Annotated in this window: 67 protein-coding genes and 6 tRNA genes (1 of these 73 cut by a window edge); 65 read left to right on the forward strand and 8 right to left on the reverse strand. The window is 45.7% G+C overall.

All coding sequences use genetic code 11. The features are described from left to right. The first annotated feature begins 169 nt into the window (after positions 1-169). From HUT38_01625 to HUT38_01775, 31 genes are all read left to right on the forward strand, one after another. Positions 170-556: a 50S ribosomal protein L23 gene (locus HUT38_01625; protein NUQ57169.1), complete on the forward strand. Its 387-nt coding sequence runs from the start codon at positions 170-172 to the stop codon at positions 554-556. Positions 557-560: 4 nt separating this feature from the next. Beyond that, positions 561-1,394 (forward strand): 50S ribosomal protein L2, encoded by an 834-nt coding sequence (gene rplB / locus HUT38_01630; protein ID NUQ57170.1) that lies wholly within the window; start codon positions 561-563, stop codon positions 1,392-1,394. Between the two features lie 150 nt (positions 1,395-1,544). Continuing rightward, on the forward strand, positions 1,545-1,886 hold the full coding sequence (gene rpsS, locus HUT38_01635; GenBank protein ID NUQ57171.1) for a 30S ribosomal protein S19: 342 nt from the start codon (positions 1,545-1,547) through the stop codon (positions 1,884-1,886). 199 nt (positions 1,887-2,085) lie between these two features. Beyond that, positions 2,086-2,421, forward strand: coding sequence for a 50S ribosomal protein L22 (rplV, locus tag HUT38_01640; GenBank protein ID NUQ57172.1), 336 nt, complete (start codon positions 2,086-2,088; stop codon positions 2,419-2,421). A gap of 5 nt (positions 2,422-2,426) precedes the next feature. Further along, positions 2,427-3,083: a 30S ribosomal protein S3 gene (rpsC, locus tag HUT38_01645; protein NUQ57173.1), complete on the forward strand. Its 657-nt coding sequence runs from the start codon at positions 2,427-2,429 to the stop codon at positions 3,081-3,083. Positions 3,084-3,085: 2 nt separating this feature from the next. Next, positions 3,086-3,502 (forward strand): 50S ribosomal protein L16, encoded by a 417-nt coding sequence (rplP, locus tag HUT38_01650; GenBank protein NUQ57174.1) that lies wholly within the window; start codon positions 3,086-3,088, stop codon positions 3,500-3,502. A gap of 125 nt (positions 3,503-3,627) precedes the next feature. Beyond that, entirely contained in the window at positions 3,628-3,861 is a 234-nt protein-coding gene (gene rpsQ, locus HUT38_01655; GenBank protein NUQ57175.1) for a 30S ribosomal protein S17, read from the forward strand. Positions 3,862-3,865: 4 nt separating this feature from the next. Continuing rightward, the gene (gene rplN / locus HUT38_01660) at positions 3,866-4,237 is read left to right on the forward strand and encodes a 50S ribosomal protein L14 (protein NUQ57176.1); all 372 of its coding nucleotides are present in this window, start codon (positions 3,866-3,868) and stop codon (positions 4,235-4,237) included. Between the two features lie 106 nt (positions 4,238-4,343). Further along, positions 4,344-4,649, forward strand: a complete 306-nt coding sequence (locus HUT38_01665; GenBank protein ID NUQ57177.1) for a 50S ribosomal protein L24 — start codon at positions 4,344-4,346, stop codon at positions 4,647-4,649. Between the two features lie 92 nt (positions 4,650-4,741). Continuing rightward, a complete protein-coding gene (gene rplE, locus HUT38_01670; protein ID NUQ57178.1) occupies positions 4,742-5,278 on the forward strand; it encodes a 50S ribosomal protein L5 in 537 nt (178 codons plus the stop codon). Positions 5,279-5,292: 14 nt separating this feature from the next. Further along, complete coding sequence (locus HUT38_01675; protein NUQ57179.1) at positions 5,293-5,478, forward strand: type Z 30S ribosomal protein S14; 186 nt, start codon at positions 5,293-5,295, stop codon at positions 5,476-5,478. A 4-nt stretch (positions 5,479-5,482) separates the two neighbouring features. Beyond that, on the forward strand, positions 5,483-5,872 hold the full coding sequence (gene rpsH, locus HUT38_01680; protein NUQ57180.1) for a 30S ribosomal protein S8: 390 nt from the start codon (positions 5,483-5,485) through the stop codon (positions 5,870-5,872). Positions 5,873-5,880: 8 nt separating this feature from the next. Further along, positions 5,881-6,426 carry a 50S ribosomal protein L6 gene (rplF, locus tag HUT38_01685; protein ID NUQ57181.1) on the forward strand — a complete coding sequence of 182 codons (546 nt, stop codon included), beginning with the start codon at positions 5,881-5,883 and terminating at the stop codon, positions 6,424-6,426. A 43-nt stretch (positions 6,427-6,469) separates the two neighbouring features. Next, positions 6,470-6,814 carry a 50S ribosomal protein L18 gene (locus tag HUT38_01690; protein NUQ57182.1) on the forward strand — a complete coding sequence of 115 codons (345 nt, stop codon included), beginning with the start codon at positions 6,470-6,472 and terminating at the stop codon, positions 6,812-6,814. A gap of 12 nt (positions 6,815-6,826) precedes the next feature. Next, positions 6,827-7,297: a 30S ribosomal protein S5 gene (locus HUT38_01695; protein ID NUQ57183.1), complete on the forward strand. Its 471-nt coding sequence runs from the start codon at positions 6,827-6,829 to the stop codon at positions 7,295-7,297. Between the two features lie 4 nt (positions 7,298-7,301). Next, entirely contained in the window at positions 7,302-7,739 is a 438-nt protein-coding gene (gene rplO / locus HUT38_01700) for a 50S ribosomal protein L15 (protein NUQ57184.1), read from the forward strand. Then, entirely contained in the window at positions 7,732-8,994 is a 1,263-nt protein-coding gene (secY, locus tag HUT38_01705; protein NUQ57185.1) for a preprotein translocase subunit SecY, read from the forward strand. The genes rplO and secY overlap by 8 nt, the downstream gene beginning before the upstream one ends. A gap of 177 nt (positions 8,995-9,171) precedes the next feature. Next, positions 9,172-9,546 carry a desulfoferrodoxin gene (locus HUT38_01710; GenBank protein NUQ57186.1) on the forward strand — a complete coding sequence of 125 codons (375 nt, stop codon included), beginning with the start codon at positions 9,172-9,174 and terminating at the stop codon, positions 9,544-9,546. Continuing rightward, on the forward strand, positions 9,547-10,140 hold the full coding sequence (locus HUT38_01715; protein NUQ57187.1) for a nucleoside monophosphate kinase: 594 nt from the start codon (positions 9,547-9,549) through the stop codon (positions 10,138-10,140). Continuing rightward, positions 10,137-10,901, forward strand: a complete 765-nt coding sequence (gene map / locus HUT38_01720; protein NUQ57188.1) for a type I methionyl aminopeptidase — start codon at positions 10,137-10,139, stop codon at positions 10,899-10,901. Before HUT38_01715 ends, map begins: the two co-directional genes overlap by 4 nt. Positions 10,902-10,907: 6 nt before the next feature. Further along, complete coding sequence (gene ruvX / locus HUT38_01725; protein ID NUQ57189.1) at positions 10,908-11,357, forward strand: Holliday junction resolvase RuvX; 450 nt, start codon at positions 10,908-10,910, stop codon at positions 11,355-11,357. A 33-nt stretch (positions 11,358-11,390) separates the two neighbouring features. Continuing rightward, entirely contained in the window at positions 11,391-11,969 is a 579-nt protein-coding gene (locus tag HUT38_01730; GenBank protein NUQ57190.1) for a DedA family protein, read from the forward strand. Between the two features lie 63 nt (positions 11,970-12,032). After that, complete coding sequence (pilM, locus tag HUT38_01735) at positions 12,033-13,136, forward strand: pilus assembly protein PilM (protein NUQ57191.1); 1,104 nt, start codon at positions 12,033-12,035, stop codon at positions 13,134-13,136. Between the two features lie 4 nt (positions 13,137-13,140). Then, positions 13,141-13,698, forward strand: a complete 558-nt coding sequence (locus tag HUT38_01740) for a hypothetical protein (protein NUQ57192.1) — start codon at positions 13,141-13,143, stop codon at positions 13,696-13,698. Next, positions 13,685-14,236 carry a hypothetical protein gene (locus HUT38_01745; protein NUQ57193.1) on the forward strand — a complete coding sequence of 184 codons (552 nt, stop codon included), beginning with the start codon at positions 13,685-13,687 and terminating at the stop codon, positions 14,234-14,236. Before HUT38_01740 ends, HUT38_01745 begins: the two co-directional genes overlap by 14 nt. Further along, complete coding sequence (locus HUT38_01750) at positions 14,223-14,549, forward strand: hypothetical protein (protein NUQ57194.1); 327 nt, start codon at positions 14,223-14,225, stop codon at positions 14,547-14,549. Before HUT38_01745 ends, HUT38_01750 begins: the two co-directional genes overlap by 14 nt. Before the next feature lie 77 nt (positions 14,550-14,626). Beyond that, positions 14,627-14,902, forward strand: coding sequence for a GIY-YIG nuclease family protein (locus HUT38_01755; protein ID NUQ57195.1), 276 nt, complete (start codon positions 14,627-14,629; stop codon positions 14,900-14,902). A 6-nt stretch (positions 14,903-14,908) separates the two neighbouring features. Then, a tRNA-Arg gene (locus HUT38_01760) sits at positions 14,909-14,980 on the forward strand. Positions 14,981-15,378: 398 nt separating this feature from the next. Further along, positions 15,379-16,602 carry a hypothetical protein gene (locus HUT38_01765; protein NUQ57196.1) on the forward strand — a complete coding sequence of 408 codons (1,224 nt, stop codon included), beginning with the start codon at positions 15,379-15,381 and terminating at the stop codon, positions 16,600-16,602. Continuing rightward, the gene (locus tag HUT38_01770; GenBank protein ID NUQ57197.1) at positions 16,599-17,717 is read left to right on the forward strand and encodes a hypothetical protein; all 1,119 of its coding nucleotides are present in this window, start codon (positions 16,599-16,601) and stop codon (positions 17,715-17,717) included. The genes HUT38_01765 and HUT38_01770 overlap by 4 nt, the downstream gene beginning before the upstream one ends. Positions 17,718-17,767: 50 nt before the next feature. Continuing rightward, positions 17,768-18,469 (forward strand): hypothetical protein, encoded by a 702-nt coding sequence (locus HUT38_01775; GenBank protein NUQ57198.1) that lies wholly within the window; start codon positions 17,768-17,770, stop codon positions 18,467-18,469. Positions 18,470-18,499: 30 nt separating this feature from the next. Here HUT38_01775 and HUT38_01780 read toward each other — a convergent pair whose 3' ends face one another. From HUT38_01780 to HUT38_01790, 3 genes are all read right to left on the reverse strand, one after another. Next, positions 18,500-19,108: a Type 1 glutamine amidotransferase-like domain-containing protein gene (locus tag HUT38_01780; GenBank protein NUQ57199.1), complete on the reverse strand. Its 609-nt coding sequence runs from the start codon at positions 19,106-19,108 to the stop codon at positions 18,500-18,502. An 84-nt stretch (positions 19,109-19,192) separates the two neighbouring features. Continuing rightward, positions 19,193-20,485, reverse strand: coding sequence for a hypothetical protein (locus HUT38_01785; protein ID NUQ57200.1), 1,293 nt, complete (start codon positions 20,483-20,485; stop codon positions 19,193-19,195). A 2-nt stretch (positions 20,486-20,487) separates the two neighbouring features. After that, the gene (locus tag HUT38_01790; GenBank protein ID NUQ57201.1) at positions 20,488-21,225 is read right to left on the reverse strand and encodes an aldo/keto reductase; all 738 of its coding nucleotides are present in this window, start codon (positions 21,223-21,225) and stop codon (positions 20,488-20,490) included. 118 nt (positions 21,226-21,343) lie between these two features. Between HUT38_01790 and HUT38_01795 the strand changes: the two genes are divergently transcribed. The 3 genes from HUT38_01795 (at position 21,344) to HUT38_01805 (ending at position 22,491) form a co-directional block, all read left to right on the forward strand. Beyond that, a complete protein-coding gene (locus tag HUT38_01795) occupies positions 21,344-21,802 on the forward strand; it encodes a hypothetical protein (GenBank protein ID NUQ57202.1) in 459 nt (152 codons plus the stop codon). A 2-nt stretch (positions 21,803-21,804) separates the two neighbouring features. Next, the gene (locus tag HUT38_01800) at positions 21,805-22,251 is read left to right on the forward strand and encodes a hypothetical protein (protein NUQ57203.1); all 447 of its coding nucleotides are present in this window, start codon (positions 21,805-21,807) and stop codon (positions 22,249-22,251) included. 166 nt (positions 22,252-22,417) lie between these two features. Beyond that, a tRNA-Val gene (locus HUT38_01805) sits at positions 22,418-22,491 on the forward strand. A gap of 82 nt (positions 22,492-22,573) precedes the next feature. Here the strand turns inward: HUT38_01805 and HUT38_01810 are convergent. Continuing rightward, complete coding sequence (locus HUT38_01810; GenBank protein ID NUQ57204.1) at positions 22,574-23,389, reverse strand: hypothetical protein; 816 nt, start codon at positions 23,387-23,389, stop codon at positions 22,574-22,576. Positions 23,390-23,734: 345 nt separating this feature from the next. On the opposite strand from HUT38_01810, the gene HUT38_01815 reads away from it, so the two are divergent. The 12 genes from HUT38_01815 to rplK all read left to right on the forward strand — a co-directional run bounded on the left by HUT38_01815 (position 23,735) and on the right by rplK (position 31,445). Next, complete coding sequence (locus HUT38_01815; GenBank protein ID NUQ57205.1) at positions 23,735-26,431, forward strand: HAD-IC family P-type ATPase; 2,697 nt, start codon at positions 23,735-23,737, stop codon at positions 26,429-26,431. A 7-nt stretch (positions 26,432-26,438) separates the two neighbouring features. Then, positions 26,439-27,185: an RluA family pseudouridine synthase gene (locus HUT38_01820; protein ID NUQ57206.1), complete on the forward strand. Its 747-nt coding sequence runs from the start codon at positions 26,439-26,441 to the stop codon at positions 27,183-27,185. Positions 27,186-27,203: 18 nt separating this feature from the next. Then, on the forward strand, positions 27,204-27,602 hold the full coding sequence (gene rplS / locus HUT38_01825) for a 50S ribosomal protein L19 (GenBank protein NUQ57207.1): 399 nt from the start codon (positions 27,204-27,206) through the stop codon (positions 27,600-27,602). 93 nt (positions 27,603-27,695) lie between these two features. Then, positions 27,696-27,777 (forward strand) — tRNA-Leu (locus HUT38_01830). Between the two features lie 231 nt (positions 27,778-28,008). Beyond that, positions 28,009-28,398, forward strand: a complete 390-nt coding sequence (locus HUT38_01835; protein ID NUQ57208.1) for a hypothetical protein — start codon at positions 28,009-28,011, stop codon at positions 28,396-28,398. Further along, positions 28,384-28,454, forward strand: a tRNA-His gene (locus HUT38_01840). The genes HUT38_01835 and HUT38_01840 overlap by 15 nt, the downstream gene beginning before the upstream one ends. Positions 28,455-28,472: 18 nt before the next feature. After that, positions 28,473-29,072 carry a hypothetical protein gene (locus tag HUT38_01845; GenBank protein NUQ57209.1) on the forward strand — a complete coding sequence of 200 codons (600 nt, stop codon included), beginning with the start codon at positions 28,473-28,475 and terminating at the stop codon, positions 29,070-29,072. Positions 29,073-29,124: 52 nt separating this feature from the next. Further along, positions 29,125-29,195: transfer RNA gene (locus tag HUT38_01850), tRNA-Pro, on the forward strand. Positions 29,196-29,246: 51 nt separating this feature from the next. After that, on the forward strand, positions 29,247-30,104 hold the full coding sequence (locus HUT38_01855; GenBank protein NUQ57210.1) for a mechanosensitive ion channel family protein: 858 nt from the start codon (positions 29,247-29,249) through the stop codon (positions 30,102-30,104). A 123-nt stretch (positions 30,105-30,227) separates the two neighbouring features. After that, positions 30,228-30,410 (forward strand): preprotein translocase subunit SecE, encoded by a 183-nt coding sequence (gene secE, locus HUT38_01860; GenBank protein NUQ57211.1) that lies wholly within the window; start codon positions 30,228-30,230, stop codon positions 30,408-30,410. 5 nt (positions 30,411-30,415) lie between these two features. Continuing rightward, positions 30,416-30,952 carry a transcription termination/antitermination factor NusG gene (gene nusG / locus HUT38_01865; protein NUQ57212.1) on the forward strand — a complete coding sequence of 179 codons (537 nt, stop codon included), beginning with the start codon at positions 30,416-30,418 and terminating at the stop codon, positions 30,950-30,952. Positions 30,953-31,022: 70 nt separating this feature from the next. Further along, positions 31,023-31,445, forward strand: a complete 423-nt coding sequence (rplK, locus tag HUT38_01870; GenBank protein NUQ57213.1) for a 50S ribosomal protein L11 — start codon at positions 31,023-31,025, stop codon at positions 31,443-31,445. 510 nt (positions 31,446-31,955) lie between these two features. Here the strand turns inward: rplK and HUT38_01875 are convergent. From HUT38_01875 to HUT38_01890, 4 genes are all read right to left on the reverse strand, one after another. Then, entirely contained in the window at positions 31,956-32,210 is a 255-nt protein-coding gene (locus HUT38_01875; protein ID NUQ57214.1) for a hypothetical protein, read from the reverse strand. A 68-nt stretch (positions 32,211-32,278) separates the two neighbouring features. Next, on the reverse strand, positions 32,279-33,292 hold the full coding sequence (gene recA / locus HUT38_01880; GenBank protein NUQ57215.1) for a recombinase RecA: 1,014 nt from the start codon (positions 33,290-33,292) through the stop codon (positions 32,279-32,281). Positions 33,293-33,302: 10 nt separating this feature from the next. Continuing rightward, on the reverse strand, positions 33,303-33,656 hold the full coding sequence (locus HUT38_01885; GenBank protein NUQ57216.1) for an Ig-like domain-containing protein: 354 nt from the start codon (positions 33,654-33,656) through the stop codon (positions 33,303-33,305). Continuing rightward, on the reverse strand, positions 33,657-35,966 hold the full coding sequence (locus tag HUT38_01890) for a hypothetical protein (protein NUQ57217.1): 2,310 nt from the start codon (positions 35,964-35,966) through the stop codon (positions 33,657-33,659). A 137-nt stretch (positions 35,967-36,103) separates the two neighbouring features. Between HUT38_01890 and HUT38_01895 the strand changes: the two genes are divergently transcribed. From HUT38_01895 to HUT38_01985, 19 genes are all read left to right on the forward strand, one after another. Beyond that, entirely contained in the window at positions 36,104-36,817 is a 714-nt protein-coding gene (locus HUT38_01895; GenBank protein ID NUQ57218.1) for a hypothetical protein, read from the forward strand. 418 nt (positions 36,818-37,235) lie between these two features. Further along, on the forward strand, positions 37,236-40,823 hold the full coding sequence (locus HUT38_01900) for a peptidoglycan-binding protein (protein ID NUQ57219.1): 3,588 nt from the start codon (positions 37,236-37,238) through the stop codon (positions 40,821-40,823). A gap of 89 nt (positions 40,824-40,912) precedes the next feature. Continuing rightward, on the forward strand, positions 40,913-41,506 hold the full coding sequence (locus HUT38_01905) for a hypothetical protein (GenBank protein NUQ57220.1): 594 nt from the start codon (positions 40,913-40,915) through the stop codon (positions 41,504-41,506). 71 nt (positions 41,507-41,577) lie between these two features. Then, a complete protein-coding gene (locus HUT38_01910; protein NUQ57221.1) occupies positions 41,578-42,267 on the forward strand; it encodes a transposase in 690 nt (229 codons plus the stop codon). Positions 42,268-42,313: 46 nt separating this feature from the next. Further along, on the forward strand, positions 42,314-42,793 hold the full coding sequence (locus tag HUT38_01915) for a hypothetical protein (GenBank protein NUQ57222.1): 480 nt from the start codon (positions 42,314-42,316) through the stop codon (positions 42,791-42,793). After that, positions 42,783-43,910 (forward strand): hypothetical protein, encoded by a 1,128-nt coding sequence (locus HUT38_01920; protein NUQ57223.1) that lies wholly within the window; start codon positions 42,783-42,785, stop codon positions 43,908-43,910. The genes HUT38_01915 and HUT38_01920 overlap by 11 nt, the downstream gene beginning before the upstream one ends. 109 nt (positions 43,911-44,019) lie before the next feature. After that, positions 44,020-46,104 (forward strand): right-handed parallel beta-helix repeat-containing protein, encoded by a 2,085-nt coding sequence (locus HUT38_01925; GenBank protein NUQ57224.1) that lies wholly within the window; start codon positions 44,020-44,022, stop codon positions 46,102-46,104. A gap of 232 nt (positions 46,105-46,336) precedes the next feature. After that, the gene (locus HUT38_01930; GenBank protein NUQ57225.1) at positions 46,337-46,888 is read left to right on the forward strand and encodes a 50S ribosomal protein L10; all 552 of its coding nucleotides are present in this window, start codon (positions 46,337-46,339) and stop codon (positions 46,886-46,888) included. A 32-nt stretch (positions 46,889-46,920) separates the two neighbouring features. Next, positions 46,921-47,304, forward strand: a complete 384-nt coding sequence (gene rplL, locus HUT38_01935; protein ID NUQ57226.1) for a 50S ribosomal protein L7/L12 — start codon at positions 46,921-46,923, stop codon at positions 47,302-47,304. A gap of 19 nt (positions 47,305-47,323) precedes the next feature. Beyond that, the gene (locus HUT38_01940) at positions 47,324-47,911 is read left to right on the forward strand and encodes a hypothetical protein (protein ID NUQ57227.1); all 588 of its coding nucleotides are present in this window, start codon (positions 47,324-47,326) and stop codon (positions 47,909-47,911) included. Between the two features lie 7 nt (positions 47,912-47,918). Continuing rightward, a tRNA-Val gene (locus HUT38_01945) sits at positions 47,919-47,990 on the forward strand. A 160-nt stretch (positions 47,991-48,150) separates the two neighbouring features. Beyond that, positions 48,151-49,251, forward strand: a complete 1,101-nt coding sequence (locus tag HUT38_01950) for an adenine-specific methyltransferase EcoRI family protein (GenBank protein NUQ57228.1) — start codon at positions 48,151-48,153, stop codon at positions 49,249-49,251. Position 49,252: 1 nt separating this feature from the next. Continuing rightward, a complete protein-coding gene (locus HUT38_01955; GenBank protein ID NUQ57229.1) occupies positions 49,253-49,879 on the forward strand; it encodes a hypothetical protein in 627 nt (208 codons plus the stop codon). 317 nt (positions 49,880-50,196) lie between these two features. Further along, a complete protein-coding gene (locus tag HUT38_01960) occupies positions 50,197-51,348 on the forward strand; it encodes a Fic family protein (protein ID NUQ57230.1) in 1,152 nt (383 codons plus the stop codon). A 5-nt stretch (positions 51,349-51,353) separates the two neighbouring features. Continuing rightward, the gene (locus HUT38_01965) at positions 51,354-52,523 is read left to right on the forward strand and encodes a DUF262 domain-containing protein (GenBank protein ID NUQ57231.1); all 1,170 of its coding nucleotides are present in this window, start codon (positions 51,354-51,356) and stop codon (positions 52,521-52,523) included. Between the two features lie 494 nt (positions 52,524-53,017). Continuing rightward, positions 53,018-53,809, forward strand: coding sequence for a DUF4065 domain-containing protein (locus tag HUT38_01970; GenBank protein ID NUQ57232.1), 792 nt, complete (start codon positions 53,018-53,020; stop codon positions 53,807-53,809). Next, positions 53,793-54,167: a hypothetical protein gene (locus HUT38_01975; GenBank protein ID NUQ57233.1), complete on the forward strand. Its 375-nt coding sequence runs from the start codon at positions 53,793-53,795 to the stop codon at positions 54,165-54,167. The genes HUT38_01970 and HUT38_01975 overlap by 17 nt, the downstream gene beginning before the upstream one ends. Positions 54,168-54,509: 342 nt before the next feature. Next, the gene (locus HUT38_01980) at positions 54,510-54,932 is read left to right on the forward strand and encodes a hypothetical protein (GenBank protein ID NUQ57234.1); all 423 of its coding nucleotides are present in this window, start codon (positions 54,510-54,512) and stop codon (positions 54,930-54,932) included. After that, a protein-coding gene (locus tag HUT38_01985; GenBank protein NUQ57235.1) for an MBL fold metallo-hydrolase crosses the window boundary here: on the forward strand, positions 54,910-55,423 show its beginning. The gene runs 896 nt beyond the window's last position; 514 of the gene's 1,410 nt are visible here — the first part of the coding sequence; the start codon lies at positions 54,910-54,912; its stop codon lies beyond the right edge, outside the window. Before HUT38_01980 ends, HUT38_01985 begins: the two co-directional genes overlap by 23 nt.

Here is a 55,423-nt window from a genome sequence, read left to right on the forward strand (position 1 = left end):
GCCGCTTCTCTCCTAATGCGCGGCATATTCTTGTTTGTTGTATATGGCATATGCTTGATGATATTCCATCAAGTGGTGCCAAGCTATTGAGACTAAACGAGATATTTGACTTTTTTTGTCCATCTGTTAGCATTACTTTGTTGCCCGCGAGGGTGATTTTAATTTAATTATGGCTTTTTTAAAGAAAGCGAAAAGCAAAACAGCGGAAGAAAAAAAGGATGTTTCGGAAGTAAAGGAAATCAAAGAGGAGAAATCTTCCAAGAAAAAAGGAGAGGAAAAAACATCCGCCGCTCCGAAAGCCTTAAAGCCTCATATCACGGAGAAGGCGGCTTTTCTGGGTGAAAAAGGGGCGTATGTTTTTAAAGTGGCGCCAGGTTTCAATAAAATAATGGTAAAGGAAGCGGTCAAGAAGCAGTACGGCGTCAATCCGGTAAAAGTAAGCATGGTCAACGCGCCGGGAAAAATGTTTCTGATAAGAAGGAGAAGGGTGCAAAGCGCCGGTTTTAAAAAGGCCGTGGTTTACCTGAAAAAGGGGGAGAAAATAAATATCGCGTAATAAAATGAAATTTTTTAAGCCGACAACTCCATCAAGAAGGCAAATGTCAGTGATATCTTATCGCGATGTTTTGACTCGTTCCAAACCGGAAAAAAGCCTGACGAAAGGATTTAAAAGAGGAACCGGCAGAAATTCCGCCGGCAGGATAACGGTAAGGCACAAGGGCGGCGGCGTTAAAAGGTGCTACCGCGAAATTGATTTCCGGCTGAACAAGAAAGAAATTCCCGCCGTGGTAAAATCCGTGGAATACGATCCGAACAGAAGCGGTTTCATCGGCCTGGTTACTTACGCCGACGGAGAGAAGAGATACGCTTTATTGCCGGTAGGATTGAGGCCGGGGGAGAAAATAATCGCTTCGGAAAACGCCGAGGTAAAATCGGGAAACCGTCTCCCGCTTAAAAAAATACCGGTCGGAACTTTCATATATAATATAGAAATATTGCCCAATTCCGGCGCCAAACTGGTCCGGTCGGCCGGCAGTTTCGCCGAACTTTTGGCGCACGACGGCGGCTACGCTCTTTTGAAGATGCCTTCAACCGAAGTAAGGAAAATACCGGATTCCGCGTGGGCCAGCATCGGCCAGGTTTCCAACGAGGAATATAAGCTTAGAAATTTCGGAAAAGCCGGCCGCTCCAGGTGGCTTGGCATGAGGCCGAAGGTCAGAGGCACCGCCATGAACCCGGTGGATCACCCGCTGGGCGGAGGAGAAGGCAGACAGCCGGCCGGCATGAGCAGGGTAAAGAACATGTGGGGCAAGGGCATAAGAGGGGTAAAGACCAGAACGCCCAAAAAATATTCCAACGTATTCGTGGTTTCCAGAAGAAAGAAAAAGAAATAGTAATGGCTTGGCCTGAATTTTACGAGTTTTGCGAAGTAAAATTTAGTCGCCAAACATTACCCCGCACATAATTTATTAATATAGTTGCGTTGCGGGTAATTAAAAGATAAGGTAATATTTTGAAAATTATACAGAATTATTAGGCAAACAATGAGCAGAAGTCTTAAAAAAGGTCCGTATATAGATCCCAAATTGCTTAAAAAAATAAGCGTTCTTAAACCTATGGACGGAACCGTCGTCAAAACCTGGTCGCGGGATTCCCAAATATCGCCGGAAATGATAGGTTTTACTTTCGGCGTTCATAACGGCAAAGACTTCATCCCCGTCACCATAACCGAAGAAATGATCGGCCACCGGCTCGGTGAGTTCAGTCCGACCAGGAAGTTCGTCAAGCACGGCGGCAAGATGCAGAGGGAAATAGAAGCCAAGAAAAAAGAGTCGGAAATAGCCGCGGCGCAAGCGGCCAAGGCGGCGCCGGCGGAAAAGAAGTAATGGCTTGGCCTAAATTTTACGAGTTTTGCGAAGTAAAATTTAGTCGCCAAACATTACCCGCCTAAGTTTTTAGGCGGATTGACAAAAGAAAAGTTTACAAGCGTTAAAAATTAAGTAGTATATTAGAGTTATATTTAAACAAAAACTTGGGCGGGTGCGCAATTTTATAATTGCTCGCAGACTCGCAAACAAAATTGGCATGAAAGAAGTAAAAGCACAATTGAATAATTACCGCGCTTCTCCGAGAAAGGTGAGGGTTGTCGCCAATCTCGTCGCCGGCAAAAAAGTCAAAGACGCTCTGACGCAGCTTGCTTTTTTGGCCAAAAAATCATCAACTCCCGTTGCCAAGCTTATAAAATCTGCTATAAATAACGCGAAGAATAATTTTAAAGTCCAGAACGAAGACTCCTTAAGAGTCAAAAAGATAACCGTTGACCCCGGCCCGATTCTCAAGAGGATAAGACCCCGGTCAAGAGGCATGGCCAACAGAATCAACAAAAGAACAAGCCGGATAACAGTCGTTCTTTCCGAATAATTACCATGAGTAAAACAGTCCATCCATATTCATTCAGGCTCGGCATATTGCGAAATTGGAGGTCGCGCTGGTTCAGTCCGGGCAAATATCGCTTCTTGCTCAAAGCGGACGTCTTGGTGCGGGAGAGTTTGGAAAAATCATTGAGAGGAATGTTCGTTGAGGGCATAGAAATAGAAAGGACCCCGGCGGTGTTCCACGTGATAATCAAAACTTCCCGACCCGGTTTGCTCATCGGCAGAAAAGGCGAGGGAACGGAAAAGATAAAGGCCCAAATACTGAAAATGGTAAAAAAAATCGGCGGCGAGATGCCCAAAGAGCTGAAGCTTACCGTGGAGGAAGTTCCGCATCCTGATTCCAGCGCCAAGATTTTGTCCCAGATGGCCGCGGAAAGCCTTGAGAAAAGAACGCCGTTCCGCCGGGTGATGAAGCAGACAATTGAGAAAGGAATGGCCAGCCCCGCGGTCAAGGGCGTCAAGGTGGCGATGTCAGGCCGGTTGGACGGTTCCGAAATGGGCCGGCGGGAGTGGTTGCGCAAAGGCAGGATACCGCTTCAGACGCTCCGCGCGGACATAGATTTCGCCAGAGAAAAAGCCCATTTGCCTTACGGCGACATCGGCATAAAGGTCTGGGTTTATAAGGGCGAGAAATTTGCCGAAAAATAACCATGTATTTTCCCAAAAAAGTAAAATATAGAAAATGGCACCGGATGAGGGAGAACCCTCTGAAGAAAAAACTGGCCACCAGGGGAAACGAACTTGATTTCGGCTCTTTCGGACTGATGGCGCAGGAAGCCCAGGAGATAAAGTCCAACCAGCTGGAGGCCGCCAGGAAGACGATGGCCCGTTTTACCCAAAATGCCGGAAAAATCTGGATCAGAATTTTCGCCGACATGCCCATTACCAGAAAACCGCTTGAAGTGGGTATGGGTAAAGGCAAAGGAGATCCGGCGTTCTTCGTTTCCAGGGTCAGGCCGGGCACGGTGATATTTGAGATTGACGGTCTGGGCGAGGAGCAAAGCCGCGAAGCTTTGAGAAAAGGAGCTTCAAAATTGCCGGTGAAAACAAAAATTATCAGTAGATAATTTTTGTAAATCCGAAACAATATCAAAAATTAAAATCCAAATGACAAAAAGTTTAAAATTTAAAATTTAAAAAATTAGAATTTGTTTCGAATTTCGATATTAGGATTTAGAATTTAATTAAAGTTATGCCAAAGAAAAAATTAAAAGGAATAGTGGTATCCGACGCGATGGAAAAGACCGTGGTTGTTTCCGTTGACCGCTACGTCAAACATCCCAAATACAAAAAATATCTGAAAAGAAGCAAAAGATACAAAGCCCACGATGAGAAGGAACAATACAACGTCGGGGACAAGGTCGTAATTCAGGAATGCAGACCGCTTTCAAAAGACAAACACTTTGAAGTGACGGGAAAAATTTAATTTTATGATCCAACTTAGAACAATGGTGAATATCGCCGACAATACCGGAGCGAAACTGGCCCAGGTATTTCAGGTATTGGGCGGCAGCAAAAGAAGATACGCCCGGATAGGGGATATCGTCGTCGTTTCCATAAAAGCCGCCGAGCCGCGCAAACAGGTCAAGAAAAAAGAAGTTCATCACGCTCTGGTCGTGCGCCAGAGAAACCCGTATCGCAGAAAAGACGGCTCTTACGTCCGCTTTGACGACAACGCCATTGTTATTTTGGACAAAGCCAAGCACGAGCCGCTGGGAGGGAGAGTTTTCGGGCCCATTCCGAGAGAAATCCAGGAAAGGGGCTACTCCCAAATTATTTCTTTGGCGCCGGAAGTGGTGTAAGTTCCCGCGCTTCGCTTGGTCAAAATAAAAAATTAAAAATAAAATCTAAAAATAGATAAGGAAAAATAAGATTTTAAATTTTAGATATAAGATTTTAGATCGAAACATGATTATTAAAAAAGGAGATACGGTAAAAATATTGTCCGGAAAAGACCGGGGTAAAACGGGGAAAGTTTCTTCCGCCTTGCCCAAATACGGAAAAATACTGGTTGAGGGCGTCAATATCCGGAAGAAGCATTTAAGGCCGAGAAAGCAAGGGCAGAAAGGACAGGTCGCCCAGATTGCTTTCCCCATTTCCGCGTCCGCGGCCATGATTGTCTGCAAAGCCTGCGGCAAACCGGCCAGAGCCGGCCAGAAAATGATCGGCGCCAAGAAAGTCAGGGTTTGCAAGAAGTGCGGAGGCGAGATGTAGAAAGGCGGGCGAAAGTTGCAAAAAAGCCGGAATTATGTTAGTTAAATAGGGTTGCCGAAACAAAATTAAGGCCGTTGAAGTTGAATTTTAAAATGAAAAACATCAAAGAAAAATACGAAAAGAACGCCGTTCCGGAGCTGAAGAAAAAATTCGGCTATAAAAACATACTTGCCGTTCCCAAAATAAAGAAAGTGGTGGTCAGCGCCGGCGTCGGCTCCTACAAGGATGAAACAAAAAAAGAACTGACCGGAAAATCTTTGGCGACCATAACCGGGCAGAAGCCGCTCGTCAACAAAGCCAAGAAGTCAATCGCTTCCTTCAAGCTGAGGCAGGGGATGCCGATAGGCTACTCCGTCACCCTGCGCGGCAATAGAATGTATGATTTTTTGGAGAAGCTTGTAAACGTGGCGGTGCCCAGAATCAGGGACTTCCGCGGGCTTGATCCGAAAGCGATAGACCACAAAGGTTCGATGACGATAGGCTTCAAAGAGCACATCGCTTTTCCGGAAACAGCCGGGGAAGACGTGCGGTCGGCGTTCGGGCTGGGAGTAACGGTGGTGTCCAGCGCCAAAAGCAAAGAAGAAGCGGCGGAATTATTTAAACTCGTAGGTTTTCCGTTTAAGGTATAATATATATCAACGACATGGCAAAAACATCAGTAATAGCAAGATCAAAAAAAGCGCCCAAATACAAATCCCGAGTGGTCAGACGGTGTTTCCGCTGCGGCAGAAAAAGGGGTTATATGAGGGATTTTGACTTGTGCAGAATCTGCTTCCGCGAACTGGCCAACGAAGGCATGATCCCCGGAGTTAAGAAATCATCGTGGTAAAAATATGGATACAATAGCTAACATGTTGACTTTAATAAGAAACGCCCAGACAGCCGGCAAACATACGGTTTCTGTTCCTTATTCCAAAATAAAAATGGCCATAGCCGAAATTTTGACGAAAGAGAATTTCATCAAAGAAGCCGACCATAAGGGCAAGAAAACGAAAAAGACCATAGATATAATTTTAAATTACGGCGATTCCGGCAAGCCCGCCATCAACAGCATTAAAAGGGTGTCAAAACCGTCCAGGAGGATTTACGTTCCGGCTGGGAAAATAAGGCCGGTCAGAAACGGTCTGGGAATCCAGATATTGTCCACCTCCGGCGGAGTTATGACCGGCAAAGAGGCGAAGGAGAAGAAGGTCGGGGGCGAAGTTTTGTGCGAAGTTTTTTAATTTATAACATGAGCCACATAGGAAAAAAAGAAATAATAATACCGGAAAAAGTGGAAATGTCTTTGAAAGACGGGGTTGTTTCCGTTAAGGGTCCGCTTGGGGAGATAAAAAAAGATTTTAAAACCGATGACGTGACCATCGCGATTGAAAATAAGACCGTTTCCTTCAAACTCAAGAAAAATCCCAAAAATAAAGCCATGTGGGGGACCTGCGCGGCTTATGTAAATAACATGATAAAAGGTGTCACGGCCGGTTTTGAGAAAAAACTGACCATAGAAGGTATAGGCTATAAGGCACAGACGGAAGGCAACAAACTTTCTTTGACTGTCGGATTGTCGCACCCTGTAAAATTGGATATCCCGGAAGGCGTAAAGGTGAAAGTGGAGAAAAACCTTATAAGCGTAACCGGTTTTGACAAGGATAAGGTCGGGCAGTTTTCCGCCGATGTCAGGGCAGTCAAAAAACCGGAGCCGTACAAAGGGACCGGCATCAAATACGAAAACGAAGTTATCAGAAGAAAGGCCGGCAAGAAGGCGGCCACGGCGGCAGCGTAGTAATAGGAGTCAGTGGTTAGCCACTAGCCACTAGTAAAAATTCATGAAAAGATTAATTTCAAAAAAAGAAATAAGGCACAAAAGAATAAGGGCTAAAATCGCCGGAACGGCGGCTAAGCCCCGCCTTTCCGTTTTCCGTTCCAACAGGCATATTTTCGCCCAGCTTATAGACGACGAAAAGGGCGTCACTTTGGTTTCGGCGGGCGATTTAAAGAAGGGAAGCAAGGTCAAAAAAACCGATTCGGCTAAAAACGTCGGTCTGGAACTGGCCAAAGCGGCCAAGGCCAAAAAAATAGAAGCGGTTATGTTTGACAGGGGCGGTTTCAGATACCACGGCAGGGTCAGAGCCGTGGCCGAAGGAGCCCGCGAAGGCGGATTGAAGTTTTAATTTTATAAAAAAATGAGCAGACCAAGCAAATTCGGCAGAATGGGCGAAAGAGCGAAAAGCGATTTTGACCAAAAAATAATAGACATAAGGCGCGTGGCCAGAGTCACCAAAGGAGGAAAGCGGTTTAATTTCCGCGTCACCATCGTGGCCGGCAACAGGAAAGGGGAAGTGGGTGTGGGCATGGGCAAAGGATCGGACACCTCCATGGCCATAGAAAAAGCTTTCCGCGTGGCCAAGAAGAATATCATCAAGCCTAAGCTTACGAAAGAATTTTCCATCCCTTGCGAGCTTGAGAACAAATACGCCAGCAGCCGCGTGGTTGTCCGGCCGGCGAAAGGCCGGGGACTGGTGGCCGGAAGCTCAGCCCGGACGGTGCTGGAGTTGGCGGGGATAAAAGACGTCAACGCCAAGTTTTATTCCCGAAGCAAAAACAAGGTCAACAACGCCATGGCGGTGCTCGGAGCGCTGGGCAAGCTTTCCTAAAAATATGCAAACAAACCAATTAAAACCGAATACAAGAAACAAGAAGGCCAAATACATCGGGCGCGGCGGCAAAAGGGGTACCTACTCCGGCCGGGGCATCAAAGGCCAGAAAGCCAGAGCCGGCAGAAAGTTGCGTCCGGAAATAAGGGACCTGATTAAAAAGCTGCCTAAGAAAAGAGGTTATAGATTTACGGTTTTTCAGGAAAAACCGGCGGTGCTGAACCTGGAAGTCGTCAATAAGTTTTTCAACGACAACGATCAGGTTAATCCTCAAGCCATGGCGGACAAAGGATTGATTAGGAACATCGGAGGAAAAATTCCTGCGGTAAAGATTCTCGGCAAGGGAGAAATAACCAAAAAAGTTTCCGTATCCGGTTGTCTGATTTCGGAATCGGCCAAAGCTAAACTGGAAAAAGCCGGCGCCAAGTATTCCAATGCTTAACAGAATAAAAATAATCCTGAAAGACAAAGAATTGCGCAAAAAGATTTTGTTCGTTCTTTTTATGCTCGCGCTGTTCAGAATCGGCTCCAACATCCCCCTTCCGGGAGTGGACCAGGAAAGGTTGAGCGCGTTTTTGTCCGGCAACCAGTTCTTCGGTTTGCTGGATGTTTTTTCCGGAGGAGGACTTTCCAATCTTTCCATACTAATGCTGGGCGTGGCGCCTTACATCACCGCTTCCATCATAATGCAGCTGTTTACCATGATTTTCCCCAAACTCAAAGCGTTGTATCAGGAGGAAGGGGAGGCGGGTAGACAGAAGTTCAACCAGTACTCCAGGCTGCTGGCGGTGCCGCTGGGATTTTTGCAGGGTTTTGGTCTTCTGGCGATGCTGCAGAATCAGGGCGTGCTTACCGGCCTTACTTTTATGGATAAATTTACCAATATTTCCGTGATGATAGCCGGCAGTATGGTGTTGTTGTGGCTGGGCGAGCTTATTTCGGAAAAAGGCATAGGCAACGGAGTTTCGCTTATAATATTTGCCGGAATCGTGTCGTCTTTGCCGCAAAGCATCAGAAACGCGCTGTATACGTTTGACCCGTCCCAGTTGCCGATGTACGTCATGTTTTTGGCCGCCGCGTTCGCTGTAGTCGCCGGAGTGGTGTTTATAACCGAGGCGGAAAGGCCGGTGCCCGTTTCTTACGCCAAGCAAGTAAGAGGCGCGCGAATGTATGGCGGAGGCTCAACCAGAATACCATTGAGAGTCAATCAGGCGGGTGTTATACCCATAATCTTTGCCATCTCCATACTTCTTTTCCCGCAGATGATCGTTAACATGTTGGCGGGGTTGGGCGGCGGACAGGTCGCGGCTTTGGCCGGGCAGGTGGTTAATTTCATCAACAGCCCCTGGGTTTACGGAACGCTTTATTTTATCCTGGTTTTCTTCTTCACTTATTTTTACACCGCCGTCACTTTTGATCCGCACATGATTTCTGAAAATTTACAGAAGGGAGGCGCTTTCGTGCCGGGCATTCGGCCGGGTCGGCCGACGGCGGAATTTCTGGGCAGGATAATCACCAGAATCACCCTTGTCGGCGCCGTGTTTCTGGGAATAATCGCCATCCTTCCATTGGCGGTGAAATCTTTGACGGGAATCGCGTCGCTGGCCATAGGCGGCACCGCGTTGCTGATCGTGGTTTCCGTTGTTCTGGAAACGGCCAAACAGATAGAAGCCCAGGTGGTGATGAAGGAATACTAAGAAAACTCAAAATTTTGGAAATCCGCCTTAAGGCGGATTTTGTGTTAAAAGTTGCGTTGATATTAGTTGAAATGTTAAAATGGAAAAAACGAAAGGCAAGCGCCGTTTAATAAAAAATTAACGAAACGGGTGGGGTAAGAATAGCCTATTAGGAGAAAAATAAACCAAAAATAAATTATGACGAAACAAAATCAAATTTACAAATGCGAAGTTTGCGGCGGATTGCTGGAAGTGCTGGTTTCCGGCGGGGAAGACCTGATTTGTTGCGGAGAAAAAATGAAGCTGCTTGAAGAGAAAACCGAAGACGTCGGCAGAGAAAAGCACGTGCCGGTGATAGAAAAAACCGCCAACGGAATCAAGGTCAAAGTGGGCGCGGCTCCGCATCCTATGGAGGAAAAGCATTACATCCAGTTTATAGAGGTTATTTACAACGGCAGAAGCTATAAGAAGTTTTTGAAGCCGGGCGACAAACCGGAAGCGGAGTTTGAAGTTCCGGCCGAAGGCGTCGTCGCCAGGGAACATTGCAACATCCACGGGCTTTGGAAATCATAAATGAAAGAACCAAGAAATTTTCTTCTGATAGGCAGAGCCGGCTGCGGCAAAGGAACGCAGGCAGAATTACTTTTAAAGTACATGGAAAAGAATTGTTATGGAAAAACCTCGTACATTTACGTCGGCAGCGCCTTAAGGAGTTTTATTAACGATAACAATTCTTTAACTTCAAAATTAGCCGGCAAAATAATGGAAAAAGGGGACATGGAGCCAAGTTTTCTTGCCGTATGGGCGTTAGCCAATAATTTCATAGAAAAAATAAACGAAAACGCGAATATTATAAGCGACGGTTTCCCAAGAAACTTGACGGAAGCAACTATCATTGATGAGGCTATTTTGTTTTACGACCTAAAAAACGTGTTTCCTGTTTTTATAGAAACAAGCCGAGATTGGTCAAAAGAAAAACTTTTGAAAAGAAAAAGAAACGACGACACGGAAGAAGCGATTAAAAGAAGGCTGGATTATTTTGAAGAATTTGTAACACCAGTCATTGATTATTATCAAAATAAAAGTAAATATAAACTGGTAAGAGTGAACGGAGAACAGGGTATAGAAAAAGTCCACGAAGAAATTATAGACAAGTGTTTTAAATGACAATTCTGGAATCGGAAAAGGACATAGCGGCTTTGAGGGAAGGAGGCAAAATACTTGCCTCCGTTTTAAACGAAGTCGCCAGAAGAGTCGCGCCCGGGGTTGCCGCGGCCGACTTGGACGCGTTGGCGGAAAAACTTATCAGAGAGGCGGGCGCCGAGCCGTCGTTTAAAAACTACAAAACTCCGGACGATAAAATTCCTTATCCGGCTTCGCTGTGCGTTTCCGTCAACGACGAAGTGGTGCACGGGATACCGGACCAAAAAATATTCCAAGAGGGCGATGTTGTCGGGCTTGATTTGGGCTTAAAATACAAAGGCTTTTACACCGACTCCGCTGTAACGGCGCTTGCCGGAAAGGCCGACACGGAATCGCTAAGGCTGGTTGAGACGGCCAAAAAATCTCTGGCCAAAGGCATAAGTGTGGTAAAAGACGGGGCGAGGATAGGCGACATCGGATTTGCCGTGCAATCCCGCGCCGAGAAAGACGGCTTCGGCGTGGTGAGAAAACTGGTCGGCCATGGCTTGGGGCGTAAAGTCCACGAAGGTCCGCAGGTGCCGAACTTCGGCTCCAGAGGCTCGGGGATGGCGCTGAAAAAAGGTCTGGTGCTGGCCATTGAGCCGATGATAACCGCCGGCGACTCGGATGTTTATCTGGACGACGATCTGTGGACGTGGAAAACAAAAGACCGTTCTTTGGCAGCCCATTTTGAGCATACGGTTATAGTCACCGAAAACGGGGCGGAAATAATAACCAAACTCTGAAGCTTTATGCGTTTTTTGGGTATTGATTACGGTACGAAAAGAATCGGTCTTGCTCTTTCCGACGAAAAAGGAAAGATGGCTTTTGCTTATAAAATCATCGGCAATTACGGCGCGGAAAAAGTTTTGGCGGAGCTTAAAAAAATCTGCGAAGAAAATTCGGTCGGAAAAATTATTTTAGGGGAGTCTTTAAATTACAGAGGCGAACCGAATCCGGTAATGGCCGAAATTGAGCCGTTTAAAAAGGCGATGGAAAAGGAAACCGGCCTGCCGGTTGAATACGAGAAAGAAATTTTAACCTCGGCCGAAGCCCGAAGGCCGCTGGACGGTCCAAGAAAGCGCCCGCCCGTTTTAAGCGGGAGAAAATCGCCGCAAAAAGAAAAAAAGCTAAGAAGAAAAATTGACGCCGCCGCCGCCGCGCTTATCCTGCGGAGATATCTGGACAGGAGTGTGGTATAATCTTTAATCGTGAAGTTATTTTTTCTAAACAGTCTGCAAAAGCTCCGTTTTTGGACGTTGAAGTGGGCCGATTCCAAGAATTCCGCTTTGGCGCTCTTTATACTGGCTTTCGCCGAAGCGTCTTTTTTCCCCATACCGCCGGATGTCTTGCTTATCGGAATATTGGCCATAAACTCAACCAAGTGGCTGAAGTATGCCATTATCTGTACCGCTGGTTCCGTTTTGGGCGGGCTGTTCGGTTATCTCATCGGCTGGGGATTCTATGAGGCCGTCGGCCAGCGCATCGTTGATTTTTACGGGCTGCAGGCGACGGTGGATGCTATTGGTTTAAAGTATTCCCAGCACGCTTTTTGGACGGTTTTTACCGCGGCGTTTACGCCGATACCGTTTAAGGTAATAACAATTACCGCCGGCTTGTTTAAAATTTCCTTAATTCAATTAGTAGCGGCTTCCGTTGTGGGAAGGGCGGCCAGATTTTTCATGGTGGCGCTTATCCTTAAATTTTTTGGCAAAAGAGTGAATAATCTGGTGATAAAATATTTTGACATCCTCTCTTTGGCGGCCGTTGTCGTGGTTATCTTGAGTTTTGTGGCGATAAAATATGTTTTTTAAATACAAAAGTTCTTCACTTGTCGTCGTTGCCGCTAATCGTAACGGTGATAAAATAGAAATAAAGTGAAGACGGATAATTTTTTCTTCAAATTATTCCCGCCGCCGGACTATCTTAAGATGCCGGCTCTTTGTCTGGACATCTCCGATCGCTCGCTGAAGTACATGGAATTCGCCGGCGGCAGCGGCGGAATTTCCCTGAAAAAATACGGGCTGTTCCCGATACCGGAAGGGGTCATAGAAAGAGGGGAAATAAAGCAGAAAGAAAAACTGGCCGAAGTTTTAAGACCTATTCAAAAGAAGCTTAAAAACAGACTGGTCATGGCTTCTTTGCCGGAAGAAAAAGCGTTCCTAAGCAGGGTCAAGTTTCCCCTGATGCCGGAAAAGGAAATAAGAGGCTCCATAGAGCTCCAGCTGGATGAGTGCGTGCCGCTTAGCGCCGCCGAAGCCATATTTGATTTTGACGTGATCAGCCGCTCGGATGAGGAAGGGCATATGGACATCAACATCATCGCTTTTTCCAAGACTTTCGTGGAGCAATACCGGGACGTTTTAAGGGAGTCCGGCTATATTCCCGCCGCGTTTGAAATGGAAGCGCACGCCTTCGCGCGGTCGGTGGTGCCATGGGGCGAGAGAGGCAACGTCATCGTGGTTGACTTTGGCCGGACCAGAGCGACGTTTGCCATCGTTGCCGAAGGCAAGGTGCAGTTCGCCACGACCGTGGGCGTCGCCGGACAGGACGTGGAGAACGCCATTGTCTCCAATCTCAAAGTCGGCAAAGAAGACGTGGAGAAAATAAAAAGGGAGGTCGGTTTTTACAAAACCAAAAACAACGAAGATGTGTTTAACGCCATGCTCCCGATAATTTCCGTTATCAAGGATGAGATAAAAAAGCAGATTGATTATTGGGTTTCCCACTATGACGAGCATGCCAAAGACGGGCGGAAGGGCAGGGATAAGGCGAAAATCCAGAAGGTCATACTTTGCGGCGGGGAATCCACCCTGGCCGGCCTGCCGGAATATTTATCGTACGAGCTTAAACTTAAAGTGGAGCTGGGCAACCCCTGGGTCAACGTCTGTTCCTTTGACGATTATATACCGGAAATAGAGAGGGGGGATTCTTTGGCTTACGCCACGGTGATAGGCCTGGCTTTGCGCCAATGGCAATAAAATTATGATAAACTTGCTTCCGCCGGAAGATAAAAAATCAATAAGGAAAGAATATCTGGGCAGGCTTGCCGCTGTCTGGGGCGCGTTTTTTACTTTCGCTTTTTTTGCCGGGGCAACAGTGCTGCTTCCCAACTTTTTTCTATTTTCAAGCCAAAGCGGCGATTTAGCCGCGCAAATCTCCGCCGCCGAAGAAAAAATTAAAAAACTGGACGCCGAAAAAAGCGCCGGCGAAATAAAAAAAATAAACGAGCGGCTGGCCATGATAAACTCGCCCAAATTTGACTACCGGTTAAGCGAACTGTTCCAAGAAATTATCGGGCTGAAAAGCGCCGGAGTAAAAATAACGGCCATAAATTTTGACGTCCAGAAAACCAAAAGCTCAACCGAAGCCAGAGTGTCGCTTTCCGGCAAGGCATCCGCCAGAGACGGCCTGCTTGATTTTATCAGCAAGCTGAAAAGGAGTTACGGGGACCAAAGAGTCAGCTCGCCCATAACCAACCTGATAAGCGACAAGGACGCCGCCTTTTCTTTGACGATAACTTTGCCTTATGAAAAGCAATAATTTTTTCATCAAAACATTTTTATCCTTTGCCGCCGCGGCCGCCGCGTTGGGGGTCTGGCTGTTTGTTCTAAATTACATAGAGAACGGGAAAACCGATTTGGCCGTTCAGCGAGGCAAGCTGGCTGAAAACGAAGAAAGACTGGCCGGCCTCAAGTCCGCCATGGACTCGCTTAATTCGTTTAAAAAAGAGAGCGACATCATAGAATCGGTTTTTTTGACCGAGGACGAAATGATAAGAGTGATAGAAGGCCTGGAGTCCATCAGCGCCAACTCCGGAGTCAAACTGAAAATAAACTCGGTCAGCGCCGACGGGGCGAAAAACTTAAAACCCAGTTTTTCTTTTTCCGTTGACGGGCCGTTTGAGAGCATAATCCGGTACCTTTATTCCTTGGAAAATCTGCCGTATCTTATAAACATCACCAGAGCGTCAATTATCAAAAAAGGAACATCCGCCTCCGCGGACGCCGGCGAGGAAGCCGTTGCTGGCGGCTGGCAGGGAGTTTTTACCATAGAATTGGAAAGCTATGAAAAAAGTTGATTTTAAGTCAATTATAGGATATTTTAATTTCCGTGGCGGCTCAAGCGGTACGGGAGGGAGCGTCTGCCGGGATTGGGCCATCGCGTTAATTTGCTCCTCTTTTGTTTTGGCGGCAGTTCTGGCCGTTGACGGCTATGTCATCTGGAGAGGTTTGGGCGCGGAGAAAGAGGTTCCCGCCGCCGAATCCGGCAAGCAGAAATTTTCCGGAATAAGCAAAACCGCGCTGGACAGCGCCGTGGAAAAAATAGCGGATAAAGAAAAGCGGTTCAAAAACAGCTCCGCCGCGCCGAAAGTGGCCGACCCATCGCTGTGATTTTGCCCTCGTAGTTCAAAGCCGACGCTCTGGTCGGCTCCCCGACAACAAAGTTCGTCGGGGTGGATAGAATACCTATGGATACAAGTAAAAATGGGTATGTTTATATACTGAAAGACAAAAATGGGAAATTTTATGTTGGAAGCACCGATAATTTAGATAGAAGGCTGAAGCAGCATAAAAATGGCCACACTCAAACAACTAGAAAGATGAATGATTTCATGTTAGTTTTAATGCAAAAGTATGAATCATTAGATTTGGCGCGTAAAGTAGAAAGAAGAATTAAAGATCTAAAACGCAAAGATTATATTGAAAAAATAGTTAATGACGGGTATATCAATATAAAAATTTGATGTTGCGCCCTCGTAGTTCAATGGATAGAACTGGAGACTTCTAATCTCCCGATCGAGGTTCGATTCCTCGCGAGGGCACATAGTAGTGAGACCTACCGAAAGGCCTCAGTAGAGCAATATTTCAGATGAGTCAAGACAAAAAACCAGGTTCGAGTCCTGGTGGGTTTTTGCTCGCAGTAATAAAAATTCTTTTTGTGTTTTCAGATAAAGCAAATTCATAATCAAAAATTGCTTCTGATTTCAAACCCCATCCTCGGCGAAAAACAGTGTGTGGCAGTGCGCTAAAATTCCGAATTCGTTTGGAAAATTCGGAGAAATCAGTTGGGCACGATGTATTTAATTCTCTTTTGAAATGCAATCCTGTAACATACATAGGGCGATCTTGCATAAAGCACAATTTGTGTTAAAAGAACGATAGAAGAAATCCTGGTGGATTTCTGAAAATTGCACATTTACAACCCAAAAGGAGGTGAATTATGGAATTCAAGAAGGAATACTTCGCGGTAGCCAATTCGGAACCACGTGTCACGATCAACGGTATGACTACGGGACGAGAATTTTCTGTGCGCGAATATACATTCGGAGTTCTTGTGCCGGATAGCAATCATCCGCTCTCATGCGTCAGTGTGTCTAATAGCTCGCTGAGCATTGATTTGTGGATTGGATGTTCTTGGCAGTGCAGATACTGCCACGTTCAAGACACCAATCAAGATCTTGCCGATCAGGGCATGATGCCGAAAAAACCACGACGGCGCAATCAGTTTACCGTGGACCAAATCCTCGATGAACTGGTCAAGCATCCGTTCTTCATCGCTGATGAGACAATCATCAGCATCGGAACGGCAAGCACCGAGCCATTCGCCCCTGCTGTCGTAGACAGCACGTTCGAGATTATGGACGGATTCGTCCGGCGCGGTCTGCGGAATCCTTTCTGGATCGTCACTAAGGGTGGCGTTCCTAAAGGGAGAAAACTTGACTTCGCCCGCATCTCGAATGCGACGCGCGGCTTGATGCTGTCGCTGTGCTGGGCAGACAATCCTGACACGATTGAGCCAGCGCATAACAACCGCTTTCTCAATGCTGAGGAAGCCAAGGAAGCAGGAGCCACCATTGCGTGGTACATGCGACCGATCGTTCCTGAGTGGAGCGGTAATCGGGACAGAATTGAGATGATGATGCTGTGGGTGAAAAAACACTACGGCGAAGTCATCGATATGATCGTTCCGGGTGGTCTGCGCTGGACGGAAGGTATCGAGAACGGACTGGCGGAGATTCACAAGCTCCCCATGCCTGACATCCCTCGGGATGACAATGTGAAATCGTTGCCGCAGGAGTTGGTGGATTCCATCTTCTCACTGAGCGCCGAACACTTTCCTGGTATCCCCGTCTATCTCAAGTCATCATGCGCCCTTACTCGGATGCTCAGGATCCCGAGCATCACTTCAGTGCAGGTTTTCGCACGGCCAGGATGCGAGGCATCTCGCTGTCCTCTGACCCAACGGAGAATCTGCGCTCAGGGTTCGGCTTACAACATGACGGCCGAACGAGTACAGGGCATCTTGGATGACCTCGGGATTCCGGCTCATGTAGTGAGTTGGGATATCAACCACGGACTTGTTACTCACCCCGAGATGAGCAAGTTCACCTACGCAGTCAGGCAGACTGTATTCAAACATCTGGCAATGGGAGGTCCCACATGAAGACGTATGATGAAATCAAACGCCACTTCGGGACCTTTGGTTTCCAGTGGCAAGAAAGTGTTCCGATTGTAAGCACCAATCCTAAGCTCCTGTTCAACATCTCTGGCGGTGTCGTGTTTGAGGATACGATCTCTCATGGAGTAATCCCTGAAAAGACCCGTGTCGTTTCGGTTCAGACATGCCTGCGAACGGACGGGTGGGAGAAGATTGGTTTGTCGGGAAGGCACCACCTTGCATTCGACATGCTCGGCCACTTCTCCCTCTACGAGGGCAAGGAGCAAGAGGTTAAGGAAGCAATAATCGAGAGTGCCTGGCGTTATCTGACGGTGTGTGTGGGGATCAGTCCTGCCACGCTGTCAGCAACAGTGCATCCGCAAGATGCAACATCGCAGAGAATCTGGGAAAGGTTGGGTGCCAAAACTGTCAGCAATGACGGAAATGTCACTTTTACTCCGACTCGGAACCGATGCGGTGTTCGCACGGAGATCGTCTGGAGAAATCCGGACACGAGTAAGTCAATCGAGCTTTGGAACTTGGTCTTTACCGAGTTTCTGGGCGAGACGCTTTTCGAGTCTCCTCTGGAGAAGATTGCCGCCGATTCTGGTGCAAGTATTGATCGTATCGTCACGGCAGTCGAATGCTGTAGTAGCGATTATGAAAACACCAATTGGAAAGGCGTGATCGAATCTATCAGTGAGCGATCCGAGGTAAAGGATCGAGCCATCATGTGCCGCCTCGCAGATCTCGGCAAAGCGGCGGTGCTTCTGGTATCGCAAGGACTTCGACCTGGAAACAAAGCGGCGGATTATGTCCTTCGGAAACTCATCCGAGAGGCTTTCATCCTCTGCCGACAGATCTCCATCTCATTTGATGAATTTGTCGTGATATCAGGAAATCAATGGGCCTCGGTTGATGCGGTGCAAACTGTGTTTGCCGAGGAGGTGTCAAAGTTCGAGAAAGGGCTTGAGCGCGGGAGAAAGGAATATACAAAATTCGTCTCTCGCAGGAATGGTCGCTTGACTGAATCAGACATCAAGTATCTAACATCCACATTCGGATTTCCGAAGGCTCTTATCGAGCTTGAGGAGTCGAAACGGAACAAGGAGGCACTATGAAAAATAGTTTAGTCTCCAATCTGACTCACGTACTTTGTGAGTTACAAGGCATGAGAGTGCTCTTGCACGTCGGACTGAAGAGGAACTCCCCCAAAGGCAAGATCGATCTTTTGGCGGGCTGCGACGACGGGGGTATTGAAAAATATTCCCCTCTCATCAAGGCTTTGCTTGAGGATCGGTGGCCAACCGGAAACTTCTTTGTGTGCGATGACAGTGTTCGCTTTGATCTGCCGACAGGTTCTGGAGGTGTCGCAGTTTGCGACGCAGCCTTGCTTGTTCGGCAGGTTGAAGGGTGGATCGAGGGTAAGAATCTGGGTGGTCAACATCGCCCATGGGCTACAGGGTACTGGTTGCCAGAAGCGCTGTGCAGAGACTTGGCAACTGCCAAGACCTTGTACGATGTTACGGATATCGGTGTCCGACTTAGGGAGCTACTAATTCCATACCCTGTTTCGCTCTCGGAATCTATCGTTGAGCTGTGTACTGATGAGATCAGGCAGAAACTCTCAATGCTTGAGAAGTTGCACGAAAATGCAACTATCGAACGGGAACTATGCCTATCGGATGTTACGGCCTCGATGGTTCGGCTCGCATTCGCGCGCAGTCGAAGATACTTCCGTGGATTCCGATCGCTTGAACAACAAGCGAAGCTCCTTGGGTTTTCGGACATGCTCATCTATGAACTCGCCCTGAAACTCTCAAAGAGAGAAAGGGTGGCGGATGTGGTGAGTGAAATCAAAAGGTTGCTCTAACTGGAGGCATACGAAAGTGTGCCTCCTTTTTTATTCGATGATAGTTTTCTCTCCATTTTCAATAAGAGCAGCCTGAGAATTGTTCAAACGCTCCACAGTGACTCTATTTTTTGCTTCAAAAGCCTTTGTTTCTTCTTCAATTTCTGGAGAATAGTGTGGCAATATAATAAAATTTGTTATTCCGAATCCTGTAAAATCTTCTAGACCAACTTCATTTTTATCTGCAGCAACTTCTCCTGCAATTTCGATTGACGGACCAATAATGATGCTTCCTGCACTTACGCCTATATATACTCCATTTCGTTTAAGGAGACTTTCGATTGATGCTTTAAAATTTGATTCTCGAGCAAATTTAAGAAGTTTGAAAGTATTGCCTCCGCAAACATAAATAACATCGTATTCAGCAAAGTCCTTATCGGGTTCGGTTTCTAGGTCTATAAAATCAATACGTAAAAATCCCATTTCACTAAATTGTTTCTTGGCGAGTTGGGCGTATTTATTATTTTCTTTTTCTTCTGCAGCTGTCGTTACTATAGCAACGGCATAATTTTTATAATCAGAAAATAAGCCCTTGAACCTTTCGGTAACTGGCCCAGAAGAAAGTCCTGTTGATGTGAGAAATATAAAACCTTTACTCATGCCTTCATTCTATATGATTTTTGTAATTTTTTCAAAAAAATAACCCGCCTCGTGGTTTACACAAGACGGGTCAGTGTTTGTTGATCACTTCTTCGGTCGGCGTGATACATCCCGATGTTCCTCGATGAGTTTGAGAAACTCAGCCTTCGGAAAAGGGACGCCGTGACGAGCACAGAATTCCTCCAGAAGGTCTTCGGGAATGCCCATGCCGGTTTTCAAAGTGAATGCGTGTTGTGCATCCAACTCCTTGGCCGCGACGATCTTGTCGAGATACTTTCTGCTGCGATGCATCAGCTTTTCGAAGCCTTCACGCTCCTCGCTGAGCCAGTGTGCGATAACAGATTTCTGACGAAAGGTCATGTCCTTGTTATCGATCACTTCACTGAGAGAGTCTGCCCATTCTTGAAGAATAGTCAGATTGATCCCTCGCAGGAAGATGCCGATCATCGCTCGCCGAAGCGCGCGACGGAGAAGGTATCCCTCCCGAGTATTGCTCGGAACAATACCCTCTCGAATCATCAGGATTGAGGTCTTGATGTGGTCGAGAATGACCCTTGTCCATGCTGTATCACCAATCCGCTGATTGATGAGTTGATAGGACGGGTCGTACTGATCGATCTCGTGGATTGAAGCGCGGTCTTGCAGGATCATGGCGAAGCGCTCAAGACCTGCGCCCGTATCCACACACTTCATCGGGAGAGGGGAAAAAAATCCCTGCTCGTCTTTGTAGTATTGCATGAACACTCCGGCATTCCAGATCTCGATATGCCGCCCAGGTACCAGCACGTCGTCCGTTTCTTTCTCGGCGAATTCCTCGCCTCGATCGAAGAAAACCTCCGTGCAGGGACCGCATGGGCCACTGGTTCCCGCCGGACCCCAGAAGTTGTCTACTGGCGGTCGGCCAATGATTCGATCTCGTGGCAGGAATTTCTCCCAGATGCGAGCCGATTCTTCGTCGCTTGGCACACCCGGCAGACTTTCGTCAGCCATGAATACCGTAGCAGAGAGGCGGTCGACTGGAATCCCGAAACCCTCGGTGATGAGTTCAAAGGCGAGTTCGATAGCTCGTTCCTTAAAATAATCTCCGAATGACCACGACCCCATCATACGGAAGTTTGTTCCGTGATAGGAATCGCCGACGCTTTCGACGTCCACGAACCTGATACAGTCCTGCATGTTCGTCAGACGCGGGTATGGAGGCTTCGCCTGGCCCGTGAAGCAGGGCTTGAGCGGAGCCATGCCCGAGTTGATGAACATGAGGGTCGGATCATTCCTTGGAATAATCCCAGACGGCTGGATGAATTGATGATCGTGGTTGAGGAAATGTTCCAGAAATGTCTGGCGTACCTCCTCGGTGGTTTTGTACGGTGGTGTCACTGTTAGCCTCCTTTTTTGAGATAGTGAATGTTTTGTGTTATCTGATCTTCTGTTGTCATACCAATAACAACAGATGTGCCGAGAGTAAGTGCGTTTTGTGTAATCATCTCGGCCGAGTGCGGGCCAGTGAGCAACTTCCCCTGTTTAAACAAACTTCTCAAGAGAATCTCCTTTTTAAGATCGAGTAGATATGGGAGCTGTTGAAGCACCCAAGTTTGCTCAGTGTTGAAAGGAGCCGCAATCACGTCGATGTGCGACAAAACCGTTTCAGCGACGGAACATGAGAAATTGTCGGGCAGGGAAATTCCTACGCGCTTGACTATGCCTTCATACTTAAGCCCGTTAAGGCATTCAAGGATTGCTATTGATTCTGACGACCACGTGGGTAGCCAGTTGTGCAGAAGTACCGCGTCGATAGAAGATCGCCGTAGCCTTTCCAATGATTCGTACACGCTTTGATAGATACCATCTCGTGAGTAGAATCTTTGGATCAGTTCAGGTGCTTCCAGATTCGGTTTTGATGCTGCCGGAATTTTGGTCACAATGACCGCATCTTCCGGTAGACATGTACCAAGCATCTCCTCGACTTTGCCTCCACCATAGACGGCCGCCGTATCGAAACGACGAATACCGGAGCTGATGGCGAAAAGCAGAAGCGATTCAATGTAGGCGGGGGACAAGTTTTTGAACTGCCCTCCAAGTTGCCACGTACCGAAGTAGAGGCGATTAAACCATGCCATAATTCACCTCCTTTTGGGGTTGTAAATGTGCAATTTTCAGAAATCCACCAGGATTTCTTCTATTGTTCTTTTAACACAAATTTGTACTTTATGCAAGATTGCACACTTGGGCCGACAGATGGAGTCTGTCCTAACTAAGCAAGTAGGTGATGCCTTCAGAGAGTTTATTTCTAAAGAAGGTATCTCATATGAAACCACTGGAGATGCCACGCTGGGTGACGAGAACATAATTCATGCGCACTGGTCGTGTGTTATTGGCGGAAAATTCGGTCCATCCGTCACGCTTTATAGCTTGGTCATGTGGGGAAAATCACTTTCGGAATATCTTGACGATCGAAAGAACGACCCCGAGTTGCCAAATGCAAAAGTCACGGATTTGAAGTTTTCTATGCACAATACCAGTGGGGGTATAAAAATTGTATTGAATCAGGGGCAGTCCGAAAAACTTTTATCAAGGATTGAGGAGGAGATAAAGAAAAATAAGGAGCTTGAGGAATATAGGAAGAAATGGCAAGAACTCTACCACAACGGCTCACTCCTTATTGGGAAGATAGATTCTTGGCTTTCTTCAGAATAAATATGGAAGAAAATATCATTATTGAAAAAATAGAATGCGTGGTGCGCGATTCCGCAACCGAACAAATCGACCACCTAAGAAGGGGTCGGGTTGAACGTAATTTTACGACATACTTGGCAAATAAACTTAAACCAATTTTTGAGGATGGAACTATTACTGTTGACCCCTTTTATAACAGGCATGGGGATGCGGCGAAAAGATTGAACGGCAGTTTGATTGAACTTGATATCGCGATTCATGAACAAGGGGTTGATCACAATAATCTAGTCGCCATTGAACTCGAAACTAACAATAAGCCGACACGTGATGATCTGTGGAAAATAGAAAGACTGACCAAAGAACTTGATGGCTATGGTTACAAGCTCGGGTTATTTGTGGTCTCTGGAATAAATGATAAGGCTGGAGAAGTTATCGCGATGGAGTGGTATAAAAATGGTAAACCTTTGTAAGTGAGACAGTCCCGAGATGCCGTTTTGGTGTCTCATTTGTCTCATTCTCAAAAACAATGCCTCTACCGAGAGGCCTAAATCTGGTATACTTGAAAGTACCAAAGAACCCTTACACGGCCTCACCCCAAAAGTTCCGAGACCGTGAGGGGGCATTTTAAAAATTTTAGGGCGCTTAGCTCAGTTGGTTAGAGCGTCTCGTTTACACCGAGAAGGCCGGGGGTTCGAATCCCTCAGCGCCCACAGAATTTAAGTTTGGGGGTACCCTTGTGGCACTTTTGCCGTTTCTATATCATCACTTTTGCGGGCTATAACCAAGAAATATTTATAAATTGTCTTTTGTTTCGTTTTCCGCAGTTTCTTGAATGTGGCGCAATAATGTTTTTACTGATTCCGAACACCCCGCAAAGCCATTTTCCGGTTCATAAGGAAGTTTGAATGAAACATTGTCTTGCAGTTTGTCGTCCCACCACCATATCGTTACGATCTTTTCAAATTGATTCAGTGATGTATCATCAATATTTTCGCGCGGAATATCTTTTGCACAATTTTCAAAAAGTGCTTCTCGATTTATTCCTTTATTGGGATATATTACTTCGCACTTATTATTTACGCAGTCATATCCGGCAAGCTCAACGCAACTATATATGCATGTACTCTCATACGAATCTATAAATGCCTGTATTCTGTCCGCATCTTTTTTATTTACAAACGTATAACATCCAAAAGGACATTTAGATTGAACTTGCGCGCAATCGCTTTTAACTTCGCAATATTGTGTTTCTTTTATCGCTCGCTTTATGCCTTCTTGTGTTTGCGGAATTTTATATGAAGGACCGCTATCACAATATACAACTGATTCGCCAATAGGAATACGAAAGAGAGTATACGCTTTTATGCGCAGTGCGCTGCTTACTTTTTCCTCAACAATAGTACTGCCAAAAACCCGAATACCGAGTTGCTCAATGGGATTGTCATATAGAATTGACCAACCCGCATGCTTGCATTCAATTTCCGCTTCGCTTAAATCCACCTGATTGCGGACGGTCAGCTTCGTTGTTGCGACACCGCTAATAAGAAAAAGAATGATCCCCAGAAAAACATATTTTCCAAGATTAAACATTTTTTTATTGTAGCTCAAACTTTATAATTTTATAAGATCGAACATATACTACGTATGTTATGCACGTTGTGTATGTCCTCAGTGGTGCCTGCCGAAACTCATCATTTGAGCGAGGCTCTAACACTGGATGGGATTTTACCCCCCCCCACACCAAAAACTTTGGTGTGGGGGTTTGCCGAAGTTTTGAAAAAAGTGCTCCGAAGCAGCGTCTTGGAGTTACCTACACGGGTAAAATAAGGCAAAAGATGCTACAACATTAATCATAAACGGCTCTTTTAGAGCCTGGAGAGAGGTTCTAACCTGTTGTTCTTCTAAAGTGCACAACTTAAAACCATCGGTAAAAAATCAGCTATAATATTGAGCATGGATTTGACCGCTAAAAACAACTGGCATAAACGAGATGTTTTTGAAGTCCTTAGTGCGCTGGGTTCCGGCCAAAACGGTTTAAGCGAACAAGAGGCTAGGGAAAGGCTTTTAAAACAAGGGCGCAACGTTATTCCGGAGATTAAACCGCCGGGTATTTTTCTTATTTTCCTAAGGCAGTTTCAAAGTCCTCTGATTTACATATTGCTTGCCGCCAGTCTGGTTGTTTTTTTAATGGGGGAAGCGGTTGACAGCCTCATCATAGCTTTCGTCCTTTTGTTTAACGCGGGCATGGGAACGGTTCAGGAGGGCAAGTCGCAAAACACCCTGGCGGCTTTGAAAAAGTTTACAGAAACGGGAGCTGTTGTCGTCCGCGGCGGGGAGGAAATGATTGTTCCGGACAGCGAAGTGGTCGACGGGGACGTTTTGATTTTGCGCGAAGGAGACAAGATTCCCGCCGATGCCAGAATAATTTTTTCCAGCTCCTTAAAAGTTGACGAAGCCAGCATAACCGGAGAATCGGAACCTGTTTATAAAACGGCGGATATTATGGCCGGGAATTCCGGACACGTTGTCGTCGCCGACAGAATGAACATGGTTTTTAAAGGAAGTCATGTCGTGTCCGGCGGCGGGAAAGCCGTGGTTACCGCGACAGGCTTGAAAACCGTAATAGGCGGCATCTCCAAAAAAATAATCGGGATTGATTCGGAAATGCCGCTCAAGAAAAATATCAGGTATTTGTCCCGAGCTATCATAATTGCCGTTGCCTTAATCAGCGGTTTGATTTTTTGGGGCGGGGTGAGTATGGGAAAGGCGGCGGGAGAGATGTTCGCGGTCGTTGTTTCTCTTTCCGTTTCCATCATTCCCGAAGGGTTGCCGGTGGTTATTACTCTTGTTTTGGCCACCGGAGTCTGGAGAATGGCGAAAAGCAACGCTTTGGTCAAGAGGCTCCAGGCCGTTGAGGCTCTTGGCCAGGCGAAAGTGATAGCCGTGGACAAGACCGGCACCATAACCAAAAACGAAATGGCCGTTCAGAAGTTTTTCATTGCTGGGAAATTTTTTGAAGTCGGGGGTTCCGGCTATGTTCCGAAAGGGGAGATAAAGGAAAACGGCGCCGCTATTGAACCACTGAATCACAAGGAGATTATTCTCGCTGGAAAAATCGCCGCTTTTTGCGCAAACGCCAGGATAAAATATTCAAAAGAAAAAAAAGAATGGTCCGCCATCGGCGACCCGACGGAGGCCGCTTTGTTTGTTTTTTCGGAAAAAGTCGGATTCAGCAAGGAAAAAATTGAAAAAGAATCGCCATTGGTTTCAGAAATACCTTTTAATTTTGAAAACAAATACCACGCGACTCTGCACGGCAACGTGGAGGGAAGCGGATTTTTAACCGTAGTCGGAGCTCCGGAAACCGTAGTTTCTTTGTCCGGCGAAATATTTGACGGGCAGAATTTCACGCGTCTAAACGCGGAGGAAAAAGAAAAAATGGAGAATGTGGTTGCCGAAATGTCCCGCGAGGGGTTGAGAGTCCTCGCTTTTGCCGTCAAAAAAATTCCGGAGAAAAAACTGGAACAAGAAGACATCGCCGATGTTTGCCTTGTCGGATTTTTCGGAATAAAAGACACGCTTCGTCTGGAGGCGGTGGAGTCCATAAAAAAGGCCAAAGACGCGGGCATAAAAGTCATAATGATTACGGGCGACCACAAAATCACGGCAGCGGCCATCGCCAGAGAGGCCGGTATTTATAAAGAGGGGGATGCCGTGATGACGGGCCGCCAGATTGACGAAATTGATGAAAAAGAATTTTTAGGCCAACTGAACTCCGTTTCCGTTTTCGCCAGGGTTACGCCCGACCATAAACTGAAGATAATAAACGCTTATAAAAAGCAGGGCGACATTATAGCGATGACAGGGGACGGCGTAAATGACGCGCCGTCGCTTGTGGCCGCTGATCTCGGGGTGGCTATGGGAAAGATAGGCACGGAGGTGGCAAAGGAAGCCTCGGATATCGTTCTGCTGGACGATAATTTATCCAGCGTCGTCGCGGCCATTGAGGAAGGAAGAAGCATTTATAAAACCATCAAGAAAGTAACTCTTTACCTTTTCTCAACCAGTCTGGGTGAGGTTTTGACGGTGGCGGGTGCGCTGTTCTTCGGTTTGCCGCTGCCGATTCTGGCCTCGCAGATAATATGGCTGAACTTTGTCACGGACGGTTTCTTGGTTGTCGCATTGGCGATGGAACCGAAGGAAAGCAAATTGCTCAATGGCGGTTTCAAAAAGCCGGGCAAACTGATAGTTGATTTTTTGATGTTGCAAAGAATGGCGGTGATGGCTTTGCCGATGGCACTGGGCGCTCTGGTTTTGTTTTTGATGCATCTGGGCGACGGGATGGATAAGGCGAGAACGGCGGCTCTTACCGCCTTGGCGGTGTTCCAGTGGTTTAACGCCTGGAACTGCCGGAGCGAAAAAGAGTCCGTTTTCGGCAAAGGAATTTTGGGTAACAAGATTTTAATCGCCTTGACTTTTGTGGTGATTTTCTTGCAGGGGTTGGCCGTTTATAATCCGTTTATGCGGAAAATATTGCATACTGTTCCTCTTGATTTGGGCGACTGGATGTTGATAGCCGCGACGGCTTTTGCCATTATTATCGTGGAAGAGGTTCGCAAACTGATTCACCGGAAAATAAGCGCGATATGAAGTTTTTATGTTTTCAAAATCGGATATAAAAATCATTTATCAAGATAACGACGTAATCGCCGTCAATAAGCCGGCGGGAATCGTGGCGCATCGCGCCAATCTTAAATCTAAAATCTTAAACCTAAAAAACGAAAAGGAAGATGTTTTTTTAACCGACTGGCTGGTGGAAAAATTTCCGGAAATAAAAAGAGTGGGCGATAAGCCGGAGTTGCGTCCGGGAATAGTACATCGCTTGGACAAAGACACTTCCGGAGTTTTAGTCGTGGCCAAAAATCAAAAAGCGTTTGAGTATTTGAAATCTTTGTTTCAAAAAAAAGAAATTGTCAAAAAATACGTTGCCTTAGTGGAAGGAAATTTAAAAAAAGACAAAGGAATTATTGATTTGCCCATCGGCAGAAGCAAGAGCGATTTCAGAAAGAAACTGGCGTCGGAAGAGGCGAGGGGAGAATTGCGGGAGGCCATTACGGAATATAAAGTTTTGGAAAAATTTCCCGATTACACCCTGGTTGAGGCTTATCCAAAAACCGGCCGCACCCACCAGATAAGGGTTCATTTTAAAGCTATCGGCCATCCGGTGGCCTGCGATTCGCTGTATGGTGGTAGAAAATCAAAATGTCCCGAAGGTTTGAACCGGCATTTTTTGCACGCCAATTTTTTGGAGTTGAACCTGCCGTCTGGCGCCAGGATAAAACTGGAAGCCGATTTGCCGCCGGATCTGGAAAACGCGCTGGCGATATTGCGTCAAAACAAATAATGTGCTAAATTGCCATTTATGAGCGTAAACGTTGAACAGAGGAAAAATTGGAATTTAAAGCCCGGCAACACGGTAAAAGTTTGGCAGAAAATCAAGGAAGGAGAGAAATTCAGGCTCCAGGCTTTTGAGGGTATGATTATCGCCCACAAACACGGCGCTGAATCAGGGGCGACTTTCACGGTGCGCAAAATTTCCGACGGCGTGGGCGTGGAAAGAATATTCCCCCTATTTTCCCCGAACATAGAAAAAGTTGACCTGGTGCGGGAATCCAAAGCCAGAAGGGCGAAACTTTATTACGTCCGGACCAAGGCCGCCAAAGACATCCGCAAGAAAATGAAGCATCTGAAAGCGGAAGGGAAGAAAAAAACGGAAGCGGAGCCACTCAAGGCGACGCAAGAACCGGCCGCGAAAGAATAATTTATCAAGAGCTAAAAGCCGTCCCGTCAATGGGCGGTTTTTGTTTGACGATTGAAAAAAAGACGGTTATTGGGCATAATGGGCGAGTAGAAAGGGCGTGTGGTGGAATTGGTATACACGTACGCTTGAGGTGCGTATGCCTTACGGCTTGGAGGTTCGAGTCCTCTCACGCCCACAGCTGGTTCGCCGTTGGCGGATAAGCAAAATGGTGGCTATAGCTTAGTGGTAAAGCTCCGCTCTGTGGGTTTTTCCACAGTCTTACCCTTTACCTTTATGATATTTGCCCTATTATAAAAACATGCCGCAGGTAAATTGCAGGATATGCGATGAAGAATTTTATGCCAAGCCAAGCTGGATCAAAAGAGGGCATGGAATATATTGTTCCCGCGTTTGTCAGCATAAAGGGATGAAGAATGGCAAATTGGTAAATTGTTTTATTTGCAATAAAGAAGTTTATAAGCCGCAAAAAGCCCTAAAACATTCTAAGAGTAAGAAATTTTTTTGCGGTAAATCTTGCCAAACTGTCTGGAGGAACACAATGGTCTTTGTCGGCTCAAACCATTTCAATTGGAAAGGAGGAGAATTTTCTTATAAAAGCAATTTAATAAAAGGCAAACTTCCAAAAATATGCAAAATATGCCACATTAAAGACTTAAGGGTTTTGGCGGTGCATCATGTTGATCATAACAGGAAGAACAATAGAATAAAAAACTTGATTACGCTTTGTCATAATTGTCACTTTTTAGTGCATCGTTATAAAGAAGAAGAGAAAAAATTTATGGAGACATTGGTGTAGCAGTAGCACTGCACTCTGTGAAAGTGCCAGCGAGGGTGCGAATCCCTCATGTCTCCCCGATAAAATAAAAACATATGCCCGTTTTGCGAAAAATTCTGGATATTCTTTTGCCCACAACAAGGCTTAATAACAGCCTAAGGGTGCTCGTGGCCACCAACACCGTCATGGTGTTCGCCATCGGCCTGTTCGCGCCTTTCTACGCCGTTTTCGTCAAAAACATCGGCGGCGGGCTGGCTTTCGCCGGTTTTTCCTGGTCGCTGTTGTACATCGTTTCCGGAATTTTGATTTTGCTTTTTACTAAATGGGAGCTAAGGGTCAAAGAACAGGAATTGCTGCTGGCGCTGGGGTATGTTTTAAGGGGTTTTGTTTTTTTGAGCTACGCTTTTATGGACAATATGCCGCAGCTTATTTTAACCCAGGTTGTTTGGGGAATTGCCGCCGCTATTGGCACGCCGGCCTTTGATTCCGTCTACAGCAGTCACGTCAGCCAGGACAAATCCATAATGCAGTGGGGCCAGTGGGAAGGGCTGGCCGCCATAGCGACGGGCGCGGCCGCGCTAATCGGAGGAGTTTTGATTGAGAACTTTGGATACGGAATAATTTTTATGGTTATGGCCGGAATCTCATTTTTGCTCGGTGCTTACATCTGGCGGTTGCCGAGAGAAGTTTTGTAGATCGCGTTAAAAGTTGTCTAAAACAATAATTCAGCTTATACTCCTTACTGTGCGGGCTGTCGTATACCGGTAGTACACACGCTTCGGGTGCGTGTTGACTGGGTTCGATTCCCAGCAGCCCGAATAAAATGAGGGATGAGCAAGACAACTGCTTGATAATTTATTGCTTGAGGTATGCAGAATTTTATTCAAAAAATTATCACTAACACGGCTCCCTGGTTTTTGGACCACGGAGTTAAAATTATTGTTGTTCTTGTCGCGGCCTGGCTCATCCGTAGATTCGGCGGGGTTTTTATAGGAAGGGTTGTGCGAAAAATTGTCGTATCAGACCGTTTCCTCGCAAAAGAAGCAGAAGAAAAAAGAGAAGAAACTTTAATTCGTATTTTCGCGGGTAGTCTTGGTCTGGTTGTATGGATTCTTGCCGGACTCGTAATTTTGCAAGAGGCCGGTTTCGCCATAGGACCGCTTCTTGCGGCCGCCGGCATTGCCGGGCTCGCTTTCGGCTTTGGCGGCCAATATCTTATACGGGATCTCATCAGCGGACTTTTCATCATTATGGAAAATCAATATCGCGTTAATGATGTGGTTTGTTCTGACGGAACTTGCGGCTTAGTGGAAGACATCTCTCTGCGAATGACAACTTTGCGGGATTTAGACGGGGTGGTGCATCATATACCGCACGGAGAAATCAAAAAGGTTTCCAATCTTACCAAGCATTTCGCGAGAGTAAATCTCAACATCGGTATTGCCTACAGCTCCGATATTGAACATGTTATTTCGGTGGTGAATAAAGTTGGCAACGAACTTGCCGCGGATGCCAACTGGAAAGAATTCATTATCAAGCCGCCGCAATTTTTGCGCGTTGATGATTTTGGCGATTCGGCTATCATCATTAAAATTCTTGGCGAAACAAAACCAATTAAACAATGGGATGTTGCCGGCGAACTGCGCAAGAGGTTGAAAGTTGCTTTTGATAAAGAGAATATTGAAATTCCGTTTCCGCAAAGAGTTATTCATAAAGCTAAGCCATAAGTGGCGCGCCGGCTTTATTGGCGCAAAATTCGGCGTACAATTTATTTTTTTATTTGACTTATTCCGCACGGAGTGTAGTATATTAACCATAAGCCCGCAGTCGGGGCTTTTTTAAGAAGAATGATAAATAAAGCCATAAATTACGTCAAAGAAACGAAAGCCGAACTGAAAGGCGTCATTTGGCCGTCGCGAAGGCAAACCATTACCTACACTTTGCTCGTTGTCGGCGCTTCTTTGGCAGTGGCGGTTTTGCTTGGTTTTTTTGACATGATTTCTGCTTATTTATTGGAAAAATTCGTTTTGTAATTTTTATGTTAAAGCAAAAAGTTCAAGCGGGCAGAAACTGGTACGCCATCCATACCTACGCTGGTTACGAGGACGCCGTGGTCAGAAACTTGAAGCAAAGAATAGAATCCCTGGGCATGGAAAATCTTATTTTTGACGCCATCGTTCCCACCGAGAAGAAAATAAAAATAGTGGGGGGCAAGAGAAAGACGGTGGAGGAGAAGATATATCCCGGGGTGGACATGATTGTCACCGACAACTCCTGGTATGTGGTCCGCAACACGCCCAGAGTCACCGGATTCGTCGGGGCGGGCACCACGCCGGTGCCGTTGGTAAAGACGGAGGTGGATACGCTGTTTGAGAGAATGGGCATGGCCGAGCCGAAGTACAAGATGGATGTCAAAGAAGGCGACGTGGTAAGAATAACGGACGGGCCGTTCAAAGAGTTTGAAGGAACGGTCAACGAGGTTGACGAAGAGAGAGGGAAGATTAAAATCCTTATATCCATGTTCGGCAGGGAAACGCCGGTAGAAATAGATTACTTGCAGGTTAAAAAAATTTAAGGTATGGCATCCCGACAGGTCGGGATTGCTCATATTTTAAAAATTTTTTAAAATCAAAAAATTAAAAAATATGGCAAAAAACATAAAAACAATAGTAAAATTGCAGATTCCGGCTGGCAAAGCCAATCCGGCTCCTCCGGTCGGTCCGGCGCTCGGTCAACACGGCGTCAATATCGGCGACTTCGTCAGTAAGTTCAACGAAGCGACGAGAGAAAAAATGGGGGACATTATTCCGGTGGAGATAAGCATCTACGACGACCGAACCTTCACTTTCAAAATGAAGACTCCGCCCGCCTCGGACTTGCTCCGCAAGGCCGCCGGCGTGGAAAAAGGCTCCGGCAAAAACGTCGCCAGCAAAGTCGGCAAAATAACCAAAGTCAAACTTAAAGAAGTGGCCGAAAGAAAGATGGAAGACCTAAACGCCAACGACGTGGACGCCGCGATGAACATAATCGCCGGCACCGCCCGCAGCATGGGTATAACGATAGAGTAATTTTTGGAAGACGAGTAACTCACAAAAACAATCCCGTCCGCCAGCTGGCGGACGGGATTGTTTTTGTTTTTAGATTGTTATATTATTTAATTAAACCGTATCTTAACTTAGATATTTTTATAAATAAGAAAGGGGGATTTATGCCAAGTTGCCACAGGGCATTGGTTATCGCAAGCGCCATTGTTATAACATGCGACAGTAAAGAAAGGTATGACGGAAAAGGGAACAGGATTAATCCGGAAACAGGCCTTCCGACCAGGCCGAAACCGAATATTTTTAAAAAAGTTTTTTCCGCCTTTAAAAAGGCGGGGTCAAAAAGAAATACGCCCCATAATAACCCGTATTGTCCACTACCATCCTGATTTTTTTTCCTTTCCTTTCCTTTCTTAAAATTTTACAGCCACCATGGAGGGGTGGCTTTTATTTATTATCGCGCTAGTTCTATTTTTATCCCGACAACTCCGTATTTTTTTTGTTCCTCTTTCGGGTAAAAAGTTTCAATTTCTTTGATTAGTTCGTCTTTTGAATTTCCGCCGAAGTACTCGGAAGGAAAGTCAGAAAACCTTCAAATGTTGCGTATCTGTAAAACGCTTTTACTATTGTAATAACTTTTTCGTCCGGTTTGTCGTTGCGAGAAAACTCAATATGGTCTCCGATATTTATCAGCTGACGTTTTTCGTCATATAGCCTTGATTCAATAATTTTTTTACCGCTGGCTATTTTTTCAAAAGGATTGGCTGATAATTTCATTTTATGAATAGTCATAAAATTTAATATGTTTGAAAGTTAAAAAGTGTATTTTTCCAAGCATCCAAGGACCGTCCTTGGATAGATTACGCGGCTGCTTCTTTTACCGCGGTTTTTATTTTACCCTCCAGATCATGAATGGTTTTCGGGTTTTCGCCTAAAAATTGACGGGCGTTGTCGTAGCCGCGGCCGAGGCTCTGGCCGTCGTAGGAGTACGACGCGCCGGATTTTTTGATGATCCCGTATTTTTCCGCCAGATTTAAAACGTCGCCGGTGTAGGAGATGCCCTCGTTGTACAAAATGTCAAACTCGGCCGTTTTAAACGGCGCCGCCACTTTATTTTTGACCACTTTGGCTTTGACGCGGTTGCCGATGACGTCTTCGCCTTTCTTTATCTGGGCGGCTCGTCTTACTTCAACTCTGACGGAGGCGTAGAATTTGAGCGCTTTGCCGCCCGGGGTCGTTTCCGGATTGCCGAACATTATACCTATCTGCATTCTGATTTGGTTGATGAAGATAACCACGGTTTTTGATCTGGCGGTAATGGCCGTCAATTTCCTTAAGGCCTGCGACATCAGTCTGGCCTGCAAACCGACATGGGCTTGGCCCATCTCGCCCTCAATTTCCGCCTTGGGAGTCAGCGCGGCTACGGAATCAACCACAATAACATCTATGCCGCCGGAGCGGACTAGGCTTTCCGTTATTTCCAGAGCCTGCTCGCCGGTGTCGGGCTGGGAGATAAGGAGATCGTCTATTTTGACCCCCAATTTTTTAGCGTATTCGGGGTCCAGAGCGTGCTCGGCGTCTATGAAGGCGCACACCCCGCCCTTTTTTTGGGCTTGGGCCACTACGTTGAGAGCCAGAGTGGTTTTTCCGGAAGATTCCGGGCCGTAGATTTCTATTATTCTGCCGCGGGGCATTCCGCCCACGCCTAACGCGATATCCAGACTTAAAGAACCGGTGGGGATGACATCCACGTTTACTCTCGGCGCTTCGCCCAGCTTCATTATGGAGCCGTCGCCGTATTTTGTTTTTATCTCATGAAGGGCGTTTTCCACCCCGATATTTTTTTCTTTCGCCGGTTGATCTTTTTTTACCATAATTTTTTACTTATTCTTTATAAACCACTTCCAGTTTTTCTTTGGTTTCTCTGCCGAACTTATCGTTGCCTTTTATCTCCATTATATTATAGCCGGGCGCCAGCAGCAACGAATCGCTGAAGTTGCCTTCCTTGTCCGCGAATATCTGCCGGCCGTTTACGAAAAGGGAAGCGACGTTGACGGCTTTGCCGGAAATTTTAAGCAACTGCTCGCCTATAACCTCCCCGTTTAGCGGCGACACAATCGCTATTTCTGGCCCCTCCAGATAAGCCTTGGCTTTGTATAACCCATAACTGCCGAAAATGGCAAGAAGAAGCACGACCGCGCTTAAGCTTGTTAATATTTTTGGTTTTACCGCCGTCATTTAATTTATTGTTTCTTTGGCGTTGCCCGTCTGGGTGTTGTCCGCCTCCGTTAATTCCGGCCCATCTTCGCCGGGGAAATAATCCTCTTCGTTTTCTTGTTCCTTGTTTGATGTTTCATCCGTGTCCGCGCCCACCCCCTCAAATTCGTTTTCGTTTCTTATTAAAACCTGGCGGGCCTTGGCGCCTTCGCCCGGACCGACGACGCCTCTTTCTTCCAGCATATCAATCAGCCGGGCGGCTCGGGCGTAGCCGATCTTCAGTTTTCTTTGAAGATACGAAGTAGAGGCTTTCCCGGACTCTATCACCGTCTGGCGGGCATCCTCGTAAAGCTCGTCCAGGTCTTCCGCGCCTTCGTCCAGGTTCATCGCAAAGGCGGGCTGGATTTTTGTCCCTTCGCCGCCTTGCTCGGTGGCGGGGATGGCGCTTTCAAAATCAACATTCTTGTACTGGTCGGCCAGATAATCAACCACTTTTTTAACCTCGTTTTCGGAGATAAACGGCCCTTGGATTCTTTTGGGTTTTGCCGTGTCACCGGCCAGAAAGAGCATATCGCCCTTGCCCAGGAGCTTTTCCGCTCCGGCCATGTCCAAAATGGTGCGGGAGTCTATCTGCGAAGCCACTTGGAGCGCCACGCGGCAGGTGATGTTGGCTTTAATTAGCCCGGTAATGACTTCCACCGACGGCCTCTGTGTGGACAAGACTAAATGGATGCCCACCGCCCGCGACATTTGCGCCAGCCGGACGATGGACGCCTCCATTTCCCGCGGATAGGTGCTCATCAGGTCGGCCAATTCGTCTATCACCACCACCAGATAGGGCATCAGGCCGTCGCCGCCCTTTTTCTCGTGGTAAGAGCCGATGTCGCGCACTCCGGCGGAAAGCAGGACTTCGTATCTTCTTTCCATTTCCTTGCACAGCCACTTGAGCGTCATGATGGCTTTTTTGGTTTCCGTTATCACCGGAGCCAGCATGTGGGGAATCTGGTTGTAAACGGTCAGCTCCACGCGCTTCGGGTCAACCATGATAAATCGCAAAATTTCGGGAGAATTCCGGTAGAGCAAGCTGGTGATAAGGGTGTGAATGAAAATTGACTTGCCGCTGCCGGTGGCTCCCGCCACGAGCAGATGAGGCATCTTGGCGATGCTGGAATAAACCGCCTTGCCCGCGACGTCTTTGCCCATGGCGATAAGCAGTGATTGTTTGGAGGCTTGATATTCCTCCTCGGAGAAAAGGGAAGCCAATCCGATGGTGGTTTTGGTGCTGTTGGGTATCTCTATGCCCACCAGCGAACGCCCCGGAATGGGCGCTTCTATTCTTAAGGGGTGGGCGGCCAGAGACAGAGCCAGGTCGTTTTGCAAAGCCAGGATGCGGGCGAGCTTTACTCCTTCGGCCGGTTTAAGAGTGTACTGGGTGACGGAGGGGCCGATGTTTATCTCCGCCATCTCCACGTCTATGCCGAAGTTTTGGAGAGTTCTTTTGATGATGTTGGCGTTGGCCTTGATGTCGCCGCTGGACGGCTTGCCACGATCTCCTTCAAGCAAAGAAAGCGGGGGAGGGACGAACGCCGTTTTCTGATGTTGCTCGTAAGAGCCGATGTCGTAATTTTCTTCCTCTTCTTTCGCTTTCTCGGCCGCCGGTTTTTTGGCTCGGTTTTTTTCTTTCGCCGCGCTTCTTGTCTCTTCCTCGTCGGCTTGGGCCGCTTTCGGCTCGTTTACTACTATCTCTTCGGCCGAATTTTCTTCCCCGTCGTCCGCGTCTTCATCGGTTTCTTTTTTCTTAAAAAAGTTCAGAGCGGACAGCGGGATATTGGCCATCAGCAGAATGGAAACCACCGACACGGCGCCGAGCATCAAAAGAGTGGCGGAGAGGTCAAAAAATTTCATGAAAGGGTAGGAGGCAAAATATCCGACATAGCCGCCGGCTTTCATTCCCCATACCGCCGAGAGGGAACCGAGGGCGCTGAAGAGAAAAAGCGTCGCCCCGATGGCGGCGTGTTTTACCAGATTGGGCCGGATGGAGCGGAAGAATAAAAAGGAGGAGAAAAAGAGAATGGTCGGCACAAGGACGGAGCCCTTGCCGAACAGGACGTCTAAAATTTTGTTGGCGTAGCGGCCGGCCGTTCCGGCTTTGTCAAAGTAAGAAAGGATGAACACCAATGCCAGAACGAACGCCCCCACCGCTAGTATTGAATACTTCGTTTCCCGTTTCAGCTCGCCGAGAAGGTTGCCCATGCGGTTTTCTTTTTCTTCGCGGGAGTTTGTCGCCCGCTTTTTACCTTCTTTCCCGTTGGAGATTTTTTTCCTGGCCATCTTGTTGATTATTATACTCCAAAAGAAACGTAAAAACCAAAAACCGCTTATTTTGATTTGATTTTTAAGCAGACGTCCTTTAAAATGTCCAATAAGATTTAGTGGGTCAAAACCCTATCGGTCAGTTGAAAATCATCATGGACAACATAAGAGATATTTACGGACACATTACGGACAGAATCCAAAAGCTAACCTCTGCTTTATACAGAGTTACTGACCTTATGTCCGATAAAGAACCTCTCAAATGGACACTAAGGGAAACATCTCTTGCCGTTCACGATCTGATTGTGTCCATTAAGCTTGCCAAAGACAAAGACAGAGTTTTGACTGAAACTCTTAATTTGTCTTATCGGATTATTAAAACACTGGAATTGGTTTCTTCCGGCGCCGGAATAGCCAGCCTTAATTTTGAGATATTGAAGAGGGAATACATCTACGTAAAAAATTTTCTGGAGGGCAAAAAAACGGAATTCGCCTACGACCCGAAGATGCTTCCAGAATTTGTTTTAAATCAAAAAAAGACAAGAGAATTTTCTGGCAGAACCCCGGAAACTCCCATAGCTTTTCCGGAGCAGATAATCGCCGGTTTAAAGCTGCCTGAAGGCGCGCCCGGCGCCGCAACGGCAAAGGCGGAAGAACAGGATGTGGAACCCCAAAGCCGCAAAGGTAAAATCCTTAATTTTCTAAAAGACGGGGAGGCCCGCTCGGTGGGCGAGGTGGCCGCTATCTTCAACGGGGGAGCCAGCGACAAGGCCGTCCAGAGGGACTTATTTGACCTGGTGAGAATGGGAAAAGTTGAGGCCAAAGGCGACAAAAGATGGCGGAAATACGAAATATTAAAAAACGGCTGAAACAAAAGGAGTTTTATCTTGTTGACAGTACTGATATTCTATTGTCTTAGTTTTTAAAAAGATTGACCCCCGCCTTATTTTTTGCCATAATCCCTATCAGATTAAACCGCCGCTTTCGAGCTCTTAACAATGCGGCTCCGGCTAAAACGCTGGAGTTATCCACATTGTTATCCACATTTTTGTTTGCAGAGTTGTCGGCGCGGTTTATAATGATTTGATAGAACGCAGTCGTGGCTATTTTCATCGTCGGAAGTTCCGTCCTGTTAGAACTTTAAAAAAAGAATAATTAAGAAAGCGCAAGACGCACGAAAGTCATTCAGAAAAAATTGTTGTGAAAAATTAATTTCGCAATTCGATAGTTTGGAAAAAAGAGATTATAAGTTTAATTGCGCGAAGTTTTTGGTTTTGTCGAAATCAAATGGATTCGCGCAAAAGAATAATTCATTCTTCGCCGTCGCCGCCAAACGGAACGGGGGAGGGTGAGATTATTATTAAAAGGTTTAAAAACATTATGGATAAATTTAAGACGACTAAAGTCGGTAAAGCGACTTCAGTTATCGTTGGCTTGGCCACCGCGGCCTGGTTGTCTGTTGGATCGCTTGCCGTTCCGATGACGACCTACGCTCAAACGACAGATGAGACAATTGCTCTGTTGTTGGCGCAGATCGCTAAGTTGCAAGCCGACCTTGCTGCTCTTCAGGCTGGCGCCACGACGGGAACAGCCGAGAAATGCAGTTTCACCAGATCGCTTACGGTTGGTTCGCAGGGCAGTGATGTCACCTGCTTGCAGGATTATTTGAGAAGCGGCGGATACTTTAACAGGGCGTCCACCGGCTACTTCGGTTCAATCACCAGGTCGGCCGTCGCCGCCTGGCAAGCCGCTAACGGAGTTTCTCCGGCGGCCGGATACTTCGGTCCTATTTCAAGGGCCAAGTACGACAGCCTGGTTTCTGTTGTAGTTCCTCCGGCTTCATCGGCTGGAGTCGGAGCTTCATCAGCCAGCTCGGTTGCCGTCGGCACCGGTGGCTTGACGATATCAGCGGCCACGCAGCCGTTAGTAACATTTGCGGTTGAAAGAGCCACTAGGGTTCCTTTCACCAATTTTACTTTAACCGCAGGTTCCCAGGATGTCACAATCACGGGAGTTAATGTGGAAAGAACTGGTTTAGCCGCAGACGGAGTCTTTGCGGGTATTGTTCTCTTGGATGAAAGCGGCAGTCAGCTTGGCATTGCCAAGACATTCAATTCTGAGCATAAAGCTACGATAGGAGACGCTGTTACAATCAAGGCTGGGCAATCAAAAACTTTCACAGTGGCTGGGAATATGAACACTGATGCCAGCGGATACTTGAATAGTAATAATGGTCTTACCGCTTATCTTTCCGTAACGGGAGTGGTTACTTCCGCGACGGTCAGCGGGCTGCTTCCTATAAGCGGAGCTGGCCATTCAATCAATGGCAATCTTACAATTGGAAACGTTACCAATGATAGGGGCTCTTTGGATCCTAACAGCAGCACTGGCGCGGTCATAACCAAGAATATTGGTACAACTAACTACACTTTCGCGGCTGTTAAATTCACCCCTGATTCAGTTGAAAAAATAAGAGTTAAATCAATCAGATGGAATCAGTCCGGTTCAGCCGGAGCTTCCGATTTGGCCAATATCAAGACTTACATTGACGGCGCGGCTTACGACACAGTTGTTTCCTCTGACGGTAAGTATTACACTTCCACTTTTGGAGACGGTATTGTCGTTGATAAAGGAGGAAACATTGAAATCTCTGTGAAAGGAGACATTGTCGGCGGTTCGGGCAGAACGATTGACTTTGACATCTATAGAAATACAGATGTCTACATGGTAGGAGAAACCAATAAATACGGTATAACTCCTCCGAATGGATCCAGCGATCCGACGGACGACAGTTCTAATTTCAGCAGCGGCAATCCTTGGTATGACGCCTCGCAGATTTCTGTCTCCGCTGGAACCATCACTGTGACCAAAGCAACCTCGGTTGCTTCGCAGAACATTGCCGAGAACGTTCTTAATCAACCGCTGGGCGGAATTGTGGTAGAAGTCAAGGGTGAGCCGATTTCGGCCAATAACCTGATTTTCCACTTCCAGCTTTCAAGCGGGGACGGAGACGTTGAAGACTTGACCAATATTACCTTGGTTGACGAAAACGGAACGGTCGCAGCCGGACCGGCTGACGGTTCAGGCGCTGATGTTGATTATGGCACCGTTACTTTCAGTGACACTGTTACATTCCCGGTTGGAACGAAGACCTACACTCTGAAGGGTAAACTTGGCACCAATTTTGCCAACAATCAGACCGTAGTCGCTTCCACGACTCCTTCATCTGACTGGTCCAACGTGACCGGACAAACGACCGGCAACACCATTTCAGGAAGCTCAATCACTTCTTCAGTTATTACGGGCAACACGATGACGGTCAAGAGCGCGGTGGTTACTTTAAGCGTTTCCACCAACCCGGTGGCTCAAACGGTTGTTTCTGGAGCCCAGGGCTTCACTTTCGCCAACTATCTATTTGACGCGACCGCCTCGGGAGAAGACATCAAGTTCGGCTCTTTGCCGCTTGAGTACAACACCGGCGGAGCAACGGCGACTAACATTAACAACTGTATTTTGTACGATGGAGAAACTGCTTTGAACACCGGTTCAAACGTCGTTAATCCGACAGCCGCCGGTTCTTCTACGACTTTCACGCTTGATAGTGCCGGATTGGTTATCCCCAAGGGAACCACCAAGACAGTTGCTCTTAAGTGCAACATTGTCGCGGGAGGCACCGGCACTTACCGATGGGGTTATGATAGCGGCTCGTCTCCTTCGGCTACGGGCGTGACTTCAGGACAGTCGGCCACTATTACGGAAAATGATTCGGCTGGTCAAGCGATGGCGCTTACCAGTGGCGGAACGCTTACCGTTGAGGAAGATTCTTCGCAGCCCAACTATGCCGCCGTTAACGCTAACAGTAGCGTGGAAATCGGTGTTATTAAATTCACTGCGGCCAATGAAGCCATCAATCTTAGGAAACTTGGTCTTCAGTTGACCAACACTGCTTCCAGCTCTGTTTCCGATCTTACCCAACTCACTTTGTGGGATGGTTCAACCCAGGTTGGTTCGTTGGTCCTTACCGGCAGCACCGGAACGTCAACTTTGACTTCAGACTTTATCGTTCCCAAGGACGGTTCCAAGCTTATGAAGATCAAAGCTGATTTGGCCGCCGTAGGTACGGCATTGGCTGGCACGCAAGGCGCCTTCATCGCTGTTGATTACATCGGAGCCGGAAACGCTGAAGGTGTCGGACAATCCAGCGGCACGACCATTAACTCCACATCGGGCGCTACGTCGTTTGCCGGCGTGAGAATGTTCCGCTCAACTCCGATAGTCGCTCAGTTAACGGTTCCTTCTCAGACGTTGGTAACTCAAAGCGAAACGAACGTTTACAGGTTCAGTGTTAAAGCTGACCCGAGTACAAGTAACGGCATCGGTCTTTATAAGATCACCGTTAACGTCGCTACTTCGTCCGCTTCTGCGGTTTCCGGTACCACGACCCTTACGAACTTGAAGGTATTTGCCTACACCGATTCAGGCTTCAGTTCGCCGGTAACCGGCTTTACCAACGGTCAGGTTGTGAGCACTATCGCTGGTTTGATTAACGGAGACAACGACGCGGTCTTGTCGTCAATTCTGCAGATACCGGCTGGTTCTACCTACTACTTCAAAGTAGTCGGAGACACCACATTGACCGCCGGCACGGGCACGTTCTCTGGTTCGGTAACGACAAAAGTTACCACCGACACGGCTCATCCGTCATTGGCCACTTATCTGGGCAATGCCGCCGGAGTTGACGCCGATGCCAGCGCGGACGCTTTCATCTGGTCGGCTAACGCGACAACAACGTCCAACGCCAATCATCTTGACTGGTCTAACGGCCACGGAGTCTCAGGTTTGTCAGGCTTGACCTCAGTTACCATTTCCAAGTAATCTAGTTTCCTTGTGACTAGTCCAAACCCCCCCGAAAAATCGGGGGGTTTTGTGTTGCATAAAAAACTTATAATTGTTAAAATTTTTCTATGAAAAAAATAGTTTTAGCGATCCTTTCTTTACTGGTTTTATTTGCCGGATATGTTTTTTATAAAAACAATTTTAAGACGCACTTGTCGTTTGAGTCATTCGGCTTAGCAAAAAAAATAACACCAGCGCCCGAGTTGGGCAGGCCGTTAAAAATAAACGTCGTTTTGGAAGAAAATGTGGAAAAATTATTGGTTGAAAAAATACACGAAGTGGAATCAAACTTAAAATCAAACGACAAATCCATTGACGACTGGCTTGCTCTGGGAATTTACAGAAAAATGGCGGGCGACTACGAGGGCGCGAGGGAAATATGGGAATATGCGAGTTTTATAAGCCCGGGCAATATCACGTCTTTTAATAATCTAGGTGAACTTTACGCTTATTATCTTAAAAATAATAAAAAAGCGGAGGAAAATTACAAACAAGCCGTAAAAAATGGACCCGCCTCCATTTACATTTACAGAAATTTCCACTTCTTTTACAAAGATGTGTTAAAAAATAACACTAAAGCCAAGGCTGTCTTGGAACAGGGCATCGCCGCCAACCCGGGCGAAGCCTCCCTTGACCTCCAAAACCTCCTCAAAAACTACTAAACTAAAGGGTGTGCCGCCATTATCAAGGTCGGACCTTGATAATGGCGGCAAAGGGTTTAAAATAATAGGTAATGCAAAGAAGATCAGCTTTTTCCGTTGGTGAGTATTACCATATCTATAATCGCGGCACAGACAAAAGAGAAATTTTTCTGGATAAGCCCGATTATTTAAGGTTTATTGTTCTGCTCTATATTTCTAATAACGTTGACGCTGTGCACGTCAGCAATCTTAAATATCAAGGTCGGACCTTGATGGGAATTTTAAATATAGATAAAAAAGACTCTCTTGTTGATATTGGCGCCTATTGCCTCATGCCAAACCATTTTCATATTCTTATTAAAGAAAAAATAGATAATGGAATTAGCCAGTTTATCAGAAAGTTATCTACCGGTTACTCAATGTATTTTAACAAAAGGTATGAAAGAACGGGGAACTTGTTTCAGGGTAAATTTAAATCTATGCATGTTGATAATGACCAGTATCTTAAGTATCTATTTGCTTATATACACCTTAACCCAATTAAAATAATTGAACCTGGGTGGAAAGAGTTAGGAATTAGAGAAAAAGACAAGGCAGAATCATTTTTAAAAGATTATGAATTTTCAAGCTATATGGATTATGACGGCAACGGCACGGAAAGGGTAGAAGCTAAAATAGTAAAAAAAGAATCTTTTCCCGAATATTTTTTAACGGCAAAAGATTTTAATGACATGATAAAAGATTGGTTGTATTATAAAGATACTATCAAGGTCGGACCTTGATAAGGCTTGATGAAGAAATTGAGGGTGTTATAATAAAAGTGATTTTATGAGGTTTTTGAAGGCTAATTACAGGTATTTTTTTATTATTGTCGGGTTTTTGGTGTTTGGTTTTTATGTAACGGCGTTTATTTGGCCGGAGTATCGCGATTGGAAGTTTTGGCGGGACATACGGCGTGAGGCGGCCAAGTTTGAAAAAATAAGGGAGGACAGGGAAAAAGCGATAGCGGCCGACGCTTACGGCGGCAAAACACCGCAGGAAACGCTGGATATGTTTATCGCGGCGGTAGAAAAAGGCGACTACGAACTGGCCAGCAAGTATTTTGTGGTGGAAAGGCAGGAGGAACAACTGAAAGAAATGAAGGAATATGAAAAAGACAATGTTGATTTTCTGCTAGGGGTTATTAAACAATCACGAAAATCACAAGGATATTATTCATCAGACAAAAAGGTTTTTACGGTTGAAAAACCAGTTTATATTGACTTTACTCTTTATCCAAATAATAACTGGAAGATAAATGAAATCTAGTTTTTTCAAAATTTCTCTAATCCCGCTGGCTCTGGCGGGATTATTTTTAAACCAAAACGCCTTCGCCTTTGACGACCTGACCACTCATCCAGCGCTGACCGACGAAGTGATTGATTTTTACAATTTATTCGCCGGGGAGAAAATAAACAACGAAGATAAGGAAACTATAATCCAAGGCGCCCAAGACGAAGACATCCCGCCGAGGTGGATAAACCACTTTTACGACCCTGTGCGCAATCTTGGCTGGTCGGGCCGGAACACAGGTGTCTGGCCGCAAATGCTGGTCCATTATTTTTCCGGCACCGTGCTATCCAGCGAGTATCCAGTTTCCTCGCTGAACTGGCTGCACAATCAGGAGTTGCAATCAAAGTATTCTCGCTACAAAGGCAACCGCACCTGGGAAAAAGCGCTGTATGAATACGCCAAAGGCAATAAAAAGGAAGCTTATTACACTTTGGGCTATATTTTGCACCTGATAGAAGACGCTTCGGTGCCCGACCATACCCGCGACGACCCGCACGCCCACGAGATGAGATACGCTACCGGCGATTATGGCAGCCCACTGGAAGAATACGCCAAAAACTTCAACCGCGACAACTTAAACATCGCCAGTGAGTTAAAAGAGAAAAATTTTAAACCGGCGGAATTTGATTCGGTAGATAAATATTTGACGGCCTTGGCCGAATATTCCAATGGCCGCTTCTTCAGCAAAGACACCATCAACGACCCGCTTTATGCTAACCCGAAAATTGTCAGGGAGGATGATAATTTTGGCTATGGTTTGGATAAAAACGGAGAAGAGTTTGAATTGGTAAAGTTAAGATATGACTTGGATGTAAAAAATAAAGTTATCTTGAAGGAATATTTTTTGCCAACAACTGATATAAATATAAACAACGAAGTACTCAATCAATACTTCTCCCGCCTTTCGCGCGAGGCGGTTATTCACGGGGCGGGGGTTATAGAACTGTTTTTCCGCGAAGCCAAGGCCATCAAAAGCGGCCAAAGGCCGGCGCCGGAAATATTCCGGGAAATGCCTCCGGATCCGGCCAAAGCTCTGATGTTATTTTACATAAATCCGGTGCTGGGCATTATGGCTTACCGGAGAATTCTTTAAGGTCGTTTCTCTCACAAACTCAACCAAAGAAATCATCCAAAACTTTATTCCCGTCGTCGCGAAAGGGATAAAGGAACTATTCACGCAAGATCAACCGCCGGAACTGCTTTTGGCCGGAGCCGCTGGCGCTACACCAAGCGCGGAAAATGTTGAACATCCGGAACCCGGCATTTTCGGCATTACTAATATTGCCGAAAATACTGATTCTTCAGTAGATGAATCATCAGATCAAGACAACATAATCTACATCCAAAATTCGCTGGAAGAGATGCGGCGGCAGATTGAAGAATTGGCAAAAAATCAAAATAATTTACCCGAGCCGCGCTTATCTTTGGCGCCGGAAGCGTCTGTTCCTGTGCCATTGGCGGAGGAAAACAAAACAGCGACGGCTGAAAACCGGCCAAAAATTTTTCTTGTAAGCCTGGTTTATCCCGGCTTTGGCGGGGGAGGGGGAGCCCCGACGCCGGAGTCGGGGCAGGGTGGAAGCGCGCCGCAATCGCAGACGGAACAGACACAAGAGGAGCAAGCGCCAGAAGACCTTAATCTCGTCGGTGAACCGGAAAATGAACCGGAAGCGGGAGACGAGGAGCAGGAGTCAGCCGCGTTTTTGCCACCGAACCTTAGCGCGCCGCAATGCGCGGATTCGCTGGCAACGGACGGTTGTCTTTTAGCCACCACGACCGTAAATTTCGTCTGGCCGGCCGTCTCGGGAGCGTCATATTACGGCATAAATAAAAACGGCGATTACGCCACGACAACGGAGCTGTCTTTTGCCACCATTGTTCCTGATTTTTCCGATTATAATTTTTCCATTTCAGCCATTGCCATTAATAACGGGGTTGCCACCACTAGTGCCACCAGCACCCAAACGGTTTCCGTCGCCACCATTCCCATCGCTATCAACGAAGTTGCCTGGATGGGCACCGGCGCTTCCGTCCATGACGAATGGCTGGAGCTCAAGAATAACACCGCGCGTACTTTGGACCTATCGCGGTGGGCGATAGAGTCAAAAGACGGCGCGCCTTACATCGCCCTTTCTGGCCAAATGGCGCCGAGAGAATATCGCGTTCTCCAGCGCCGAGAAAACGCCCTCGTTATCAACGCCCCCATAGAAACTTACGGCAACGGCTCGCCCCAATGGGCGCTCGGCAACAACGGCGAAGAGCTTGTCCTGTACTTCGCCTCCACCACTTTGGACAAAACACCAGCTATAACTGGCGGCAAATGGGTTGCTGGAGATAATTCCAACGCCTCCGGCAGAAAATCAATGGAAAGAATTGACTCCCGCCAGTCTGGCGCGACTTCTACCAACTGGGCGACGTGGGGAACAAATGTTGATTTTATAAAAAACGGAACCGACAGCGACGGCAACCCGATTCTCGGCACGCCCGGAGAATGTAACTCGGCCAGCTACGCCAGCGTCAACAATGGCGAAGAAATTGAAGACAACCTCACTTTGGCCGCGAATGGTTGTTACTATGCTTCTTTTGGAGAAATGGTTGTCGCCTCAAGCACGCTGACAATTGAAGCCGGTGCCAGAATAAACCTGACCGAAAGCGACCTGGAGGTGGAAGGAGTTTTAAAAGTGCAGGGTGAGAAAGGCAATCCGGTTGTCTTTAGCACTTTTTCCGGAGAACAAACCTGGAACGGCATCCAGATTTACGGCGGCGCCGGAACAAGCACGATAAACCATACCATAATTAAAAATATCAGTGGAGTTGTTCTTGACGAAGGGGCAACCGCTGAAATCACCAACTCGGAATTTATAAACAACAGAACGGGCGTGGAATTGTATGACGAAAGCAGCGTCGTCATTGAAAACATAAATTTTGCCAGCACGACTAACGAGGCGGTAGCGGCCTACGACGGCAGCAACGCGACCGCCGCTTCTTCAACGATTATCAATTCCATCAATAATGGCGCGATTAGCGTTTACGAATCCAGCCTTTCAATTTCTTCAACAACTATAGACACGGTGTACAACGGCGACGGCATCGGCGTTTACGATTCTGTCGTGTCCATCGCCAATACAGCGGTAAGTAATGTTTTGTCCGGTGATGGCATCGCCCTGTACGATTCCGAAGCCGCGCTAGAAAATGTAAAAGTGGCAAACGTTTCCGGCGAAGGTGTTGCCGTTTACGACAGCAACGTCTCCGGCATCGCGACGGTGGACGGAGAAGAGGTTGAATTTTAACAGAGTTGACAGTTTTCCCCCAAATGCTACACTGGCAACAATCAAATACAGTCAGTCGCAGAAAGCGGGCGGCGAGCCGGAAGGCCAGCCTTAATTTCCCGCCGAGACTTATCAAACATTCATTTTCTGCGGCTTTTAGGCCGTTTTTTTAATTAAAAATTAAAGAGCGAAGCGATTATAATTTTCTTAATCCGCCTCTGGCGGAACACAATTAATAGGTAAAGTTAATTTTATGGCTATTACAAAACAGCAAAAAAGCGAAGCGATAAACAGCCTTAAAAAGGACATCAAAGATTCCAATATTGTGATGTTCGTCAACTTCCACGGCCTGAACGTCAAACTGGCCAGCGAGTTGAGAAAGAGTTTGAGGAAAATCGGCGCGGGCTACACTGTCGCCAAAAAAACTTTGGTGAAAAAAGCTCTGGAGTCGCTCGGTTACGAAGGCGAACTCCCGAATCTGGAAGGGGAGGTGGCGATGGCTTATGGCAGTACCGACCCGCTCGCTTCCGCCAAAGAGGTGCATCAGTTCGCGAAGAAGAACAAATTTTTGAAGATTCTGGGAGGAATTTTTGAAAGCAAGTACGTGGGGGCCGAGAGAATCGTGGCGTTGGCCAGCATACCGTCAAGAGAAGTACTGCTCGCCCAGTTCGTCCAGATTATCAATTCGCCGAGGAAAGGAGTGGTCGTGGCCTTGTCGGAAATAGCCAAAAAGAAGGGCGCGGCCATGCCCGCCGGACAGACGGGCGAGCCCGCCGCGGAGGCGGTAGCGGAAGTAAAAGCGTAAATTATCAATTAATTATTAATTAAAACAAACATATGGAAATACCATCAAAATTTAAAGACATCGTGGAGAAAATAGAATCAATGAGTGTTATGGATTTGTCCGAGCTCGTTAAATTATTGGAAGAAAAATTCGGCGTTTCCGCCCAGGCTGTCGCCATGATGGCGCCCGTCGCCGGAGGAGCGGCTGCCGGAGGAGCCGAGGAGAAGTCCTCGTTCAACATTGAGCTCAAGGAAGCCGGAGCGCAGAAAATCCAGGTCATCAAGGTTCTAAGAGAAGCTCTCGGTTTGGGCTTGAAGGAAGCCAAAGACTTCACGGATAAGACTCCGGTCGTGGTCAAGGAAGGCGTGGACAAGAAAGCCGCCGACGAACTCAAAGCCAAACTGGAGGCCGCCGGAGCCGTTGTTAACTTAAAATAACGGTGCTAGAATAAGCGCGATGAACGGTGTTCTGGAAAAACTTTTAGGCTCGGCTTCCCGGGTAAAAATCATCCGCCTGTTTCTGGCCAATCCGGAAGGATTCTTCACGCTGGAAGACGTCTCCCGTCGCGCGAAAGTGGCCATGCCGCTGACGCGTCGGGAGATTTCTCTTTTTAAGTCAATAGACCTGATAAAACAAAGAGAGGAAACGGTGGAGGAAACGATTAAACTCAAAAGCGGAGAAACCAAAACCAAGAAAAAGAAAGTGGTGGGCTATTCGCTCAACGCCGCTTTCCCGTTCCTCCATCCGCTGAAAAATCTTTTCGCCAACGTGGCGCCGGTGGACAAAGAAAAAGTCGTCAAAGAGCTCGGTTCCGTCGGCAAAATCAAACTGGTAATTTTTTCCGGCGTGTTCATCCAGTCCGACGGCAGCCGGGTTGATTTGCTTTTGGTCGGCGACGCCATCAGAGAAACGAAACTGGATAAAGTGTTGAAAAACATTGAGGCCGAGATCGGGCGGGAGATAACTTACACCGTGTTTAAAACGGAAGACTTTTTGTACCGCCTCGGAATGTACGAAAAAGCTTTGAACAAGATAAATGTGTAATTTTGACGGACGATTAGCTCAATGGTAGAGCGCTACATTCACACTGTAGAGGCTAGAGGTTCGATCCCTCTATCGTCCACTTATCGAAGCAAAGGCCGTAGGCTTGCCCCGTACTTCCGCCGCAGGCGGATAGTAAGGGGTTCAATCCCTACATCGCGCACTAAAATCTTACTTTTGAGCCAGTAAAGAAAATTGCGGACGTGCTTGGCGTGGCGTTTGATGATTTAATTAAGTAAATTATGGCAAATAAAAATCTTACAAACGCAAAACGGGCAAAGAACGACGAGTTTTATACCCAATACGGCGATATTCAGAAAGAGATTGCGGCGTATCTGGAATACAACCCCGATGTGTTTCGGGGCAAAGTGGTGTATTGCAACTGCGACGATCCGTTTGAAAGCAATTTTTTTCGCTATTTTGTCCTCAATTTCAATAAGATTGGATTAAAACAGCTTATCACCACCAGCTACAAACCTTCGCCCGTAGCCAACACGCAACTGGGATTATTTGGCGACGACAAAACTCTCACGAAAGCAAAAGGACGCCCCAAAATAACGGCCAACAAATTTATTATCAACGAAGCGCGCGACATAAACGGCGACGGCGAGTTTAACTTGAAGGATATTGCCCAACAGTTAAAGGCAAACAAACATAATGAATGGGCGCCACTGGAAGGCGACGGCGATTTCCGCAGCGATGAATGCATAAATCTGCTCAAACAATCTGACATTGTGATAACAAATCCGCCATTTTCTCTGTTTCGCGAATATGTTAAGCAGCTTTTTGATTATGATAAAAAATTTTTGATTATTGGCAATATGAATGCAATTACATATAAAGAGGTTTTCCCAAAAATTAAAGAAAACAAGATGTGGCTTGGGGCAACGAATTTTAATACCGGCATGTATTTTCAAGTTTCTAATGATTTCGTTTATGCTGATACATATAAATTTGAACGTGAACAAAATGGCGTAAAAGTAAATCGCGTTCCTGGTGTTTGTTGGTTTACCAACCTAGACCATGGGCGCCGTCATCAACCATTGCCGCTTATGACAATGGAAGAAAATTTAAAATACAGCAAACACAAAGAAATCAAAGGCAAAAAGGCGTATGATAAATATGACAACTACGATGCCATAGAAGTGCCGTTCACCGACTCCATCCCGAGTGATTATAACGGCGTAATAGGCGTGCCGATTAGTTTTTTGGATAAATATAATCCTGACCAGTTTGAAATTGTTAAATTTAGACACGGAAGCGATGACAAGGATTTAAGATTAAAAAATGGAACATGCCCGTATTTTAGAATTTTGATTAAACATAAGAGAGTGGGGAAGTAATATGAAAGTAGCAGATAAAAACAAAAATGAAAGAAGGGTTTATATGAAAAAAATAGCAAATAAGCAACTTGCCAATTTATTGGGTGCTTCTGAGGATGTGAAGCGCGCTACTGTTATTTTTAAGAGCCTGAAAAATAATGAATTTACAACAGGAACGACCAAAAAAGATAATTGGCTAAGAGAAATTCTTTTGACATTTATTGTTATCAAGCTGTATACACTTTTTGATAGTCATAATAACGCATTGAGTTTAGAAAAATTTTTGAAACACAATGCTTGCCATGTTACAAATAGTGAAAATATAAAGGATATTAGGGGTAGATTAGACAATATAAAAAAGTGCAATCAATTACTTATTACACAGATTGAAAATAATAGGCACGAAAAAGGACATATTCCCCAAAAATCGGAACTTGGTGTAACAAAAGAGGTTGCAGATAAAATAAGAGAGTTTGGAAAAATGACTGGGAATGAGGAATACAAGAACCAGAAATCAGTTACTGATGAATATATGAGATTTTCTGTTGGAAACTTTCCGGCAGATAAAGCTAGTAAATTGGCAGAGGAATTACAAAAATTAATAATGGGTATTGGGTATCCAAAGACATTAGAAAGTCGTAATTCTTAACGCAAAACTTTATGAAACAATCCCATGCCCAACCAAGACAAAAACAACTAAATTATTATTTATAACACTGTAGACGGCGAATGTTTAGTTGCCGTTGCTCTTGCAAAAGTCAACTAAATGGCATAAAACGTTGACATTGGCATTATAGATATAAACAAACTGAAAACGTAAATATTGCTTGTTTTAACCCAAGATTTACGTTTTTCTGTGCAGTGATACATCTTGTTTTATTTATTGATACATATTACAATTTGATTGTAGTCGAAAAGCTCTTAAATTCAGCCCTTTTTGCTGTTTGAATGATACATGTTTAAAAAATGAATGATACATACAAAAAACTTGAATTGGTAACTCCCGATTTTGATTCAAGGCTGGCAAGTTTGATTATTGAATTGGAAAGAATGAGGGAGAAAAAACTCGGTGGAACAACAGAGGCATCCACCTTTTTTCAATTGAAAAAAATCTTTCATATCTTTGAAAGCGTTGGTTCGGCGCGGATAGAGGGGAATAATACGACCGTTGCCGAATACATAGAAATTACGATTGAAGACGGCAATAAAGAAAAAGATGAAAACATCGTGGAAATTGAAAATTCCGAAAGGGCGATGGATTTTATAGACAATGCCTTGATTAGTCGTCATAAAAAGATAGACCGCGCTTTTATAAGCGATATACACAAAATCGTAACCAAAGATCTTTCGGCATCAAAAGAGGGGAGCAAGACGCCGGGCGATTATAGAAAAGTTCCAGTTGTGATTAAAAATTCAAAACATAAGCCGGCAGATTACATAAAAGTTCCCGATTTAATGGAAGAATTAATTGATTTTATAAACGTGGAAAATGAACCAAAGTATGATTTGTTAAAAACAGCTATCGCTCATCATCGTTTTGCGTGGATACACCCTTTTGATAACGGGAACGGAAGGTCTGTCCGACTTTTTACTTACGCAATGCTGGTAAATTATGGTTTTAACGTTGAGGTTGGAAGAATTATAAATCCAACCGCGGTTTTTTGTATTGATAGAAATAAGTATTATGACGCGCTTGCGAAAGCGGATGATTTTTCAAAAGAAGGGCTGTTGTCTTGGTGCGAATATTTTTTGTCCGGATTGAAACGAGAAATTGAAAAGATATACAAGTTGGCGGATTATCAGTTTTTGAAAACCAAGATATTGTTACCCGCTCTGGATATGTCTTTAAATAGAAAAGTTATTAATGATGAAGAATATAAAATTCTGAAAGTTGCCGTTGAAAAACAAGTTTTCCAGTTCTCAGATATTTCCCCTGTTTTCGCTGACATGCCGAGAGTAACATTGTCTAGAAAAATATCAGCATTAAAAAAGAAAGAGATGATAATGCCCCAAGGGAAAAGTTCCATTAAATATGTTTTATGTTTTGGCAATAAATATTTAAGAAGGGACGTTGTAGAGATGTTGGATAAGAACGGGTTTCTTCCTGCTAATACATAAACACCATGAAAACAACTCTAAAAACTAACATTACCGTCAAAGATATTTGCGAAGGGTTCGTCTATAACGAACTTGAGGGCAAAGGTTTATTTGGCTTATCTGGCAAGTTGACCATTCAGCCGGAATATCAACGCAATTATATCTACGCTTCCGACGGCGGTAAAAGAGAAATGGCCGTCATTGAATCAGTTTTGAAAGGATATCCAATTGGCTTGATTTATTTCAATAAAGTTAGCGAATATAATTTGGAGGTTTTGGACGGACAGCAACGCATCACCAGCCTCGGACGTTTTATTACCGACAAATTTGCCATCAAAGACGAAAACGGCATGGAGCAATATTTTGGCGGCATGGCGAAAGACAAGAAAGTGAAAATTTTGGAAACTAAACTGCTCATTTATGAATGCGAGGGGACGGAAAGCCAGATAAAGGAGTGGTTTAAAACGATTAACATTGCCGGAGTTCCGCTCGTTCCTCAAGAATTGTTAAACGCAATCTATTCCGGACCGTTCGTTACGCTGGGCAAAGAGGAGTTCAGTAACAGCCAAAATGCCAATATTCAAAAATGGAGCGCGTACATAAAAGGCAGCGCGAACCGACAGGCATTTTTTGAGAGAGCCTTAGACTGGGTAAGCAAAGGAAATATTGATGATTACATGAGTATTCATCGCTATGACAAAAATATCAATGAGTTAAAAAAATATTTCAACAGCGTGATTGATTGGATCTCCAGTGTATTTACCGATGTAGAAAGCGAGATGTGCGGGCTTGAGTGGGGACGGCTGCATGAGGAATATCACAAAAAAGCTTATAATCCGGCAAAAGTATCCGTTGAATTAAAAAAGCTTTATGCTGATCCTTATGTTAAAAACCGCAAAGGCATTTTTGAGTATATTCTCGGCGGCTCTGTTGATACAAAATTGATTGAAGTCCGAGTCTTTGATGAGGCAATTAAAAAGTCGGTTTACGCAACACAAACAGCTAAAGCAGAGAAAAAAGGCGAATCAAACTGTCCGCATTGCGCCATGGGGCATGACGCCAACAAGAGTAAAGTTTGGAGTTTTGGCGAAATGGACGCCGATCATGTGTCGGCTTGGAGTAAGGGCGGTAAAAGCGATATTAAGAATTGCCAAATGTTGTGCAAGACACATAATCGGGCGAAAGGTAATAGGTAAACAATATGGCTGAACCAAATCGGGGAAATAAAGAAAAAAAGAACGAGTTGCGGTCTCGTTCTTTTTTGAGCTATTTATTCCTTCTGTTGTATGGTTAAGCCAAGTTTGATGGCTATTGCCCTAATAGCATTTTCGGTCCTACCAAGTTTGAATCCGACTACTCGTGTTGGTGTATTTTGACGAACCAGCTGTTTTAGTTGTGATACGTCTTTTTGTTGCCATGACTTGCCGGTATTGCGAGTATAATAAGGCATTTGTTTGAACTGTTAATACCCTTGTTTGTTAAATGACCTAAATCTGATAAGATAAAAGTGTTGAGTTTTTACTTCGAGTTTTAGCCGAAATGCCCCAAAGGGCTAAAAAAGACATTTCTGATTGGTGGGGGTGTCATTGCCGCAAACAATGACTGCTCCTTATTTTATTTTAGTCCTTTTATCTTTCTTGTCAAACTTATTCACATCTCTATTGACAAATAATTTTACAGGGATTAGTCTATGAATGACAATATGCTTGGTAAATTTATTTTAGAACAGCGTAAAAAACACAACCTAACGCAGGATTTTTTGGCGTCTAAGATTGGCGTTTCCCGTCCGACCTACATTCAAATAGAACAAGGCGAGCGGGACTTAACTATCACTGAAGCAAGAAAATTGGCGGATATTTTTGGTATTGTTTTTGACGATTTTGTTCAAGGAAAAGATACTTCTGCCATAGTAGAAGTTAAAAAGAGTGTCAAAAAAATAAAAGAAGAAAAGCAAGAAATGAGAATAAGCGTTCCGCAAAAAAATCTGGAAAAATTTAAGGAAGTTCTGCTTTATGTCTTATCAAAAGTCGGCGGCAAGCCGAATGTCGGCGAAGCGGTGGTTTATAAATTGCTTTATTTTATTGATTTTGATTTTTATGAAAAATTTGAAGAACAGCTTGTCGGCGCGACATATATTAAAAATCACTATGGACCTACGCCGGTTGAGTTCAAAACTATCGTTGATGACATGATTAAAAATGGCGAGATCGTCAAAGTAGAGGGAAAATATTTTAATTATCCACAAAGAAAATATTTGCCAATTCGCGAACCCGATTTAACGAAATTAAAGGACGCGCGCGAGTTGCGCCATATTGATGAAGTAATAGCAAGACTGGGCGATAAAAATGCCACAGAATTAAGCGAATACTCTCACGAGGACACTCCCTGGATTATCGCGAAAGAAAACCAGCCGCTTGATTACGAGGCCGTATTTTACCGCACCCCAAAAACTTCCGTGAGAAATTATGACGTTCAAGATTAATTATGGCGAAACGCCGGAATTTCAAAAAGATTTCAAAAGATTACTCAAAAAATTCAAATCGCTTGAGGACGATTTAGAGTTAGCAAAAGTCGCGGTGATTGAGCTTTTTCATGTTCAGAAAGTAAATAATTTAAGCACTTTTCCGATTCAGGGTTTTTGCACGGAAAAGATACAAGTTTGTAAAATTAAAAAATTCGCTTGCAAAGCGTTGAAAGGGCGAGGTTCAAAAAGCGGAATAAGGGTTATTTATGCTTTTCATTGCGAAAACTGCACAGTTGATTTTATTGAGATATATTTTAAGGGTGAGAAAGAAAATGAAGATAGGGACAGAATTAAGGAATATTTAAAAAATTTTTGAGGTTGAAATCGCAACTCAAGGAGGTATAATATAAGTGGTCATTGGGGTAAACTTCCTAGATTGAGTTACTTCAATCGGGAGCCTTATATCCGGTTATGGCCTCGCGCCATGACTATGCGGGCACCCACCTAGCTTACGCTGGGAGAGTTTACTCCCGGTGGCCATCGTCCGAATGAGCCTAAAAGATTCATGATTTGTTTAAAGCGGGATGCCCGGTAGTACAAAATATGATGGTTTTTGCTGGGCAGACCGATGTTGCTAGTTTAAAAGTAAAATGATTGTTTGATTGTTATTAGGTTATTTAACCAAAAACGATAAGCAATCATATTTTGTACTACCGGGATGATTTTCGGGAAAAATTTTTCCAAAATATTAGTCGTTTTTCTGGTTTTGTTTTTTATCGGCCAAATGGTCGCCACTTTTTATTCCGTTTACTGGAGGTGGCCGTGGTTTGATAATCTGATGCATTTTCTGGGCGGGGCGTTTATCGCCATGGCCATGATTTGGTGGTCATCCAAAAGAATTCCGCTTAATTTTTTGCCGCCGGTTTACACCGCCATCGTTATTTTGGGCTTTGTGGCGCTTGTCGGCGTTGTTTGGGAATTTTACGAATTAGCCGTGGACCGCCTGATAACGAAAAACAATTACATCCAGCTTTTGGAACAGGGCGGCTTGCTGGACACGCTCAAGGATTTGCTGGTGGATTTGCTGGGCGGTCTGACAATATCGCTGAAATTTTTATATGAAAGAAAAAAAAGACAATAAGCGTAAAGTAAAAATAAGTTTCTTCGGCGGAACGGGGGAGGTGACCGGTTCAAATTACGTGGTGGAATCGGTTTCCGGTCCGGGCGGCTCCAAAATAGCCGTTGACTGCGGTCTGTTCCAGGGGACGAAAATCGGGGAGGAAAGGAATAACGAGCCGTTTCCTTACGAGCCGCAATCGCTGAACGCGCTTATCGTCACTCACGCCCACTTGGACCACATCGGCAGAATTCCCAAACTGGTCAGAGACGGATTTAAAGGCGAGATATATTCCACCGCGCCCACCAGGGACTTTGCCAGGCTGATGCTGGTAGACAGCATCGGAGTTTTAAGCAAGGAGGCCAAACATAACGGCAAAAACAGCCTTATTTACACCGAAGCGGACGTGGAAAACGCGATGGCTTTATGGAAAACGAAAAATTACGGGGAAGATTTCGCGGTCGGAGAATTTTCCATCAAACTCAAAGACGCCGGACATATCCTGGGTTCGGCTT

Origin of the sequence: Candidatus Paceibacter sp. (assembly GCA_013360865.1) — a bacterium.
GTDB lineage: Bacteria > Patescibacteriota > Minisyncoccia > UBA9983 > UBA9983 > SURF-57.

Excerpts from the sequence above, each read along its gene's own strand:
- HUT38_01845 (NUQ57209.1), top strand. The coding sequence starts at position 28,473 with ATGCCCGTTTTGCGAAAAATTCTGGATATTCTTTTGCCCACAACAAGG.
- rplP (NUQ57174.1), top strand. The coding sequence starts at position 3,086 with ATGTATTTTCCCAAAAAAGTAAAATATAGAAAATGGCACCGGATGAGG.
- rplB (NUQ57170.1), top strand. The coding sequence starts at position 561 with ATGAAATTTTTTAAGCCGACAACTCCATCAAGAAGGCAAATGTCAGTG.
- HUT38_01695 (NUQ57183.1), top strand. The coding sequence starts at position 6,827 with ATGAGCAGACCAAGCAAATTCGGCAGAATGGGCGAAAGAGCGAAAAGC.
- HUT38_01915 (NUQ57222.1), top strand. The coding sequence starts at position 42,314 with ATGAGGTTTTTGAAGGCTAATTACAGGTATTTTTTTATTATTGTCGGG.
- secY (NUQ57185.1), top strand. The coding sequence starts at position 7,732 with ATGCTTAACAGAATAAAAATAATCCTGAAAGACAAAGAATTGCGCAAA.
- HUT38_01970 (NUQ57232.1), top strand. The coding sequence starts at position 53,018 with ATGAATGACAATATGCTTGGTAAATTTATTTTAGAACAGCGTAAAAAA.
- rpsQ (NUQ57175.1), top strand. The coding sequence starts at position 3,628 with ATGCCAAAGAAAAAATTAAAAGGAATAGTGGTATCCGACGCGATGGAA.
- rplE (NUQ57178.1), top strand. The coding sequence starts at position 4,742 with ATGAAAAACATCAAAGAAAAATACGAAAAGAACGCCGTTCCGGAGCTG.
- HUT38_01740 (NUQ57192.1), top strand. The coding sequence starts at position 13,141 with ATGATAAACTTGCTTCCGCCGGAAGATAAAAAATCAATAAGGAAAGAA.
- HUT38_01750 (NUQ57194.1), top strand. The coding sequence starts at position 14,223 with ATGAAAAAAGTTGATTTTAAGTCAATTATAGGATATTTTAATTTCCGT.
- map (NUQ57188.1), top strand. The coding sequence starts at position 10,137 with ATGACAATTCTGGAATCGGAAAAGGACATAGCGGCTTTGAGGGAAGGA.
- HUT38_01625 (NUQ57169.1), top strand. The coding sequence starts at position 170 with ATGGCTTTTTTAAAGAAAGCGAAAAGCAAAACAGCGGAAGAAAAAAAG.
- HUT38_01975 (NUQ57233.1), top strand. The coding sequence starts at position 53,793 with ATGACGTTCAAGATTAATTATGGCGAAACGCCGGAATTTCAAAAAGAT.
- HUT38_01755 (NUQ57195.1), top strand. The coding sequence starts at position 14,627 with ATGGATACAAGTAAAAATGGGTATGTTTATATACTGAAAGACAAAAAT.
- HUT38_01930 (NUQ57225.1), top strand. The coding sequence starts at position 46,337 with ATGGCTATTACAAAACAGCAAAAAAGCGAAGCGATAAACAGCCTTAAA.
- HUT38_01790 (NUQ57201.1), bottom strand. The coding sequence starts at position 21,225 with ATGGCATGGTTTAATCGCCTCTACTTCGGTACGTGGCAACTTGGAGGG.
- ruvX (NUQ57189.1), top strand. The coding sequence starts at position 10,908 with ATGCGTTTTTTGGGTATTGATTACGGTACGAAAAGAATCGGTCTTGCT.
- HUT38_01815 (NUQ57205.1), top strand. The coding sequence starts at position 23,735 with ATGGATTTGACCGCTAAAAACAACTGGCATAAACGAGATGTTTTTGAA.
- HUT38_01745 (NUQ57193.1), top strand. The coding sequence starts at position 13,685 with ATGAAAAGCAATAATTTTTTCATCAAAACATTTTTATCCTTTGCCGCC.
- rplL (NUQ57226.1), top strand. The coding sequence starts at position 46,921 with ATGGAAATACCATCAAAATTTAAAGACATCGTGGAGAAAATAGAATCA.
- HUT38_01715 (NUQ57187.1), top strand. The coding sequence starts at position 9,547 with ATGAAAGAACCAAGAAATTTTCTTCTGATAGGCAGAGCCGGCTGCGGC.
- HUT38_01895 (NUQ57218.1), top strand. The coding sequence starts at position 36,104 with ATGGACAACATAAGAGATATTTACGGACACATTACGGACAGAATCCAA.
- HUT38_01690 (NUQ57182.1), top strand. The coding sequence starts at position 6,470 with ATGAAAAGATTAATTTCAAAAAAAGAAATAAGGCACAAAAGAATAAGG.
- HUT38_01710 (NUQ57186.1), top strand. The coding sequence starts at position 9,172 with ATGACGAAACAAAATCAAATTTACAAATGCGAAGTTTGCGGCGGATTG.
- HUT38_01665 (NUQ57177.1), top strand. The coding sequence starts at position 4,344 with ATGATTATTAAAAAAGGAGATACGGTAAAAATATTGTCCGGAAAAGAC.
- rpsS (NUQ57171.1), top strand. The coding sequence starts at position 1,545 with ATGAGCAGAAGTCTTAAAAAAGGTCCGTATATAGATCCCAAATTGCTT.
- rplS (NUQ57207.1), top strand. The coding sequence starts at position 27,204 with ATGAGCGTAAACGTTGAACAGAGGAAAAATTGGAATTTAAAGCCCGGC.
- HUT38_01765 (NUQ57196.1), top strand. The coding sequence starts at position 15,379 with ATGGAATTCAAGAAGGAATACTTCGCGGTAGCCAATTCGGAACCACGT.
- HUT38_01910 (NUQ57221.1), top strand. The coding sequence starts at position 41,578 with ATGCAAAGAAGATCAGCTTTTTCCGTTGGTGAGTATTACCATATCTAT.
- rplK (NUQ57213.1), top strand. The coding sequence starts at position 31,023 with ATGGCAAAAAACATAAAAACAATAGTAAAATTGCAGATTCCGGCTGGC.
- HUT38_01950 (NUQ57228.1), top strand. The coding sequence starts at position 48,151 with ATGGCAAATAAAAATCTTACAAACGCAAAACGGGCAAAGAACGACGAG.
- nusG (NUQ57212.1), top strand. The coding sequence starts at position 30,416 with ATGTTAAAGCAAAAAGTTCAAGCGGGCAGAAACTGGTACGCCATCCAT.
- HUT38_01875 (NUQ57214.1), bottom strand. The coding sequence starts at position 32,210 with ATGACTATTCATAAAATGAAATTATCAGCCAATCCTTTTGAAAAAATA.
- recA (NUQ57215.1), bottom strand. The coding sequence starts at position 33,292 with ATGGTAAAAAAAGATCAACCGGCGAAAGAAAAAAATATCGGGGTGGAA.
- HUT38_01770 (NUQ57197.1), top strand. The coding sequence starts at position 16,599 with ATGAAGACGTATGATGAAATCAAACGCCACTTCGGGACCTTTGGTTTC.
- rplV (NUQ57172.1), top strand. The coding sequence starts at position 2,086 with ATGAAAGAAGTAAAAGCACAATTGAATAATTACCGCGCTTCTCCGAGA.
- HUT38_01855 (NUQ57210.1), top strand. The coding sequence starts at position 29,247 with ATGCAGAATTTTATTCAAAAAATTATCACTAACACGGCTCCCTGGTTT.
- HUT38_01900 (NUQ57219.1), top strand. The coding sequence starts at position 37,236 with ATGGATTCGCGCAAAAGAATAATTCATTCTTCGCCGTCGCCGCCAAAC.
- HUT38_01775 (NUQ57198.1), top strand. The coding sequence starts at position 17,768 with ATGAGAGTGCTCTTGCACGTCGGACTGAAGAGGAACTCCCCCAAAGGC.
- HUT38_01905 (NUQ57220.1), top strand. The coding sequence starts at position 40,913 with ATGAAAAAAATAGTTTTAGCGATCCTTTCTTTACTGGTTTTATTTGCC.
- HUT38_01965 (NUQ57231.1), top strand. The coding sequence starts at position 51,354 with ATGAAAACAACTCTAAAAACTAACATTACCGTCAAAGATATTTGCGAA.
- rplF (NUQ57181.1), top strand. The coding sequence starts at position 5,881 with ATGAGCCACATAGGAAAAAAAGAAATAATAATACCGGAAAAAGTGGAA.
- HUT38_01890 (NUQ57217.1), bottom strand. The coding sequence starts at position 35,966 with ATGGCCAGGAAAAAAATCTCCAACGGGAAAGAAGGTAAAAAGCGGGCG.
- rpsH (NUQ57180.1), top strand. The coding sequence starts at position 5,483 with ATGGATACAATAGCTAACATGTTGACTTTAATAAGAAACGCCCAGACA.
- HUT38_01835 (NUQ57208.1), top strand. The coding sequence starts at position 28,009 with ATGAAGAATGGCAAATTGGTAAATTGTTTTATTTGCAATAAAGAAGTT.
- HUT38_01960 (NUQ57230.1), top strand. The coding sequence starts at position 50,197 with ATGAATGATACATACAAAAAACTTGAATTGGTAACTCCCGATTTTGAT.
- rplO (NUQ57184.1), top strand. The coding sequence starts at position 7,302 with ATGCAAACAAACCAATTAAAACCGAATACAAGAAACAAGAAGGCCAAA.
- HUT38_01980 (NUQ57234.1), top strand. The coding sequence starts at position 54,510 with ATGATTTTCGGGAAAAATTTTTCCAAAATATTAGTCGTTTTTCTGGTT.
- rplN (NUQ57176.1), top strand. The coding sequence starts at position 3,866 with ATGATCCAACTTAGAACAATGGTGAATATCGCCGACAATACCGGAGCG.
- rpsC (NUQ57173.1), top strand. The coding sequence starts at position 2,427 with ATGAGTAAAACAGTCCATCCATATTCATTCAGGCTCGGCATATTGCGA.
- HUT38_01795 (NUQ57202.1), top strand. The coding sequence starts at position 21,344 with ATGGAGTCTGTCCTAACTAAGCAAGTAGGTGATGCCTTCAGAGAGTTT.
- HUT38_01940 (NUQ57227.1), top strand. The coding sequence starts at position 47,324 with ATGAACGGTGTTCTGGAAAAACTTTTAGGCTCGGCTTCCCGGGTAAAA.
- HUT38_01780 (NUQ57199.1), bottom strand. The coding sequence starts at position 19,108 with ATGAGTAAAGGTTTTATATTTCTCACATCAACAGGACTTTCTTCTGGG.
- HUT38_01885 (NUQ57216.1), bottom strand. The coding sequence starts at position 33,656 with ATGACGGCGGTAAAACCAAAAATATTAACAAGCTTAAGCGCGGTCGTG.
- HUT38_01675 (NUQ57179.1), top strand. The coding sequence starts at position 5,293 with ATGGCAAAAACATCAGTAATAGCAAGATCAAAAAAAGCGCCCAAATAC.
- HUT38_01955 (NUQ57229.1), top strand. The coding sequence starts at position 49,253 with ATGAAAGTAGCAGATAAAAACAAAAATGAAAGAAGGGTTTATATGAAA.
- HUT38_01820 (NUQ57206.1), top strand. The coding sequence starts at position 26,439 with ATGTTTTCAAAATCGGATATAAAAATCATTTATCAAGATAACGACGTA.
- HUT38_01920 (NUQ57223.1), top strand. The coding sequence starts at position 42,783 with ATGAAATCTAGTTTTTTCAAAATTTCTCTAATCCCGCTGGCTCTGGCG.
- HUT38_01800 (NUQ57203.1), top strand. The coding sequence starts at position 21,805 with ATGGAAGAAAATATCATTATTGAAAAAATAGAATGCGTGGTGCGCGAT.